The 57,671-nt window shown below is 66.4% G+C and carries 45 protein-coding genes and 1 pseudogene (2 of these 46 running past the window's edge); 19 read left to right on the top strand and 27 right to left on the bottom strand.

Translation table 11 applies throughout. The features are described from left to right. The 3 genes from LC092_RS03775 to LC092_RS03765 all read right to left on the bottom strand — a co-directional run. Positions 1 to 506: the 5' end (the start) of a M24 family metallopeptidase gene (locus LC092_RS03775; RefSeq protein WP_224805105.1), read on the bottom strand. It extends 667 nt beyond the left edge of the window; the window shows 506 of its 1,173 coding nt (coding positions 1-506); it begins with the start codon at positions 504 to 506; the stop codon falls past the left edge of the window. Further along, on the bottom strand, positions 503 to 1,573 hold the full coding sequence (locus tag LC092_RS03770) for a pyridoxal-phosphate dependent enzyme (RefSeq protein ID WP_224805104.1): 1,071 nt from the start codon (positions 1,571 to 1,573) through the stop codon (positions 503 to 505). The genes LC092_RS03775 and LC092_RS03770 overlap by 4 nt, the downstream gene beginning before the upstream one ends. Before the next feature lie 94 nt (positions 1,574 to 1,667). Then, entirely contained in the window at positions 1,668 to 2,450 is a 783-nt protein-coding gene (locus LC092_RS03765; protein ID WP_224805103.1) for an Fpg/Nei family DNA glycosylase, read from the bottom strand. Between the two features lie 223 nt (positions 2,451 to 2,673). Here LC092_RS03765 and LC092_RS03760 point away from each other — a divergent pair, with 223 nt between their 5' ends. Genes LC092_RS03760 through LC092_RS03740 form a run of 5 tightly spaced genes read left to right on the top strand, consistent with a single transcriptional unit; the run spans position 2,674 to position 7,417 of the window. Further along, positions 2,674 to 3,396 carry a 2OG-Fe dioxygenase family protein gene (locus LC092_RS03760; RefSeq protein WP_224805102.1) on the top strand — a complete coding sequence of 241 codons (723 nt, stop codon included), beginning with the start codon at positions 2,674 to 2,676 and terminating at the stop codon, positions 3,394 to 3,396. 19 nt (positions 3,397 to 3,415) lie between these two features. Continuing rightward, positions 3,416 to 4,765 carry a diaminopimelate decarboxylase family protein gene (locus LC092_RS03755; RefSeq protein WP_224805101.1) on the top strand — a complete coding sequence of 450 codons (1,350 nt, stop codon included), beginning with the start codon at positions 3,416 to 3,418 and terminating at the stop codon, positions 4,763 to 4,765. Then, positions 4,740 to 5,546 carry a hypothetical protein gene (locus tag LC092_RS03750; protein ID WP_224805100.1) on the top strand — a complete coding sequence of 269 codons (807 nt, stop codon included), beginning with the start codon at positions 4,740 to 4,742 and terminating at the stop codon, positions 5,544 to 5,546. Before LC092_RS03755 ends, LC092_RS03750 begins: the two co-directional genes overlap by 26 nt. Next, on the top strand, positions 5,543 to 6,763 hold the full coding sequence (locus LC092_RS03745; RefSeq protein ID WP_224805099.1) for a hypothetical protein: 1,221 nt from the start codon (positions 5,543 to 5,545) through the stop codon (positions 6,761 to 6,763). Before LC092_RS03750 ends, LC092_RS03745 begins: the two co-directional genes overlap by 4 nt. Continuing rightward, the gene (locus LC092_RS03740) at positions 6,764 to 7,417 is read left to right on the top strand and encodes a LysE family translocator (protein WP_224805098.1); all 654 of its coding nucleotides are present in this window, start codon (positions 6,764 to 6,766) and stop codon (positions 7,415 to 7,417) included. It abuts the gene before it with no gap. Positions 7,418 to 7,433: 16 nt separating this feature from the next. Here the strand turns inward: LC092_RS03740 and LC092_RS03735 are convergent, their stop codons facing one another. The 7 genes from LC092_RS03735 to LC092_RS03705 all read right to left on the bottom strand — a co-directional run bounded on the left by LC092_RS03735 (position 7,434) and on the right by LC092_RS03705 (position 14,740). Then, positions 7,434 to 8,756, bottom strand: coding sequence for a TRAP transporter large permease (locus LC092_RS03735; protein WP_224805097.1), 1,323 nt, complete (start codon positions 8,754 to 8,756; stop codon positions 7,434 to 7,436). A gap of 1 nt (position 8,757) precedes the next feature. After that, positions 8,758 to 9,285, bottom strand: a complete 528-nt coding sequence (locus LC092_RS03730) for a TRAP transporter small permease subunit (protein ID WP_224805096.1) — start codon at positions 9,283 to 9,285, stop codon at positions 8,758 to 8,760. 63 nt (positions 9,286 to 9,348) lie between these two features. Then, positions 9,349 to 10,422, bottom strand: a complete 1,074-nt coding sequence (locus tag LC092_RS03725) for a C4-dicarboxylate TRAP transporter substrate-binding protein (RefSeq protein ID WP_224805095.1) — start codon at positions 10,420 to 10,422, stop codon at positions 9,349 to 9,351. A gap of 94 nt (positions 10,423 to 10,516) precedes the next feature. Next, positions 10,517 to 10,993, bottom strand: coding sequence for a CoxG family protein (locus LC092_RS03720; protein ID WP_224805094.1), 477 nt, complete (start codon positions 10,991 to 10,993; stop codon positions 10,517 to 10,519). A gap of 26 nt (positions 10,994 to 11,019) precedes the next feature. Beyond that, positions 11,020 to 13,398 carry a xanthine dehydrogenase family protein molybdopterin-binding subunit gene (locus tag LC092_RS03715; RefSeq protein WP_224805093.1) on the bottom strand — a complete coding sequence of 793 codons (2,379 nt, stop codon included), beginning with the start codon at positions 13,396 to 13,398 and terminating at the stop codon, positions 11,020 to 11,022. Continuing rightward, positions 13,395 to 13,883 carry a (2Fe-2S)-binding protein gene (locus LC092_RS03710; RefSeq protein ID WP_224805092.1) on the bottom strand — a complete coding sequence of 163 codons (489 nt, stop codon included), beginning with the start codon at positions 13,881 to 13,883 and terminating at the stop codon, positions 13,395 to 13,397. The genes LC092_RS03715 and LC092_RS03710 overlap by 4 nt, the downstream gene beginning before the upstream one ends. After that, a complete protein-coding gene (locus LC092_RS03705) occupies positions 13,880 to 14,740 on the bottom strand; it encodes an FAD binding domain-containing protein (protein WP_224805091.1) in 861 nt (286 codons plus the stop codon). Before LC092_RS03705 ends, LC092_RS03710 begins: the two co-directional genes overlap by 4 nt. A 150-nt stretch (positions 14,741 to 14,890) precedes the next feature. Here LC092_RS03705 and LC092_RS03700 point away from each other — a divergent pair, with 150 nt between their 5' ends. Next, positions 14,891 to 15,568, top strand: a complete 678-nt coding sequence (locus LC092_RS03700) for a TetR/AcrR family transcriptional regulator (protein WP_224805090.1) — start codon at positions 14,891 to 14,893, stop codon at positions 15,566 to 15,568. A 24-nt stretch (positions 15,569 to 15,592) separates the two neighbouring features. Here LC092_RS03700 and LC092_RS03695 read toward each other — a convergent pair whose 3' ends face one another. After that, the gene (locus LC092_RS03695; protein ID WP_224805089.1) at positions 15,593 to 16,825 is read right to left on the bottom strand and encodes an MFS transporter permease; all 1,233 of its coding nucleotides are present in this window, start codon (positions 16,823 to 16,825) and stop codon (positions 15,593 to 15,595) included. A gap of 36 nt (positions 16,826 to 16,861) precedes the next feature. Here LC092_RS03695 and LC092_RS03690 point away from each other — a divergent pair, with 36 nt between their 5' ends. From LC092_RS03690 to LC092_RS03680, 3 genes are all read left to right on the top strand, one after another. Next, positions 16,862 to 17,710 (top strand): TetR/AcrR family transcriptional regulator, encoded by an 849-nt coding sequence (locus LC092_RS03690; RefSeq protein ID WP_224805088.1) that lies wholly within the window; start codon positions 16,862 to 16,864, stop codon positions 17,708 to 17,710. Further along, positions 17,695 to 18,861, top strand: a complete 1,167-nt coding sequence (locus LC092_RS03685; protein WP_224805087.1) for an efflux RND transporter periplasmic adaptor subunit — start codon at positions 17,695 to 17,697, stop codon at positions 18,859 to 18,861. Before LC092_RS03690 ends, LC092_RS03685 begins: the two co-directional genes overlap by 16 nt. Positions 18,862 to 18,975: 114 nt before the next feature. Further along, positions 18,976 to 22,140: an efflux RND transporter permease subunit gene (locus tag LC092_RS03680; RefSeq protein ID WP_224805086.1), complete on the top strand. Its 3,165-nt coding sequence runs from the start codon at positions 18,976 to 18,978 to the stop codon at positions 22,138 to 22,140. A 66-nt stretch (positions 22,141 to 22,206) separates the two neighbouring features. Here the strand turns inward: LC092_RS03680 and LC092_RS03675 are convergent, their stop codons facing one another. The 5 genes from LC092_RS03675 to LC092_RS03655 all read right to left on the bottom strand — a co-directional run bounded on the left by LC092_RS03675 (position 22,207) and on the right by LC092_RS03655 (position 28,276). Beyond that, positions 22,207 to 22,674 (bottom strand): c-type cytochrome, encoded by a 468-nt coding sequence (locus tag LC092_RS03675; RefSeq protein ID WP_224805085.1) that lies wholly within the window; start codon positions 22,672 to 22,674, stop codon positions 22,207 to 22,209. 64 nt (positions 22,675 to 22,738) lie between these two features. Continuing rightward, a complete protein-coding gene (locus LC092_RS03670) occupies positions 22,739 to 25,117 on the bottom strand; it encodes a heavy metal translocating P-type ATPase (RefSeq protein ID WP_224805084.1) in 2,379 nt (792 codons plus the stop codon). Positions 25,118 to 25,217: 100 nt separating this feature from the next. After that, positions 25,218 to 26,522, bottom strand: coding sequence for an APC family permease (locus LC092_RS03665; protein ID WP_224805083.1), 1,305 nt, complete (start codon positions 26,520 to 26,522; stop codon positions 25,218 to 25,220). A 122-nt stretch (positions 26,523 to 26,644) separates the two neighbouring features. After that, on the bottom strand, positions 26,645 to 27,406 hold the full coding sequence (locus LC092_RS03660) for a MauE/DoxX family redox-associated membrane protein (protein ID WP_224805082.1): 762 nt from the start codon (positions 27,404 to 27,406) through the stop codon (positions 26,645 to 26,647). A gap of 9 nt (positions 27,407 to 27,415) precedes the next feature. Then, positions 27,416 to 28,276 carry a DUF305 domain-containing protein gene (locus tag LC092_RS03655; RefSeq protein WP_224805081.1) on the bottom strand — a complete coding sequence of 287 codons (861 nt, stop codon included), beginning with the start codon at positions 28,274 to 28,276 and terminating at the stop codon, positions 27,416 to 27,418. 492 nt (positions 28,277 to 28,768) lie between these two features. Here LC092_RS03655 and dctP point away from each other — a divergent pair, with 492 nt between their 5' ends. The 3 genes from dctP to LC092_RS03640 are packed head-to-tail and all read left to right on the top strand — an operon-like array spanning position 28,769 to position 31,495. Further along, entirely contained in the window at positions 28,769 to 29,767 is a 999-nt protein-coding gene (gene dctP, locus LC092_RS03650) for a TRAP transporter substrate-binding protein DctP (protein WP_224805080.1), read from the top strand. A gap of 9 nt (positions 29,768 to 29,776) precedes the next feature. After that, positions 29,777 to 30,214, top strand: a complete 438-nt coding sequence (locus tag LC092_RS03645) for a hypothetical protein (protein WP_224805079.1) — start codon at positions 29,777 to 29,779, stop codon at positions 30,212 to 30,214. Between the two features lie 6 nt (positions 30,215 to 30,220). After that, positions 30,221 to 31,495 (top strand): TRAP transporter large permease subunit, encoded by a 1,275-nt coding sequence (locus tag LC092_RS03640; protein WP_224805078.1) that lies wholly within the window; start codon positions 30,221 to 30,223, stop codon positions 31,493 to 31,495. On the opposite strand, the gene LC092_RS03635 is transcribed toward LC092_RS03640, so the two are convergent. The 4 genes from LC092_RS03635 to LC092_RS03620 are packed head-to-tail and all read right to left on the bottom strand — an operon-like array spanning position 31,463 to position 40,827. Beyond that, positions 31,463 to 32,686, bottom strand: coding sequence for an MFS transporter (locus LC092_RS03635; protein WP_224805077.1), 1,224 nt, complete (start codon positions 32,684 to 32,686; stop codon positions 31,463 to 31,465). The genes LC092_RS03640 and LC092_RS03635 overlap by 33 nt on opposite strands. Before the next feature lies 1 nt (position 32,687). Further along, positions 32,688 to 33,752: a hypothetical protein gene (locus LC092_RS03630; protein WP_224805076.1), complete on the bottom strand. Its 1,065-nt coding sequence runs from the start codon at positions 33,750 to 33,752 to the stop codon at positions 32,688 to 32,690. Positions 33,753 to 33,785: 33 nt separating this feature from the next. Further along, a complete protein-coding gene (locus LC092_RS03625) occupies positions 33,786 to 39,995 on the bottom strand; it encodes a non-ribosomal peptide synthetase (RefSeq protein WP_224805075.1) in 6,210 nt (2,069 codons plus the stop codon). Further along, positions 39,982 to 40,827, bottom strand: a complete 846-nt coding sequence (locus tag LC092_RS03620; RefSeq protein ID WP_224805074.1) for a class I SAM-dependent methyltransferase — start codon at positions 40,825 to 40,827, stop codon at positions 39,982 to 39,984. The genes LC092_RS03625 and LC092_RS03620 overlap by 14 nt, the downstream gene beginning before the upstream one ends. Positions 40,828 to 41,062: 235 nt before the next feature. On the opposite strand from LC092_RS03620, the gene LC092_RS21115 reads away from it, so the two are divergent. The 6 genes from LC092_RS21115 to LC092_RS03595 all read left to right on the top strand — a co-directional run bounded on the left by LC092_RS21115 (position 41,063) and on the right by LC092_RS03595 (position 46,801). Continuing rightward, positions 41,063 to 41,185: a hypothetical protein gene (locus tag LC092_RS21115; RefSeq protein WP_263626991.1), complete on the top strand. Its 123-nt coding sequence runs from the start codon at positions 41,063 to 41,065 to the stop codon at positions 41,183 to 41,185. A gap of 172 nt (positions 41,186 to 41,357) precedes the next feature. Next, positions 41,358 to 42,746 (top strand): MBL fold metallo-hydrolase, encoded by a 1,389-nt coding sequence (locus tag LC092_RS03615; protein WP_224805073.1) that lies wholly within the window; start codon positions 41,358 to 41,360, stop codon positions 42,744 to 42,746. Beyond that, positions 42,743 to 44,119 carry a formylglycine-generating enzyme family protein gene (locus LC092_RS03610; RefSeq protein WP_224805072.1) on the top strand — a complete coding sequence of 459 codons (1,377 nt, stop codon included), beginning with the start codon at positions 42,743 to 42,745 and terminating at the stop codon, positions 44,117 to 44,119. The genes LC092_RS03615 and LC092_RS03610 overlap by 4 nt, the downstream gene beginning before the upstream one ends. After that, the gene (locus LC092_RS03605; RefSeq protein ID WP_224805071.1) at positions 44,116 to 45,147 is read left to right on the top strand and encodes a CobW family GTP-binding protein; all 1,032 of its coding nucleotides are present in this window, start codon (positions 44,116 to 44,118) and stop codon (positions 45,145 to 45,147) included. The genes LC092_RS03610 and LC092_RS03605 overlap by 4 nt, the downstream gene beginning before the upstream one ends. Positions 45,148 to 45,173: 26 nt before the next feature. Beyond that, positions 45,174 to 46,274 (top strand): hypothetical protein, encoded by a 1,101-nt coding sequence (locus tag LC092_RS03600; protein ID WP_224805070.1) that lies wholly within the window; start codon positions 45,174 to 45,176, stop codon positions 46,272 to 46,274. 26 nt (positions 46,275 to 46,300) lie between these two features. Further along, positions 46,301 to 46,801 (top strand): pyridoxamine 5'-phosphate oxidase family protein, encoded by a 501-nt coding sequence (locus LC092_RS03595; protein ID WP_224805069.1) that lies wholly within the window; start codon positions 46,301 to 46,303, stop codon positions 46,799 to 46,801. 394 nt (positions 46,802 to 47,195) lie between these two features. Here LC092_RS03595 and LC092_RS03590 read toward each other — a convergent pair whose 3' ends face one another. Together LC092_RS03590 and LC092_RS03585 are read right to left on the bottom strand one after the other, a co-directional pair. After that, positions 47,196 to 49,175 (bottom strand): tripartite tricarboxylate transporter permease, encoded by a 1,980-nt coding sequence (locus LC092_RS03590; protein WP_224805068.1) that lies wholly within the window; start codon positions 49,173 to 49,175, stop codon positions 47,196 to 47,198. 173 nt (positions 49,176 to 49,348) lie between these two features. Further along, the gene (locus tag LC092_RS03585) at positions 49,349 to 50,431 is read right to left on the bottom strand and encodes a Bug family tripartite tricarboxylate transporter substrate binding protein (RefSeq protein WP_224805067.1); all 1,083 of its coding nucleotides are present in this window, start codon (positions 50,429 to 50,431) and stop codon (positions 49,349 to 49,351) included. Between the two features lie 274 nt (positions 50,432 to 50,705). Here LC092_RS03585 and LC092_RS03580 point away from each other — a divergent pair, with 274 nt between their 5' ends. Continuing rightward, entirely contained in the window at positions 50,706 to 52,202 is a 1,497-nt protein-coding gene (locus tag LC092_RS03580) for a UbiD family decarboxylase (protein ID WP_224805066.1), read from the top strand. A gap of 21 nt (positions 52,203 to 52,223) precedes the next feature. Here LC092_RS03580 and LC092_RS03575 read toward each other — a convergent pair whose 3' ends face one another. The 5 genes and pseudogenes from LC092_RS03575 to LC092_RS03555 all read right to left on the bottom strand — a co-directional run. Next, entirely contained in the window at positions 52,224 to 53,093 is an 870-nt protein-coding gene (locus LC092_RS03575; RefSeq protein ID WP_224805065.1) for a GntR family transcriptional regulator, read from the bottom strand. A gap of 66 nt (positions 53,094 to 53,159) precedes the next feature. Continuing rightward, on the bottom strand, positions 53,160 to 53,921 hold the full coding sequence (locus LC092_RS03570) for a hypothetical protein (RefSeq protein ID WP_224805064.1): 762 nt from the start codon (positions 53,919 to 53,921) through the stop codon (positions 53,160 to 53,162). Next, positions 53,918 to 55,138 (bottom strand): FAD-dependent oxidoreductase, encoded by a 1,221-nt coding sequence (locus LC092_RS03565; RefSeq protein ID WP_224805063.1) that lies wholly within the window; start codon positions 55,136 to 55,138, stop codon positions 53,918 to 53,920. Before LC092_RS03565 ends, LC092_RS03570 begins: the two co-directional genes overlap by 4 nt. A 276-nt stretch (positions 55,139 to 55,414) precedes the next feature. Next, a pseudogene (locus tag LC092_RS21335) lies at positions 55,415 to 56,266 on the bottom strand (NAD(P)-dependent oxidoreductase); the annotation flags it as partial. An 85-nt stretch (positions 56,267 to 56,351) separates the two neighbouring features. Then, a protein-coding gene (locus LC092_RS03555; RefSeq protein WP_224805061.1) for an aldehyde dehydrogenase crosses the window boundary here: on the bottom strand, positions 56,352 to 57,671 show its 3' portion. It continues 180 nt past the right edge of the window; 1,320 of the gene's 1,500 nt are visible here — the last part of the coding sequence; the start codon falls outside the window, past its right edge; its stop codon occupies positions 56,352 to 56,354.

The following is a 57,671-nucleotide window of genomic DNA, read 5'->3' as shown; positions in this document are numbered from 1 at the left end:
ATCTTTGCGATCTCCGCCGGCGACTTGACGATGCGAAGCGCGCGCAGGATGCCGGCGTCGCCGACAAGCGCGACCGGCGAGAGCGCCGCTTCCAGCCGCTTGAAGTCGGCCAAAGGCATACGCAGCGAGGTCTCCGCCCCCATCGGCAGTCCGATCCGCGCCCTTTCCCCCGCCACCTCGCGCAGGGTGTCGGCCAGCAGCGAGACGCCGTCGTCCTCCAGGTCGGGCGAACGCCAGCTTCGGATATCCTGGATCCAGGTTTGCGCCATCAGGCTGGCGCCGATGGAGGGGATCACGGCAACCGGATCGCCGCTTGCCGGGACCACCAGGAACCAGGGCCGCGTCGGGCTTTCCCAGAAGCGCGTCAGAAAACCTGAGAAATAGCGCACGTCCGGTTCGCTGGTGAGAAGCAGCGCATCCAGTCCGGCAGCGGCCATCGCCGTCTGCGCCCGCGCGACGCGAGTGCGGTATTCCTGCAAGGGAAAGCCGCGCGTACCCGCGCTCATGCCTCGGCCTCCTCGCTGAGAATGGCAAGGATCCGGCTTTGCGGACCAAGGCCGAGCGCCGATTTCTGCGCCGCGCTTGCCGTAAGCGGAACCGCCAGTCCGGCGGCGCCGGACGGCGTCGTCGCCAGCCCCGCATCGGCGAGGCGCGGTAGGACGGCTTCGACATCGCCGTCGTCGATGGTGACGAAGACATCCGCATCGCGCGACAGCCCCTTCAGCGCGATCAGCGAGGGCATCTTGCAATCGAGCCGCCCCATTGAGGACACGCCACCGCGTGCCTGCACTGCCGCTCCGGCGCGAATGGATCCCTGAAGGGCGGCGGCCTGCGACGGTTCGACGACGACAATCGCCGGCCCGTCGCGCCAGACGCTGCGGGCAAGCGCGGCAGCGGCGGCCGCGAGCCCGCCGACACCGGCCTGCAGGAAGACATGGGTCGGAGGGGCCGGCATCTGCGCGAAGACTTCTTCCATCAACGCCAGATAGCCTTCCATCAAGCGCCACGGACGCACCATGTAGCCGGACCAGGAACTGTCGGACAGCAACCGCCAGCCGTTGGCCTCCGCCGCCGCCTGTGCGGCTGCCATGCTCGCCTCGTAATCCGCGCCCGCGCGCATCACCTCCGCGCCCTTGGCACGCAAGCGGTCGGCAAACCCTTCCGGCACCGTCTCGGCGATATAGACCGCGGCCCGCGCGCCGAAGATCCTGGCGCCGGCGGCGACCGACAGGCCGTGATTGCCGGCGCTTGCGGTGACATAGGTCACGCCCTCAAGCGCCCGTGCCGGCTCGTCGCTGCCGGTCTCCATGGCCTCGCGGGCAACCACATAGGCCGCGCCCAGCGCCTTGAAGCTGCCAAGCCCCATACGCGTCCGCTCGTCCTTGACGTGAAGGCTCTGTACACCCGCGCTACGGGCGAGACCGGTCGCCTCGCGCAGGGGCGTGGGTTCAGCCGCCGGGCACTGGCCGAGAAGCGAAAGCACCGCGTCGACATCGACGCTCGGTGCGGGCACGTCCTCCAGCCCGGCAATCGCATCCTCGCGGCCCCGCCCCGCATTCGTCAGGATCTCCACCAGCGCCTCCCCCTTCGCATGGTTTCGCAATCGAGGAGGGTACGGTCGCGCGTCCGGGCGCGAATGTCGAGCCTTGGAACGGCGGCACCGCGCCTCAGCACGCCGGCTGGCAGACCTCGCAGGCAAAGGCCCGCCGCGTGTCGATCTCCATGCGGACAATCGCCCCGTCGCATTTGGGGCAGCGATCCTTGTTGAAGATATTGACCCGCTCGCGGTAGCGGCTGCGGCCCGGCGGCGCATTGTCGACGGTGACAATCGCATTCTTGCGGACGCCGATCTGGAGCAGATGCACCGCGTCGGTCCAGATCGCGTCGAACTCCGCGCGCGAAATCTCGCGTCCGGGCCGGTCGGGGTGGATCCCCTGCCGCCAGAGGATTTCGGTGCGATAGATGTTGCCGATCCCGGCCATCACCGCCTGGTTCATGATCAGCCGGCCGATGCTGGTCCGGCTGCGCGAAATCCGGTGAAAGGCGCGTTCGGGATCGGCATCGTCGCGCAGCACATCCGGACCAATGCGGCCCGTGAGGGCCTGAAAGCCGTTGCCGTCGAGGGTCTCGCAGATCGCCGGCCCGTTGATGTCGACCAGATGCGTGTCGCCCTCAAGTCTCACGCGCACCGCGCCGACCGGTTCGGGCGCGGGGAGCTTGCGCTTTTTGATCCGCCCGAAGAGCCCGAGGTGGACATGCAGATAGCTCTCCCCGTCGAACCGGTAGACCAGATGCTTGCCATAGGCCTCGACGTCGAGACAGACGCGCCCGTCGAGATGGTCCGCGCCGGCGGCGAACCGTCCCTGCGGCGAGGAAACCCGCAAGGACCGCCCAGCAAGGATGCGCCGGTGGTCGCGCGCCGCGCGGTGGATCGTATGCCCCTCGGGCATGGTATCTCCTTGCAAAATAGAGGAAAGATGCGCGCGTGCCGCGCCCGAACCTCTACGCACACGGAACGGAAACCGGATCAGTGGCGCGATGAGCGGTCCGGGATTGGCCCTCGCCGCCACCGTCGGGCGGTTCAAAAGGCACGATTGCTACAACGGACAATTGCAATCCTGAGTGTAAATTGTAGGATCGCACAACCAGCCCAATGGCAAAGGATGCGCGATCATGGATCACATCGGATTTCATCTCGGGCCGCTCGGCTACCGGATCCTGGAAATGCCGCCGCTTTCCCAGGAGGCCCGCGCCAATTTCGACCGGCTGCCGGAGGATCCCTACTACAAGGAGCGCTGGCGCCAGTTCTCCCAGTACATCCTGTTTCACGAACACGACCGCTGGGCCTGTCGCGTCCTGACCCACCGCCCCTTCATCCAGGCCAAAGCCTACAACCAGAAGGTCGGCGGCGTGCGCCGGGCGTTCGAACCGATCGCGGGCGTCGACCCGACCCCGCAGTTCGCGACGATTGCAGAGGCGCTGCGCTTCGACACGCGTGCGGTGTTCCAGGTCAATCTCCACCAGTGGCGCACCCGCGTTGACGAGGTGTTTCAGGGCAAGACCATCCCGGAAGGCCCGCATCGCGACGGTCACCACATCACCAGCGTGACGGTCTGGGCACGTTCCAACGTCACCGGAGGAGAATCCACCCTCTACCAGATCGGCAAGACCGAACCCTTCTTCGAGCAGGTGCTGGAGCCGGGGCAATGTCTGATCATGCGCGACGAGGACATGGTTCACGGCGCCCGCGACATTCGCGCCGCCTCCTCAGACGGCGGGTATCGCGACATCTGGGTGATCTCCATCAACCCCTGGGCCGACCGGCGCTACGGGCAGGAGTTCGAGGAATTCGCGACGGCCGACGCCTCGCCGGCGAATTCCGTGGCCGCCGAATGACAGCGCGGGACGCCAGACCATGCTCGCGCTGACGTCTCCCGAACCGTTCACCGACCTTGGCGCGGAGGAGATTGAGGCGCTGGCCGAGCGCCACGGAACGCCGCTGTTCGTCTATGACGACGCCTATTTTCGCGCGAGCGTTTCCGCCTTCCTGAAGACATGGCAATCCGCCTTCGCGCACCCGAAGGCCTATCTCTCCTACAAGACCAACTATATGCCCGCGCTCTGCCGCTCCGCCCATGCGCTCGGCATGGGCGCGGATGTGGTCTCCGGCTTCGAGATGGAGCACGCCCTACGTCTGTGCGCCGCCCGCGACATCGTCTTCAACGGTCCGCTGAAACGCGCCGGGGAACTCGAGCGGGCCGCCCGCGACGGCATCACCATCAACATCGACCTGGCGGAAGAGCTCGAAACGCTTGAGGCCCTGCGTTCGAGCGGACGGATCACGACGGCACGCCTCGGACTTCGGGTCAATCCGGGCCTGCCCGTCTTCGCGGCACACGACCGGAGCTTCGTCCAGGCGCATGCCGCGAAACAGCGGTCGGCGAAATTCGGCTGGCCGCTCGACGACGGTCTGGCCGGGCACATGGCCGAGCGGATATCCGCCTCCGGCTTTTCCTTCGAGACCGTGCACGCGCATCTGAACTCCCAGATCACCGACGCGACGCTCTTTCTTGCGGCACTGGACCCGGTGCTCGGCTTCGTGGCCGGCTTGCGCGCATCCGGCACGCAAATCCGCGAACTCAATGTCGGCGGCGGGTTCGGCGTTCCCGGCATGCAGCGCAGCAAGCGCGGCTGGTGGAGCGCGCTCAAGGCCACGATGGGCGAACGTCTCGAAGACGCCCCCGACGAGACCTTCGACATGGCCGCCTTCACCCAGGGGCTTGCCCGGCGTCTTCACGAACACGGCCTGGACGACCTTTGCATCGGCTGCGAGCCCGGCCGCTACCTGATGTCGGCCGGCATGGTGCTCGTTGCCCGCGTTGCCGGCTTGAAGGTCTTGCCGGAGAAACGATGGGTGGTGATCGACGCCGGCCTGAACATCCTCCCCACGGCGGCCTTCGGCGAGCGCCGTCGGCTGCGCTTCTTTCGCGCCGGCGAGGAATTGCCGGTCAGGGACGGCGATCCCGACTGCACCATCGGCGGGCCGCTCTGCTTCGAAGGCGACATCGTGATGGACCACGCAAGGGTGCCGGCCTCGCTTGCGGCCGGGGATCTCGTCGTCCTCTCCGATGCCGGTGCCTACACGGTTTCACGCTCCACCAATTTCAACCAGTTGCGCGCTGCGGTCGCCATGCGCGACGGCCGCGACGGGACCCTCGTCTGGCGAAGGGAAACCTACGATGACGTCTTCTGCTTTTCGGATTGAGACGCGCCCCCTTGCCGGGGACAAGCGCGAGACGGACGCGCGCATCTTCCTGTGGGCCACCCCCCGCTCGATCTCCACGGCACTGGAACGGGTGATGAAGAATGCCGATGGCCTCGACGTCCTGCACGAGCCCTTCACCGACACCTACTATTTCAGCTCCAAGCGCCGCTCGCGGCGCTATGGCGATCCGGCCGTCCCGGCACAGGATCCCGTCGAGGCGGATGCAGTCAACGCCCGGCTGGAAGAGGCCGGCCGGCGTGGACCGGTTTTCATCAAGGATCTGGCGTTTCAGGCCGAGCCCTATGTCACCGACGCATTGCTGGCGACCGCCCGGAACATCTTCCTGACCCGCGACCCGCTCAAGGTCTATGCCTCTCTCATCCGCATCAAGCCGGACTTCACCGAGGACGAGTTCGGCTTCACGGCGCTGGAACGGATATGGAACCGCGTCCACGCCCTGCAAGGCGCTGCAATCGCCCTCGACGGGGAGGAATTTCGCGCCGACCCGCATGCAATCGCATACAAGCTTTGCGTGTGGAGCGATATCCGCTATTCTACCGACATGTTGACGTGGGAAGACGGTCGCATCCGGGATTGGGCGCCTCACGAGGAACTGTCCCAGGCGAAATGGCATGAGACCCTGGAGAAAAGCCGCAGGATTCTGCCGCCTGCGGCAGAAACCCCGGTGCGGGTCGACCCGGCCCACCGCGAGATGGTGACACGGGCGCAAGAGATCTACCGCCGGTTGACGGCCGACAGGATAAGGCCTGACCCGATATGACGGACGCACGGCGAACCCTCGTTCTGTTTCCCGATGCCCACGGCATTGCCCGCGGCAAGCTGCTCAACCGGGGTCTTGACGAGATGCAGAGGGTGGGTTTCTCGTCAGGCGTCTTTTCAAAGGACGTCTACGGCCACCCGGTCCTCTTCCCGGTCCTGGCGAAACCGTTTGGCGCTGCCGATATCAAAGTCGCGGTCACGGAACAGGATGCGCGGCCGCTGGAGGGGGGCACGGCCGGCGTGCTCGGCGCCTCGGAAATCGCCATCGGTGCGGTTACCGACCCGCGCGGTGATCCGCATCCTCTCGACTTTCGCATGCATCTCCGGAGCTTTCTCAACCGCACGAGCGACCTTCGTGGCGTGCGGATTGGAGCTGAGCTTGAATTCTATCTCATCGACGGCGCCAACCGGGCACATCTGGCCCCCGACGGCCAGGCCTATGCCTTCGGCGGGATCGGCATTCGGCAGCACTGCCTGAGGGAGATGCTGAAAGCACTCGATCACGCCGGGCTCGGCTGGCGCGACGTCTCCCAGGAAAACGAGCGCGACCAGTATGAAATCGCCCTCGACCACAGCGACCCTCTGGAGCAGGCCGACCGGATCTTCCTCGCGCGCCTGATCTGCCGCACGGTCGCCGCGTCGCACGGCCTTCGCTGCACCTTTATCGCCGTTGAGGACCAGAACCGCTCGCCGAGCAACCTGCACCTTCATGTGTCCGCACGCTCTGACGGGGCAGACGCGGCGACAGGGTCAAAGCGGATCGCGAGCGGGATGGTGCGCGTGCTCGACGAGGCGCTCCTCGCGATCAGCCCGACCTGCAACAGCCGCTATGCGCGGCACATCGCCTCCTTTCGCTCCGGCATGAACGACATCAGCGACGGCGGCCGTTTCTCCGCCCTGCGCCGTCTGGAGGAAGACGGCACGCCGCGCGTGGAACTGCGCACGCCGACGGCGGACGCCAATCCCTATCTCGCGATCCTGATGATCCTTGCCGGCATGAGCATGGCCTCCGAAGGCGACGAGATCCCCGCGCCCCGGCCGCTCGACTTCGTCTTCGCCAACAGCATCGCGGACTTCGAGGAAAGCCGGCTTGCCCGCGCCGCGCTGCCGCAGGAGACGATCTCGCTTTTCGCGTCGATGAAACGCCACGAAGCGCAAAAGGCCACCGAATTCGCCACCTTCGACGCAGAACGCGGCGCCTTGCTGAAGGTCCTTTGAATGGTTCCCTCAGTCGAACTTGCGACCGCCCTCGCCATTCAGGCCGTCGCAATGCTCGTCCCCGGACCCAACCAGTTCCTGCTGCTCACACTGTCGCAAGGAAGCCCGGCAACCCGGATGTCCGCCGTCGTCGGCATCGCCACGGCGGGGCTGGTGTTTTCCTCCGGCGCCTGCGCGGCGATCTATTTCGCCGGAGAAGCCACGAGCGAGCGCTCCTTCCTGCTGCTGAATGTCCTGGGCAGCCTGTTTTTGATCTATCTGGGTGCAAGGATCTTGTTCGGCATGGCCGCCGGCGCAGGCGAGCCAGGCGATGCCCCCCGGCCGGACGCCGTGCCCGCCGATCGCTGGCAGGCGTTTCCGAGCGGCTTCCTCGTCAACATCGCCAATCCGAAATCGGCCGTCTTTTTCGGCTCGGTGTTTGCGACCACCCTGCCGCTCGCGTCAATGACCCCGCCGGACTATGTGCTCGTGGTCCTGCTGTTCTTCGTGAACTCCGTGATTGTTCACGGCGCGGTCTCCGAAGCTTTCGCGCTGCCCGGCCTCCAGCACATCATGCGGGTGCGGCGCCGGCTGATTGCCGCAAGCTCCGCGCTGGTGTTCCTCGCCTTCGGCATGGCGACGCTCGTCCATGTCGCCGTCACGATCGCCCGGTAAGCGCCGCCCGCGCTCGCTATCCGATCACCAGTTGCGGAAAGAGGGCGATCAGCACCAGCACGCCGAGCATCACCCCGACGAAGGGCAGCGCACCGGCAAAGATCGATTCCAGCGAGGTGCGACGGTCTCCCAGCGTGGAATGCACGGTGAAGATCGAGATCCCGAACGGAGGCGTCAGCAGGCCGACCTCCACCGCGATCACGGTGATGATGCCGAAGTGCACGAGATCGAAGCCGAGCCCCTGGGCGATGGGGGCTGCGATCGGCACGACGATCAGCAGGATGGAACTGCTGTCGAGGATCATGCCGAGCAGCAGCACCAGCAGGACATAGACCACCAGGAAGCCCGTCGCCCCGAACCCGCTGTTCTGGACGAAGGACCCGATCGCATTGGGGATGCCGGCAACGGCCAGCATCTGGCTGTAGAAGCCGGCGGCGACAAGAAGCACCAGGATGCCGACGGAAATCGACCCGGTCTGCGTGAGCACGCTCCAGGTCCGCCGCAGGTTCAGGCTCCGGCGCAGGACCGCGATCACCAGCGCGGCGAAGGCGCCGACACCCCCGGCCTCGGTCGGGGTGAAGAAGCCCGAGTAGAGCCCGCCGAGCACAAAGGCGACGAGGATGACGATCGGCAACGACTTGAGAAGGATCTCCCGGCCGGACAGTTTCGGCGCGTCTTCCGTCCGGCGGCTTTTTTGTTCCAGGTGCTCGCGGGTGAAGACGAAGCCCGGCGCGAATTTCGCCAGCATCAGGATCATCACCACGAAGCCGCCGGCAAGAAGCGCGCCCGGCACCAGCCCGGCGATGAACATGCGCCCGATCGACTGTTCGGCGAGCACGCCGTAGATGATCAAGAGCAGACTTGGCGGCACCAGCATGCCAAGGACCGAACTGCCGGCAACGGTGCCAGCGGAGAACGACGGCCGGTAGCCGTGGCGCGTCATTTCCGGCACTGCCACCTTGGTGAAAACGGCGGCAGACGCGATGGACACGCCCGTGACCGCGGCAAACACGGTGTTGGCCGTGACGGTGGCGATCCCCAGTCCGCCGAGCAGCTTGCGCAACAGCGTTTCGGCCACGTCGAACGTGTCCTTGCCGACATTGGAGATGCTGACGAGATGGCCCATCAGCACGAACAGCGGAATGGTCGCGAACAGATAGTTGGCAACGCCATTGTAGGCGGCGATCGACATGAGTTTCATCGCCAGATCGAAATTGCCGCGAATGATCCACACGCCGGCAAAGCCGACGGCAAGAAGCGCGACGGCGATGCGCATGCCCATAACGACAAGCACGAACAGGACGCCGATCAGCATCAGTCCGATTGAAATATTGCTCATGTCAAAGCGCCCTGTCGGGTGGAAGGGTCGTCAGCCTGCCGAGGGCCTCGACGAGGAATGCAAGCGCCGTTGCGGCGGAGCCGCCGACGACGATCAACCGGAACGGCAGCGTCGGGAGGGTCCACACGCCGCGAACGCCGAAGAACTCGTCGCTGGTCCAGGCCCGTAGGGTGTCGGGCCAGGACGCGAGCGCGACGAGCGCAAACAGGACGGCGCCGGTCAGCCCGAACAGCACCTCAAGCGTCACGACGGACTTCGGTGCGAGCCGGTTGAGACCGCGCTGCAGAAAATCGGCGCGGATCAGCGTGCCGTTGAGCGCGGCCGCCGGGAGCATCAGGAAGACAATCGCGACCACGGAGCGGGCCGCGATTTCCGCGACACCGATGATCGGCATCGCGAAGAAATTGCGGCCGACGACGTCGGCCACGATCAACAGCATGATCGCGACAATCCAGAGCGTCCCCACCGCGGCGACGGCGTTCAGCACGCCCTGCAGGGACCGCCACGCCCAGCCTCGGTCAGATGACATAGACTTGCCCTGCTGCATGTTTCACCCCGTCGTCGCGCTATTGGACACAAATGTACCGGTGGCTCAGGCTTCCGCCGCCCAGTCGCGGGCCGGCGTGATGCCACGCTCCTTGAGCGCCGCGAAATAGGCCTTCAGCACCTTCGCCGCAGCCGGGCCGTTGGCGTCGAGCCAGGGCTTGGCGACATTCGGCAAGGTTGCCGCCCAGCGTTCGCGCTCGGCCTGCGCCATCTCATTGACCTGGAGACCGGCCGCGACCATCTCCTTCATCGCGCTGGTCGCCCGCTCGGTTACATAGTCGCCGTGGCTGCGCGACGTGATGCGGCCGGCCTCGCGAAGCGCCGTCTGCACCTCGGCCGGAAGCGCATCGAAGAAGGTCTTGTTGACCGCGATGCCGCCGAAATACATCGAGCCGAAACCGACCCGCGCGAGCTTCGGCGCGACCTCATAGACCCGCGTCGGCTGGATGCCGCTGGCAAAGGACAGCGTTCCTTCCGAAACGCCGGTCTGGATGTCCGTGTAGTAAGTGGTCAGCGCCCCGTCGACAGGCGTGGCGCCAGTGCCGGCCAGCCAGTTGGCCGAGGTGCCCGGCGCGTTCAGCCGACGGTTCTTGATGTCGTCGACCGAATTGATGTCGAAATTGGCGTAGACATCGTAGTTGTCGGTCACCAGCGACGACAGATGCACCATGTTCTGGTCGGTCCATCCGGCCTTGAGCTCCGGCAGTTCCTCGGTCAACCGGTCGAAGACGTCGATGACGACGTTGTGGTCGGAATTGGCGAAGGGCGTGAAATAGGTCACGTTCTGCAAGGGCATGGACGATCCCTCCCAGACGGTGCCAACCATGCCGATATCGACGATGCCGTCGCGCACGGCCGCGCGCGTGTCCTTGAACTTGTACAGCGTGCCGCCGTAGTTCTCGCCCCAGTTGACGACATAGTTGCCGCCGGCATCCGCCAGGAGCTTGTCGAGCGCCGGCTGCAATGCGGTCTGCATCGCATAGACCCAGATGTTGTTGGTCGGATGGCTCGAGCCGATCTGGATGCTGATGGTCTCCGCCGCGATCGAACGGGTGTTGAGATAGGGCATGGCGAGAAGCGCGGATGTGCCGGCCAGAAAATGTCTGCGTGTCGGGTTCATGTGAGTTCCTCCCAGGTATGTCCCGCGCCTTGCACGGGTTTTTCGTTGCACAGTCACAAAACACCGGCGGTTGCCCCGCCGGGGCGTTATCGCGTCACTCCGCCGGCTCGGGAACCGGCGCCGGTTCCGCCTGCTCCGCCAGGATCGCCTCGAAATTGGCGAAGAATTCCCCGGCGAGCTTTTGCGCCGTCGACTTGATCAGTCGGTTGCCGAGCGAGGCGAGCTTGCCGCCGACCGCGGCATCCGCGCTGTAGGTGAGACGCGTCGTTTCCCCCAGATCCTCGAGCGTGACCCGCGCCGCGCCCTTGGCGAAGCCGGCAATGCCGCCGGACCCCTTGCCGGACAGCGTGCAGGAGACGAGCGGAACGATGTCGCTGAGTTCGACGCCGCCCTTGAACCGGGCCGACACCGGCCCGACCTTGAGCTTCACGGTCGCCGCGAATTCCGTCTCGGCCGTCTGCTCCAGCGTCTCGCAGCCCGGGATCGCGCGTTCCAGCACGTCGCGGTCGAAGAGCGCCGCCCAGACGGTTTGCGGATCGGCCTGCAATTCCTGTGTGCCCTCAAGCTCCATCTCGGGTTCCTTCTTGAAACGGATGATCAGACGTGGCCAAGCGCGGCGAGAATGCGCAAGGGCGTCATCGGGGTCTGGCGGATCTCGGCCTTGAACGGGCTGAGCGCATCATTGACGGCATTGAGTGCGGCCACACCGGCTGCCGCCGTTCCCGCCTCGCCGACGCCTTTCGCGCCGAGAATCGTGTCGTTGGTCGGCGTCTCCACATGGCCGATCACGATGTCGGGCATCTCGCAGGCCATCGGCACGAGATAGTCGGCGAGCGAGGCATTGGTCATCTGGCCGGTCTCGTCGTAGAGACATTCCTCGAAGAGAGCCGGACCCAGCCCCTGCACGACACCGCCGCGGATCTGTTCGTCGACCAACAGCGGATTGATGATCCGGCCGCAATCCTCCACCACCCAGTGCTTGAGCAAACGCACGATGCCGGTCTCGACGTCGACCTCGACAAGGCTCGCCTGGATGCCGTTGGTGAAATCGAACGGATAGCCGGAGGGCGCGAAATGCTCCGCCGCCGTCAGGGAGTTGTCCGCGGCCTCCGGCAGCGTGTCCGGACGGTAGGTCGCAATCCGCCCGATCTCGGCAAGCGGCATGCGGCGGGTTCCGCTTTGCGCATCGACCACATGGCCGTCCGCCAGCGCCAGGTCGGCCGGGTCGCTTTGCAGGATCTGCCCGGCGAGCGCAAGGATCTGGCCCTGAAGCTTGCGTCCGGCACGCAGGGCCGTCTCGCCGCCGATGCCCGCTCCCCGGCATGCCCAGGTCGCGCCGCCGCTCGGTGTGGTGTCGGTATCTCCGGTCGTGACCTTCACCTGCTCGGGCGCCACACCGAGCTGGTCTGCCACGATCTGGGAGATGATCGTCTCCGTCCCCTGCCCCTGCTCGGTGACAGAGATCGCGCATTGCACCTCGCCGGAGGGCGTCAGGCGCACGACCGCGCCGTCCTGCGCGGAAATCCGCGCGCCGCCGACGCCATAAAAGGCGGCACCCGGATTGGTGATCTCGACGAACGGGGCAATGCCGATGCCGCGATAAATGCCCCGCTCGCGAAGCGCGGCCTGCTCGGCGCGCAGCGCGTCATAGTCCATCAGGTCGCGCAGCTTGGCGAGGCAAGCTTCATGCGACAGTTTCTCGAAGCTGTAGCCAGTCGCGGAGACAAACGGATAGGCATCGTCCGGAACCACGTTCCGGGCGCGGATCTCGAAGGGATCGACGCCGAGCCTGGCGGCGGCCTTGTCGACCAGCGCCTCGGTGACCGCGCAGGCAATCGGGTGACCGACGGCGCGGTACTGGCTGGTCTGCACCTTGTTCTGGAAGACGACGGACAGGCGCCCGCGATAGTCGGGCATCCTGTAGGGCGCGCCCATCAGGCGCACGACCTGATTGCCCTCCGCGACACTGGTGCGGGGATAGGTCGAAAAGGCGCCGATCTGCGTCATGTCGTCGACCTCCATCGCCAGGATGGTGCCCTCCGCGTCGAGCGCCATGCGGGCGGAGACCTTGTGGTCGCGGGCATGGATGTCGGAGACGAAGCTTTCCAGCCGGTCCGCCACGAATTTCACCGGCCGGCCAAGCTTCAGGCTCGCCGCAACCGCCGCCATTTCCTCGTTGTAGAGATGCAGCTTCATGCCGAAGGAGCCGCCGACATCGGGCGCGATCACCCGGACGCGGCTTTCGGAAAGCCCGAAGTGGCGGGCATAGATGTCCTGGAACTGATAGGGCGTCTGGGTGCCATGATGAACGGTCAGTTGCTCGCTCGCCGCATCGAAATCGGCGACGACCGAGCGCGGCTCGAGCGTCACGGCGGTATGGCGTCCGAAGGTGAAATCGCCCTCGACCACATGAGCGGCACCCGCGAAGGCGGCGTCCACCGCCATGGTTTCCAGCACCGTTTGAAAACACAGGTTGCTGTCGAGACCCGGAGCCGCGCGCGGAGCATCGCCGGAAAGCGCCGCGTGACCGTCGACGCAGGCCTCGCCCTCCTCGATGTCGAGCATCACCAGCTCGCAGGCGTCTTCCGCCTCCGCACGCGTGCGCGCCAGCACCATCGCGACCGGATGACCAGCCCACAGCACCTCCTCCTCGGCGAGGATGTTCTGCGGTGCACTCACCATCGAGGCGAAGTGATCGAGCGTGCCCGTCCAGGGCTTGCACGACGGATTGAGATCGCGGGCCGTGAACACGCGCACGACACCCGGCGATTGCTCGGCGTCGCGCGTGTCGATCTCGACGATCCGTCCGCGTGCCATCGGCGAGCGCACGAAGGCGGCATGAAGCATCCGCGGCAGCACGATGTCGCTGACGAACCGCCCCCGCCCGGCAAGGTGGCGGCGTGCGGTCTGGCGTCGGTGCGCCTGACCGATATGCGGCGCGCGCGCGGCTGCGGTATTCGTGTCCTGCAGCGTCATGCCGGCGCCTCCACGTCGCTTGCACGTTTGCGCGCCGTCGCGTCGATGGCATCGACAATCGCCTCATAGCCGGTGCAGCGGCAGTAGTTCCCCGAGAGCGCATCGCGGATCTCCGCGCGCTCGGGTGCCGGATTGTCGCCGAGCAACGCGTGGGCGTTGACCATCATGCCGGTGGTGCAGAAGCCGCATTGCAGCGCGTTGCGGTCGTGAAAGGCTGCCTGGAGATCGGCAATCGCGCCGCTTTCGCTCAGGCCCTCGATGGTCTCCACCGTCTCGCCCGCCGCCTGGACCGCCAGAACGAGGCAGGCGTGCACCGGCTTGCCGCCGAGCAGAACGAGACAGGCCCCGCAAGCGCCCATTTCACAGCCCAGATGGGTGCCGGTCAGCTGCAGCCGCTCGCGCAGGAAATCCGCAAGGCTCATGCGCGGCTCGACGCTCTCGCGCACATGCTCGCCGTTGACGGTGAGTTCGATGTCCATGGTCATGCCGTCGTTCCCAGATGTCCCAAAAGCCGCCCGAGCAGCACACGCGCCAGATGTCGCCGCACCGAGGCCGGCATCTGCGGCTCGTCGGACGGATCGAGGTCCGCGTCCAGCGCGGACTGCGCCGCCGCGATGGTGGCATCGTCCAGCCGGGCGCCGCGCAACGCGCTTTCCGCCGCGCCCGCGCGGGTCGGTTTGTTGCCGACGGAGAAGAACGCAATGCTGATGTCCGCGACGCGCCCCGCGTCGACCATGGCCTGCACCGCGGCGCCGACCATCGCGTAATCGCCCCGGCGGCGTGCCAGTTCATCGAAGACCGCGACGTCCCCCGCCCGCACCGGCGGGACAAGAATGGCCTGGAGGATTTCGCCAGGATCCATCGCCGTCTCGTAGATATCGAGAAAGAAGTCATCCGCCTTGACCCGGCGGACACCGTCATGGCCCGCGACCTCCATCTCCGCACGCAGCGCCAGCGCGACGGCGGGAAACTCCGACGCCGGGTCGGCGAGCGAGAGACTGCCGCCGATGGTGCCCCGGTTGCGGATCGCGGGATGCGCGACATGAGGGGCCGCCAGATGGAAGAGATGCGCATGGTCGCGGATCATCGGGTCGGCAGCGACCTCGGCATGGCGGGTCATCGCGCCGATGCGCAACCAGCCGTCGTCGAGAGAGATCCCTGTGAGCGCGTCGATGCCGGACAGATCGATCAGCGCCGCCGGCGCCTGCAGGCGCAGCGTCAGCGAGGGCACGACGCTGTGGCCGCCAGCGAGATAGACCCCCTCGCCGTCCAGCGAGCGATAGGTCTCCAGCGCATGGGCAACGGACCTGGCCCGAATGTAATCGAAAGCCGGTGATTTCATGCAAATCCCCCCGGGTGCGGTCTTGTGGCCGCATTAGTAACCAACTGGTCACTTTTGTAGTCCCACATCGGCTTGCGGATCAAGCAAAAAATGACCACTTGGTCACTTCCTGTGGACTTGCTAAAACACGGCCAACCGCAAGAGAGACCGATGCCGCCTGCCAAAGACGACCGCCCGCCCGCCGCACCGCGCCGCAAGAACATGCGCGCGCAAGATCGCGAAAAACTGATTGTCGAGGAAGCCGTCCGGTTTTTCGCCGAATGCGGGTTCGAGGGCCAGACCCGCGAACTGGCGAAGCGGATGGGGATCTCTCATGCGGTGATCTACAAGCATTTCGACAGCAAGGACGCCCTGATCGAGCGGGTCTACGAGCACATCTACCTGCGCCGCTGGAACCCGGCCTGGGAAACGCTGATCGTCAATCGCGAGCGCCCCCTGAAGGACCGGCTGACCCAGTTCTATCGCGAGTATGCGGAGCGGGTGTTCGATTACGACTGGGTCCGCATTTTCGTGTCGTCCGGCCTGAAATCCTACGACCTCACCCAGCGCTACCTGTCCCTGATCCGCGACAAGGTGATCCTGCCGGCCGCGCTGGAGCTGCGTCACGATCTTGGCCAGGACATCGCGAAAAGCCCGCCGAGCGATCAGGAACTGGAGCTGCTCTGGGGCCTTCACGGCGGCATCTTCTACATCGCGATCCGCCGCTTCGTGTACAACGTGACGACGGACATCGATCTTGGCGCGGCCGCGGAAAACGCCGTGGAGGTCTTTTTCAACGGCGTCGAGGCCGCCCACCGAAAGGCGGGCTTCCAGGACCCGAAGACGTAGGACGCCAAGCGCCGGCGCGCCCCGTCAGTCCGTGTCGCGCTGGACCTCCGACAATCCGAAGGCGGTGGCGCACGACAGCAGGCTCATGGCGGCGAGCACGGCGAGGACGGTCTCCGGTCCGGCCCAGTCGGCGAGCAGGCCAAACGCCCCGCCCGCGAGCAAGAGCAGCCCGATCACCGAATTCGACAAGGCGGTATAGATCGACTTGCGGTCGCGGGTATCCATGTCCGTGAGATGCGTCTTTCGACCGCCACGCGCGCCCTGATAGGCGATCTGGGCCAGGAAGACGAAGCCGGCGACCGCCAGGCCTGCGACCGTGGACGAGGAAGCAAAGGCGGTCAGCGACGCGGCCGCCAGGGTCAGGCCCGACAGCAAGCCCGCCAGCATCAGCGTCTGCCGGCTCGACCGGTCGGAAAGCGCGCCCCACACATAGGACGACACGATTGCGGCGATGGAGGACGCCAGAATCAACAGCCCGAGGTTGCCGAATGCGGCCTCGCCGGCGTTCCCCAGCATGACCAGGAACGGCGGGGCGAGCGCGGTCGAGATCAAAAGCCCGCGCGTGGCGATATAGGTCCGCAGTTCCCCGTCCTCGCGCAACGGCCGCAGCATGGCAGCCAGCGCGTCGCCGGACGCTTTGTCCTCGCCATTCGGCGTTTCCTCCAGCAGGCAGAACACGGCGGCAGCAAACACCCAAAGCCCCCCGGCAAGCGCGATGGCTCCCGCGATCACCCGAGGCTCGCGCGGAAGCAGTCCGGTCGACAACAGGATCGCGAATGCGAAAACGGCAATTGCCGAGGCCGTGCCGGCGAGGCCGGAGACACGGCCGCGCTGCCCCTTCTCGACGGTGCGCGCCAGAACGTCCTTGTAGCTGACGGAGCAGGCGGAGCGCGCCACCGCGAGGAGCGCGAGCGAGGCGACAATGGCCCAGCCCGCGGCGCTGCCGGTCAGCAGCAACGCGCTCGCCGCGATCGCGAAGGCGGCCAGGCCCTGCACGGCCGATCCCGCCGCCCACCAGTATTTTTTCCGTGCCGTGCGCTGAACGCTCTTCGCAATGAGGAGCTGCGGGAGCAACGAGCCTGCCTCGCGGATGGGAACGAGCAGGCCGATCAGAAAGCCCGGCGCGCCGAGCGAACTCATCAACCAGGCAAGCACAAGCTTCGGGTCGATCAGGCCGTCCGCCGTCTTGGTCGCCGTCAGCGCGCTGACATGCACGCCGATCTGCCTGTTCAGGGTCGAAAGCGGCCCGGCCTTCATGATGGCGTCTCTCCCGTTGCCGCGATGCGCTCGCACATGTCTCGTCTTCCTTCGATCTGTCGCACTCTCAATATCCCGGCTTGCGTCCGCGAAAGGCGTTACCACACCTTTGAAACTCCGATCCGTGGAAAAACAACCCTTTGTGAAACTGGAACGGTTGCCGCCGACAGCAAGGGCGCGCACACCGGACGCCCGCTAGCTGCAATCCTGCTGCACTGCAAAAAAGAATTGCCGGAGGTTTGGAACCGCATATATAACCATCCGGTCGGAAATAATTCCTGGAAACCAATGGGACGCAAACGCACCATCGAACCCGATGCGGTTCTCGATGCAGCCGAGCAGGTTGTGATGCGCGACGGCGCCGCCCGGCTGACGCTGGATGCGGTCGCCTGCGCTGCCGGAATCAGCAAGGCGAGCGTCCTCTACGACTACAAGACCAAACAGGCCCTGATCAAAGCGGTTCTCGAACGGCGCCTGGCGGCCCATCGCACTTGTGAGAGCGAGGCGGCGAAAGAGTTTGGTGAAGAGGCGGATGCGGCGATCCGCGCGCGCATTTCCGTCGCCTCCCACTCGCTCACCGACGAGGATCGCGCCATTGCGCTCGGCCTTCTCGCGTCGCTTGCCCAGGACGCGGACCTGCGCAAACCCGTTGCCCTGGCCTATCGCGAACGCATTGCCGAGGTGGAGGAGACGTCGCGCAAGCCGCGCGGCGCGCTGCTCGCCTTTCTCGCCCTTGAGGGACTGATGTCCCTGGAGTGGCTCGGTCTGCACACCTGGGCGCCCGAGGAGCGCGCCCGTTTCATTGCGGAGATTGGCTGGCTGGTGGATCAGGATCCGGCCCCTGCCTCTCCCCCCGAAAGGTCGACGACATGTACCGGAAACTGACAGCCATTTTCCTCAGCGCAGCCTTTCTCGCCGGTTGCAATGATGCCTCCGACAAGAGCGCCTCGAGCGCTCCCAGGGCGATGCCGCCCACCGCCGTGAGCTTCGTGGAAGTCGCGGCCGAGACCATCCCGATCACCAACGAGCTGCCGGGTCGCATTGCACCGACGCGGATCGCCGAGGTGCGCCCGCGCGTCTCCGGCATCCTGGTCGAACGCGTCTTCGAGCAAGGATCGGTGGTGAAGGAGGGAGACGTTCTCTATCGCATCGACCCCCGCACCTTCCGCGTGCAGGTGGCAAGTGCCAAGGCGACGCTGCAACGCGCCGAGGCCACACAGCTTCAGGCCCGCCAGCAGGCGGAGCGGCAGGAAGAGCTGCGCAATCGCAAGGTGACCAGCGCACAGGCCTTCGAAAGCGCCACCGCGCAGCTTGCCCAGGCCGATGCCGACGTGGCGCTGGCGCGGGCCGGTCTCGACGCGGCCGAGCTGAACCTGCAGTTTTCCGAAGTGCGCGCCCCGATTTCAGGCCGCATCGGCCGGGCGCTGCTCACCGAGGGCGCCCTGGTCGACCCCTCCGGCGAGGTGCTGGCGACGATCCAGCAGCTCGATCCGGTCTATGCGGACTTCACCCAGTCGGCCAACCAGACGCTGCGCCTGCGCCGCGCGCTTGATGTCGGCGCCCTGAACGGACCGCGGTCCGGTCAGGCGACGGTGCGCCTGCTTCTCGACGACGGTCAGAAATATTCGCATCCCGGCCTGCTGCTGTTTTCCGAAGCGACGGTCGATACGACCACCGGGCAGATCACCCTGCGCGGCCAGTTCCCCAACCCCGACGGCGATCTTCTGCCGGGGATGTATGTGCGCGTCCTGATCGAACAGGGCGAGGAGAAGAACGCGATCGCCGTTCCTCAGCAGGCGGTGCAGCGCAATGCCGGCGGACAGGCGCAGATCTATCTGGTCGGCGCCGACGACAAGGCGGAACTGCGTTCCGTGGAAACCGGGCGGGTTGTCGGAACACGCTGGATCATCTCGAAAGGCCTCGCGCCCGGCGACAAGGTAATCGTCGAGGGCTTCCAGAAGCTGAGGCCCGGCGCGCCGCTGGCCCCGACCCCCTGGAAGGCCGAGGCGGAAACGGCGGATCTCGCCGCAAAGTGAACCCCGGACGGGACCGCGCCAGTTTCCCCGGCAGCTCCCTTCCACCATGACACACGGACCGGATGACGGCGCATCGGCGCCATGTCTGCCCCCGGTCCAGCAGGATGTGATCGCATGCCGTCCTTTTTCATCGACCGGCCGGTCTTCGCCTGGGTTATCGCGATTTTCATCACGCTCGCCGGCGTGATCGCGATCCCCTTCATGCCGGTGGCCCAATATCCGACCGTCGCCCCGCCGCAGATCTCGATCCAGACCAACTATCCGGGCGTGTCGCCCGAAGACGCCTATCTGAGCGTCACCCGGCCGATCGAGGAGGAGCTCAACGGCGTCGAGGGGCTGATCTATTTCGAATCCACCTCCGAGAGCTCGGGGCGGATCTCGATCACCGCCACCTTCGCGCCCGGCACGGAGATTTCGCAGGCGGCCGTCGACGTGCAGAACAGCATCCGCCGCGTCGAGCCGCGCCTGCCGCGGACGGTGACGCAGCAGGGCATCCGCATCGAACAGGCCGGCGCCGGCTTCCTGATGGTGGTCTCCGTCACCTCGACGGACGGCAGCCTCGACGTGGTCGACCTCGGCGACTACCTCAGCCGGAACGTGGTCGGCGAGATCCGCCGCGTCGACGGCGTCGGCAGCGCCCAGCTCTTCGCCACCCAGCGCTCGATGCGGGTCTGGATGGATCCGGACAAGATGCTCGGCCTCAATCTGACGGCGAGCGACGTGATCGCGGCGATCCAGTCCCAGAATGCGCAGGTCGCCGCCGGACGTATCGGCGCCCAGCCCAATCCGGTGACCCAGCAGATCTCCGCCACGGTTCTGGTCAAGGGGCAGCTGACCTCGGCCGAGGAGTTCGGCGCCGTGGTGCTGCGCGCCAATCCGGACGGCTCCACCGTGCGGCTCTCGGATGTCGCAAGGGTCGAGATCGGCGGCGAGAGCTACAATTTCTCCACCCGGCTGAACGGCCGGCCGAGCGCCGCCATCGGCGTCCAGCTGTCGTCGACCGGCAACGCGCTGGCGACCTCGGAAGCGGTCCGCGCCAAGATGGAGGAACTCGCGCAGTTCTTCCCGCCCGGCATCGCCTACGAGATCCCCTATGACACCTCGCCCTTTGTCGAGGCGTCGATCGAGAAGGTGATCTACACGCTGCTCGAGGCGGTCGCCCTTGTCTTCGTGGTGATGTTCCTCTTCCTGCAGAGTTTCCGCTACACGGTGATTCCGACCCTGGTGGTTCCGGTCGCCCTGCTCGGCACCTGCGCGGTGATGCTCGCCGCCGGGTTCTCGATCAACGTGCTGACGATGTTTGCCATGGTGCTCGCCATCGGCATTCTGGTGGACGACGCCATCGTCGTGGTCGAAAACGTCGAGCGCATCATGGCCGAGGAAGGCCTCTCCCCGCGCGCGGCCACCCGCAAGGCGATGACGCAAATTTCCGGCGCGATCATCGGCATCACCCTGGTGCTGACCGCCGTCTTCGTGCCGATGGCCTTTTTCCCCGGCGCCGTCGGCATCATCTACCAGCAGTTCAGCCTGACCATGGTCGTGTCGATCCTGTTCTCCGGCTTCCTGGCGCTCTCCTTCACGCCGGCGCTTTGCGCCAGCATGCTGAAACCGATTCCCGAGGGACACCACGAGAAGAAGGGCTTCTTCGGCTGGTTCAACCGGGGCTTTGCCCGCACCACAAGCGGCTACAGCGCATCCGTGGGCTGGCTGTCACGCCGCGCCGGGCGGATGATGGTCATCTATCTGGCCCTGCTGGTCGGTCTCGGCTGGGCCTACACCCGCCTTCCGTCGTCCTTCCTGCCGAACGAGGACCAGGGCTACCTGCTGGTCAATATCCAGGCGCCGCCCGAGGCGAGCGCCAACCGGACGCTGGAGGTGATCCAGCAGGTCGAGGAGATTTTCGGCAAGGAAAGCGCGGTGTCGCGCATCGTCGGCATTCTCGGCTTCAGCTTCTCGGGAACCGGCCAGAACGCCGGCCTCGCCTTCGTGACCCTGAAGGACTGGGCGGAACGCGGTCCCGAGGATTCCGCAAGCGCGATCGCAGGGCGGGCGAACGGCCAGCTCTTCGGATTGAAGGACGCGATCTCCTTTGCCCTGTCGCCGCCAGCGATCCAGGGGCTCGGCACGTCCAACGGCTTTTCGTTCCGTCTCCAGGACCGGGGCGGACGCGGCACCGACGCGCTTGCCGCTGCCCGCGACCAGTTGATGGCGGCGGCGCGCGAGAATCCGGTCCTGACCGGCCTTCGCATCGACGGCCTGCCGGATGCCGCGCAGGTGGACCTTGAGGTCGACCGCGAGAAGGCCAATGCCTTCGGCGTCGCCTTCGCCGACATCAACGCCACCGTCTCGGCCCATCTCGGCTCGAGCTATGTCAACGACTTCCCCAACTCGGGCCGCATGCAGCGGGTCACCGTACAGGCCGATCAGGACGCCCGGATGCAGACGGACGACCTGCTGGACCTGACCGTGCGCAACACCAATGGCGGCATGGTTCCGCTGTCGGCCTTTGCCACGGTGAACTGGGTGAAGGGCCCGTCGCAGATCGTCGGCTACAACGGCTATCCCTCGATCCGCATCTCCGGTCAGGCAGCGCCCGGCTATTCCTCGGGCGACGCGATCGCCGAGATGGAGCGGATCGCGGCCTCGCTGCCCGCCGGTTTCGGTTACGAATGGACCGGCCAGTCGCTGCAGGAGATCCAGTCGGGCTCTCAGGCGCCCTTCCTGATCGGCCTCAGCATCCTGTTCGTGTTCCTTTTGCTCGCGGCGCTTTACGAGAGCTGGTCGATCCCCTTTGCGGTCATGCTGGTCGTACCGCTCGGCGTCATCGGCTCGGTGGCTGCGGTGACGCTCAGGGGCATGCCGAACGACGTCTATTTCACCGTCGGCCTGATCGCCATTGTCGGCCTTTCGGCCAAGAACGCGATCCTGATCATCGAGTTCGCCAAGGACCTGATGGCGGAAGGCAAGACCATGTACGAGGCGACCGTGGAGGCCGCGCATCTGCGCTTCCGGCCGATCCTGATGACCTCGCTCGCCTTCACTCTCGGCGTCACCCCGCTGGCAATCGCCAACGGCGCCAGTGCCGGCAGCCAGAACGCCATCGGCACCGGCGTGATGGGCGGCATGATCTCCGGCACGGTGCTCGCGATCTTCTTCGTTCCGGTGTTCTACGTCTTCGTGATGCGCGCCTTCGCCCGCGTCCCGCTTGACGGCAAGCGACCGGCCAAGGATGCGGACGTAAGCGTCGACGAGGCTCCGGCCAAGACGCCGGCGGAATAGTCACCTGCTCGAAAACGCCAAGACGGAGAAACGGCCGCCGGGATCGCTCCCGGCGGCCGCTGCCTATCAACTGGCGGAATCGCGCGCCGACGCCTCCGCCTGAAAGGCGCGCTCCCGCTCCGGCCAATGCGTCTTGATCCAGGCGAGCACGTCCCGCAATTCCTCATCCGAGTAAACGTCGCCGAACCCCGGCATGTCGCTTGCGTATCCACCGCCGACAACGGCCGCGGTGCCCCGTCGCATGATGTCGAGAAGCAGACGATCGGAATGATGCCAGGTGTGCCCGGTCTCGTCGTGCGGCGGCGCGGGAAGCCGACCGTCCGGACCCGGCGTCTGCCAGTCCCCCTGCCCTTGGAGGCTCGCCCCATGGCAGGACGTGCAAGCCTCGGCATAGATCGCCGCCCCGCGCGACAGATCGCGCCCCTCGCCCGACGCCGCATCGCCGTACCATCCCGCTCCCAACCCCGCGACGACAAGGGCTGTCCCGCCAAGAACAGCCGCACCGGCAACAAGGCCGCCCTTGCCGGAGATCATCTGTGTGCCCCCTCCTCTCTGAAACGGCTTCGGCGGAGACCGCTCTCGGGCGGATGCGACTCACTCACAGCTTCAGGCGCCGCAGCCGCAGCGCATTGGTGATCACCGACACGGAGGAGAGCGACATGGCGGCGGCCGCGATCATCGGCGACAGCACCAGACCGAAGACGGGATAGAGCACGCCGGCCGCGATCGGAACGCCGGCGGCATTGTAGATGAAGGCGAAGAACAGGTTCTGCTTGATGTTCCTGAGCGTTGCCTTCGCCAGAACGCGGGCGCGCACGATGCCCGACAGATCGCCGCCGAGCAGCGTCAGCCCGGCACTTTCGACGGCGACATCCGCGCCGGTTCCCATAGCGATCCCGACATCCGCCGCCGCCAGGGCGGGCGCGTCGTTCACACCGTCACCGGCCATGGCAATGCGCGCGCCCTTCGCGCGCAATTCGTCCACCAGCGTCTTCTTGTCCTCCGGCAAGACGCCAGCGCGCACCTCGTCGATGCCGAGCCGGGAGGCCACAGCCTCGGCGGTGCGCTGGTTGTCGCCGGTCGCCATGATGACACGCAGGCCCTGACGGTGCAGCTCGCGGATCGCCGCCTCCGTCGTCTCCTTGATCGGATCGGCAACCGCGACCAGTCCGGCCAGTTGACCGTCCAGCGCGATATACATCGCGGTCTTTCCCTCCGTGCGCAACGCATCGGCCTGGTCGTCGGCTGCGGCCGTGTCGATCCCCAGCGCCTGCATCAGCGCGGCGTTGCCGAGGGCCACCTCGCGCTCCTCCACCTGGCCGGTGACGCCCTTGCCGGTCACCGCCTCGAAGTCGGATGTCTTGGCCATCGGCACGCCGCGGTGACGCGCGCCCTCGATGATCGCATCGGCCAGAGGGTGCTCCGAGCCACGCTCGAGCGCCGCCGCATTGGCGAGAACCTCCTCTTGCGAAAAGCCAGCAAGCGCCACCACGTCGGTCAGCTTCGGCTTGCCCTCCGTCAGCGTCCCGGTCTTGTCGACGACGAGCGTGTCGACGCGGGCCATGCGTTCGAGCGCCTCCGCATCCTTGATCAGGACGCCGGCCTGGGCGCCGCGACCGGCCGCGGTGGTGATCGAGATCGGCGTGGCCAGTCCGAGCGCGCAGGGACAGGCGATGATCAGCACCGAAACGGCGGCGGCAATCGCGAAGACGAAGGCCGGATCCGGACCGACGACAAGCCAGGTCACGAAGGAGACGATGGCGATGACAACGACGGTGGGAACGAAGACTTCGGAAACGCGGTCGGCGAGACCCTGGATCGGCGCCTTGGAGCGCCGCGCGCCGGCAACCATCTCGACGATCTGCGCCAACACGGTGTCGGCGCCGACGTCGGTCGCGCGGATCGCAAGCGTCCCGTTCTTGTTGATCGTGCCACCGGTGACCCGGTCGCCCTCGGTTTTCTCGATCGGGACGGATTCGCCGGTGATCATGCTCTCGTCGATTGCGGAGCGTCCCTCCACGACCTCCCCGTCCACCGGCACGCTGTCGCCAGGACGCACCCGCAAGAGATCGCCGGCGACGATGTTCTCCAGCGGGGCATCATATTCCGACCCGTCGGGCAGGATGCGTCGGGCGGTCTTGGGCGCCAGATCCATCAGCGCCTTGATCGCGTCCCCGGTGCGCTCGCGGGCGCGCAGCTCCAGGACCTGGCCGACAAAGACCAGCGCGATGATCACCACCGCGGCCTCGAAATAGGTGCCGACCATCCCTCCGGTCATCCGGTACTGGTCCGGAAACACGCCGGGCAGGAAGGTGGCGACCAGCGAATAGAGATAGGCCGCGCCGACGCCGAGCGAAATCAGCGTCCACATGTTGGGCGAGCGGTTGACGATGGAGCTCACCCCGCGCTGGAAGAACGGCAGGGCCGCCCACAGCACGATGGGCGTGGCAAGCACGAATTCCAGATAGACGGAGAACTGATGGCCGATCCAGTCGCGCACGGGCAGTCCGAAAGTCTCGCCCATCGTCAGGATCACCAGCGGCACGGCGGCAACGGAGCTGATCCACATCCGCCTCGTGAAATCCGTCAGTTCCTCGCTCGGCTCGTCGGTGGGAACCATCGGCTCCAGCGCCATGCCGCAGATCGGGCAGGACCCGGGTTCGTCGCGGATAATCTCCGGATGCATCGGGCAGGTCCATTGCGATCCCGGAGCGGCCGCCTTCTCTACCTTTCCAGCATTGCCGGAGGCATAGAAATACGGATCCGCGTCGAACTTGGTCTGGCAGCCGTGGGAACAGAAGTAAAAGGTCTGGCTATCATAGTCGCGCGAGCGGGCCTGCGGCCCGGGGGTGACCGACATGCCGCAGACCGGGTCCGTCACGCTGCCCTCGCCCGATTCCGCGTGCGTCTGCGTGTGCCCGCAATTCCCATCGGCGTGGTCGCCGTGGTGATGGTGGGTATGGGCATCTTGCGTCATTTCAGGCTCCTAGCTGATTTGACGGCCACGCTGCACCCTCCAGTCACAGGAAGGTCAAGGCTCGCCCCGCTCTCCATCGCGAGACGCAAGCGCCCGACGTCTACCGGTGGCCGTGATGCTCCCCGGACGGCGGATGGAGCCGCAGGAACACTCCCACGAACAGGAAAACCGCCGCCATGCCGCCGACCGCAATCGCGACGATCACCGGATCCGTCTGCCATTTCAGCGCGGCGAAGGCCGACAGCACGAGCACATCGAGCGCGATCGCCGTCAGCAGGATTTCCGCCCGCGCACCGATCTCTTCGCGCAGGCTGCGGAAAACGCCCCAGTGAACCAGCATGTCCATCACCAGATAGAAGAACACGCCGAGCGACGCGATCCGGCTGAGGTCGAAGAAGACCGTCAGCAGCCCGGCAATCACGACCGTATAGACCAGCGTGTGGTCCTGGACGCCGCCGGGCATCTTGAAGTGGCGGTGCGGGATCAGCTCCATGTCGGTGAGCATCGCCAGCATGCGCGATACGGCGAAGACGCTGGCGATGAGCCCGGAAGCCGTGGCGACGACGGCCAGCGCGACCGTGAGATAAAAGCCGGTCCGGCCGAGCGCCGGTTCCGCCGCTTCGGCCAGCGCATAATCCTTGGCGGCAATGATGCGCTCCAGCGGCAGGCTTGCACCGACCGCAAGGGCGACAAGCAGGTAGACCACCACGCAGATCGCGATGGAAAGGATGATCGCGCGCCCGACGTTGCGGTGCGGCCGGGTGATCTCCGCGCCGCTGTTGGTGATCGTGGTGAACCCCTTGAACGCCAGAACCGCAAGCGCGACCGAGGCGAGAAATCCGCCGGCCCCCGCGTCCCCTCCCGCTGGCTCGAAGCTCAAACCGCCGGCCCAGAGCGCCGCCACGCCGAACAGGGCGATGCCGCCGACCTTCAGGACCGCCATCAGCACGGAGAAGATGCTGACCGAGCGGTTGCCCGAAACATTGACCAGCCAGGCGAAAACGATCACCGCGACGCCGAGCGCGGCCGCCGGCCAGCCGCCGGGCTCCACACCGAACCCCCGCAGCGTGTAGGACGCGAAGGTCCGCGCCACCAGGCTTTCGTTGATGACCATCGACAGCGCCATCAGCAGCGCGGCCCCGGCCGCGACCGTCGTCGGCCCATAGGCCTTGACGAGGATCATCGCGATGCCGCCGGCGGACGGAAAGGCGTTCGACACCTTGATGTAGCTATAAGCGCTGAAGGCCGTAACGAACGCGCCGGCGAGGAAGGACAGCGGAAACAGCGGCCCCGCCAGTTCCGCCATCTGCCCGGTGAGGGCGAGAATGCCGGCGCCGATCATCACGCCCGTTCCCATCGCCACGGCACCCGGCAGGGTGATGCTGTCTTTCCGGTACTCCGTCATGCCTGCTCCAAACGACGACGGCTGCGGATTTCCTCATGAAACCTGTTGCTGGAAGGAGGCGCCGCCCTTCCATGCACCCTGGCGACGTCCAGCAGGGGGAAGGTCAAGCCCGGAGGCCGGGTTCAAAGCAGAAATGCCCGCACCGGCATCCACAGCCCCATCGCCATCATCATCAGGCTTTCCGTCAGCGAGACGAACCCAAGTGGCACCGATGTATTGCCGCCGGCGCAGGCGCACTTGAGCTCGCGCCTGTCGATATAGACCGCCTTGAAGATACTCACCGCCCCCACCGTGCCAATGACCAGGGCAACCGGCGCGGAAATCCAGACAAACACACCCGCGGTCATCAGGATGCCGGCAAGCGCCTCGCCGAAGGGATAGACCTTTGCGTAAGGAACGAAGCGGCGCGCCAGCAGGTCGTAGTTCAGGAACATGGTGGAGAAACTCTCCACATCCTGCAGCTTCTGCACCGCCAGGATCGTCATCGACAGCGAGATGAACCATTCGACCGCCCGCAAGCTGAGCACGGTTCCATACTGGTGAAACGACAGGCCCAGCGCGAGCAGGGCCGCGACGGAAAAGATCGCGACGACCGGCTGGTAGCTCGTATCGCTCTGCTCTTCCGGCGGCGGGTCGAGCCCCAGGTGCACCCGCAACTCCTCATAGCCGCCGATCCGCGCGTCGCCGATGAAGACCTGGGGCGTCGTCTCGACGCCCTCCGCCTCCAGAAAGGCATCGGTCTCATCGCGGGTGGTGAGCGGGTGATCCTCCACCTTGAACCCCTGCCGTTGCAGCAGGTCCTTCGTTTTCAGGCCGAACGGGCAGAGGTGATCCGGCATCACCATCCGGTAAAGCCGTGCGGTTTGGGGTGTGTCCTTCGTCATGGTGCTCTCCTATTGGCCCGCGCAGACATACTGGCCCCGGAACCCGGCCCGGTACTCCGACCCCGCACTTACGACCAAGTCGAACAGGCCTCCGTCTCCGGTCGGGCGGAGCGTGGCGGCAAGCGGCCCGGCCTCGAAACCGGCACCGCTCGTCCCGGCAGCGTCGCCACCGGACAGACGGACGAGATCCCCGCTGATCTTGACGAGTGCGGCCGGTCCCTCGGTGTTCTCCGCGACGACCAGCACGGGAGGGCTGTCCTCGGTGTAGGTGAAGCGGCAGGCGATGTTGCCGTCGGGAAAGGCTGCGGCGATTTCCGCATCGCTCAGGAATTCCGGATCCACCGTCGATACGCTCTCGCTGGCAAGCGCCTCCTCGGCAGTGACGAGCGAGGCCGGTTCGCGCTCGCCTGCGAAGGTCTTTCGGCCATTGGCGTCGATATCCGCGATGAGATACCGCATCTCGGCAATCTCCTTGTCCTGGGCGTAAATGATGTCATCGGCCAGGGTGCGAACACGCGCATCGCGGATATCGGCGCGGCTTGAGGTCATGATCGCGATGGAGTGATGCGGGATCATCGCGCTCATGTAGCTGCGGTCCCCGACGGTTATCTGGCTGCGGACGAGCCACAGCGCGACAGCGAAGACCACCACAGACCCCGTGAAGATCGCGATGTTCAAACGCCGGTCCGTATACATCGACAGCATGTAGGCGAGCATGATGATCGCCATCGTCGCCCCCATGACCAGTGCCATATAGGCGCGGGTCTCAGACCAGAACGCGTGGCCGACGAGATAGGTGTTCAGATACATCAGCCCGAACATCACCACCGTCGATGTGGCGATCATTGCAAAAAAGCGACCGTAATTCATGGTTCCCTCCTGGTGGCACCTTGTGGATTGCAAACGGGACTTCGGTGTCTGAGTTCCGCGTTTGGCGAGGCAGACCCGCTGGACGGGACGGCGGCGGCGAACCGCCGAGGTCGCGGCACGCAAACACTTCCAGCAACTGGAGGGTCAACATCTGGAGGGCCAAAATCGGGGAGGAACGCAACCGTTCACCCGGTCACCGTGACCGTCGAGATCGCGAGGGGCATTCGGGACAACGCGGACGCAGGCCGGCGCCAGACCTGACTCAGGCAGCGCCCCGCAAGCTGGCTGCGGCGTGGCAGGCGGCACGGCCCTTCGCGACGGTCGTCCCGCGGGGCGTCGGCGCCGCCCGGCAACGGCCTGACGCCGACCGGTTGCAAGTTCTTGACGCTGCGTCAGGAATTGTATTATCTGGATCCTACAATTTCTGCGAGATCCCACCTGTGAGGTTGCCCGATGTCCCTGCGTTCGCTCGTCCGAGGCTGGGTCCGGGTCATGACGACCGGCAGCCTCGCCCTTGCCGCCCCATTTGTTCTGTCGGTCGCCCTCTCAGGTGCCGTGACGGTCGCACTGTCGATCACATTGCCGGGCGCGGTCCGGGCCGAGACGGCCTCCCCGCTCAAGGCCGTGACCTTCCTGCCGCCGGGATCCGCCTTCATCGCCCCGTTCCAGGATCTGGTGGCCGGGATCAATGCATCGGCCGGGGAGACCGGTCCCCGGATCACGGTGATCGGCGGGCCCGAGGCCGTGCCGCCATTCGAGCTCGGCCGGGCGGTCGCCCTTGGCGCGGTCGAGATCGGCGTTCTCCCGGTCAACTACTATCGCGACCTGGCGGTGGAAGCAGAAGCCCTGCAGCTTCTGCCCGGTCGCTATCACGAGATGCGCGCCACTCCCGCATGGGAGATCCTCGAGGAGGTGCACGAAAAGGCCGGACTGAAGCTCCTGGGGGTTTATGGCGACACCGTTCCGTTTTTTACCTATCTGGTCGATCCCGTCGAAACGCTCGATTTCTCCGGCCTTCGCCTGCGGGTGACCCCGGTCTATGACGCTTTCTACGAAAGCCTCGGGGCGACCACCCTCACCCTGCCGCCGGGCGAGCTCCACGCGGCCCTGAGCGCCGGCGCCGTCGACGGGTTCGGCTGGCCGGCGTGGGACGTCACCACCTTCGGCTGGGATGCCTTCGTGCGCCACCGGGTGGAGCCCGGCTTCTACAAGACGGCCATCGCCATCGTGATGAACGCGCGCATCTGGAACGACCTTGCGCAGGCGGATCGCCAGGCGCTCGAACGCGCGGTGCAGCAGTTCGAGCCCCGGGCGAGCGAACGGATGGCGGAGACGACCCGCCAGGAACTCGACAAACAGGACGAGGCCGGCATCGCCACGATCGATCTCGGCGCCGATCTCGTGGCGCGGGCGGAATCCGCCTATTGGGCCGATCTTGCCGCCCGAAGCCCCGAGATCGTCGCGCGGCTGCGGGCACTTGCCGGCGAGTGAGGCAGAGGCATGCGTCTGCTCACATCGCTCGTCCGCATCTCCACCGTTCTCTCCGCCGGCCTTCTGCTCGCGATCATTGCCGCGATCCTGGCCGATTTCGCGCTTCGCCATCTGGGACTGTCGGTGGTCATCGGACTGGAGCGGATCGAATATCTGCTGCTCGCCTCGGTGCTCGCCGCCCTGCCCGGCCTGTCGCGGGCGGGCGGACATATCGCGCTGCAATGGGGCGGCAGCGCATCTCCGCTGCGGACCCGCGCGATCGCGGCGCTCACCGCCGGGCTCTGCCTCGCGCTCAGCCTCCGCTATGCCGGCCTCGCGCGCGACGCCTGGCACGAGGACGCCCATTTTCGCCAGGGTCTCGACGTGCCGGAAGCTCCGGTCTGGGCGGCAGCCGCACTCGCGTTCGGGGTTGCCGGCCTCGCCGCCCTTGCCCGAAACCGGGCCTGACCGGCCTTGGATTGGCTCGTTCCCCTCGCCCTGATCCTTGCCTGCCAGATCGGACTGATCCTTGCCGGCGTGCCGGTGTTCTTCGCCTTTCTGGCGGTGGTGTTCGGTGCCGCGCTTTTTGTCTTTCCGGGCACGGTCGGCGTGACATTGCTGTCGCGCTCGCTGGTGGAAGGCCTATCGCGCTTCGTGCTGCTGCCGATCCCGCTCTTTCTCATGATCGGCCATCTGCTGGTCGAAAGCGGCGCCGGCGCCCGGGCCATCGACGCCGTCCGCGGCCGGCTCGGAGCGGCCGGAAACCGCCAGGGCTTCGTCGCACTTGGCAGCGGCGTGCTGCTCTCCGCCGTCTCCGGCTCCTCTCTCGCCGCCGCCGCCCTCATCCTCAACACTCTGAAGCCGGCAACGGACGCGGGCCGCACCGATCCCGGCCCGCTCACCGGCGCCGCACTCGCCAGCGGCGGCATCGCCATCTTCGTTCCGCCGTCGGCACTCGCCGTGCTCGTTGCCTCCATCGCCCAGGTCGACGTCGGCGCGATGCTGATCGCCATCCTGCCGCTGGGCGCCTGCCTCGCCCTTGCCCATGCGACGGTGATCCGCTTCACCGAACCCGCGATCCCCGGTAAAAGCGATGCACCACCGGACACCCCGGCCCCGCTCCTCCCCCACGTGCTGCGCGCCGGGGCGATCTTTGCCGTCATGGTCGCCGGCATCGGTTTTGGAATTGCCACCCCGACGGAAGCCGCCGCCCTCGGGCTCCTGACCACGGTTCTGCTTCTCGGCGCATCGGGCGAACTCGACCGCCAGGCCATCTTGCGCGCGGCGACACGCGCCGCAACCGAGGGAGCCGGCCTGCTTCTCGTCATCGCCGCGGCCGGCATCTTTTCCCAGGTTCTTGTCTTTCTCGGCATCGCGCAAGGCGTGCGCGACATGCTGCAGGTGCTCGCCGGGGCGCCGCTCGCCCTTCTTCTCGCCTGCGCCCTTGCCGCAATCCTTCTCGGTTGCTTCGTCGACGGCGTGAGCATGGCGCTGATCCTCGTGCCGCTCGTCCTGCCGGTCCTGACGACGGCGGGCGTTTCCCCGCTCCAGGCCTGTCTGGTGATCCTGCTGTGCATGGAAATCGGCCTGATCACCCCGCCCTTCGGCCTGTTGCTGATCGTGGCAAGCGGGGTCATGAAGGATCGCATGACGCTTCCCGCGATCATTCGCGCGGTGCTGCCGTTTCTCGCCGCCAAACTCGTGGTTCTGGGCGGTCTATGCGTCCTTGCCGCCACGCTCGCCCGCTAGGCGCCCGGCTTTCTGCTCCATACGGATGCCGGCAAGGCCGATGATCAGGAAAACCCCGCCGGCGCAGGCGATGGCGAGCGGCACGCCGGCGCGCTCGGAGATCTGGCCGATCGCGTAAAACAGCAGGATGGAGATGATGTTGGAGGCAAACCCCAGGATCGATGCGGCGGTTGCCCGAACGGACCCTTCGACCCGGTCGTGCAAGAGACCGGAATTCGCGGTCACCGCGCATTGATAGAGCATGGCGAAAACGACAACCGCCGGCAGGGCCACATAGAGGGTTCCGAATGCGACGCCGAAGAGAAGCAGGGCCCCCGCGCCGGCGACCGCCGCGCCGACGAAGAGAGGCCTCTGCGCGGCAAGGCGGTGGGCCAGCAGATCGCCAAGCGCCTGCGCGCCCATGATGGCGCCGAGAAACAGGCCGAGCGCCGTTTCCGGAACGCCGAGATCGGTCCCGAGCAGCGGCCAATATTCATCGACCGCCCCGGTGCCGAGCAGCGCTCCGCCGAAAAGGACCACCCGCAAGACGGAGGGCTCGCGCAGCACATGGCTGTTCAGGGCCCGGAAAAACCCGCCGAAGCCTGCCGTGTCGTCATCGGCAACAGGCGATGCCTTGCGCTCCACGAGAAGAAGCGCGGCGAGCGCGATGACGGCTGCGGTGGCCGTCAGGGCGAGAACCAGGGTAAAGCCGAAGGTCATCAGCGCCGGGCCGACCGAATAGGCCACCAGCATGGCCGTCCATTTCAGCGCATTGATCTGCCCGAGCACCTGGACGAATGCGTTGCGGGTGCCGCGCGCCTCCATCTCCTCATAAAGGAAGGAGCGGAAGGCCCCGGAGGAAAGCGCCCCGCGCATGCCCCAAAGGGCAAGTCCGATCCCGAAGCCGGTGAAGGTGGGCAGGACATGCCAGACGGCGAAACAGCCGAGATAGGCGACATGCCCGACCACGAGAATGGTCTTCTTGGAGAAGCGGTCGGCGAGATAGCCCGATGGCAATTCGAACAGCAGCGAGGAAATCGGCCACAGCATCAACAGCGTGGCGATTTCCGTCTCGCTCAGGCCCTGATCGCGGAAATACAGCAGATAGACCGGATAGATCAGGATCAGCCCGTCGAAAAAACCGTAGCCATAGAGGAGGATGCGGGTCCGCCAGTCCAGCCGGGCCGGGCGCGCGATCTGATCCTCCGTCACATCAGCTCCAATCTGTCTTGGCGAGAAGATCCATGAACCATGCCCTGTCATGGCCATGCGCGGACGACGTCATGACGAGGGCGCGGGTGCCGGCGCGCTCAAAGACCGCGGCCCAGGGGCCGACCGCCTCGTCGATAAAGCGGATATGCGCCTCCGCCCCGTTCAGGGTTGTCGTCTCGCCATTGGCAGGGTGGGAGGAAGCAACGGGCGGCCAGGCGATGCGCCCCCTGTCGCCGGCCTGCAGGATGAAGCGGACCTCGCGGCCCCGTCCAGGCGGTGCGGTGAAAATCAGTTCCACCTCGCGGGTTTCCGCGTCGCCGAACAGGCCGGTGCTGTCGAGCGCGAAACCCGATGCCGGATCGAGCCGGGGCTGGCGAATGCCAGGCGTCTCGAGCGCACCGCTCGCCCAGGCGCTTCGCTCGGCGTCGTCGCTGCGGCCGAAGCGGAACAGACCGTAGGGCACGTTGACGACCGGCAGGTCGTGGCGCGACCAATAGGTCAGCTTCGCGAAGGACTGGGACTCCAGCACGCGGGCGGCCTGCCCGTCGACCGGCTCGAGACCGCTGAAGATCGCGGCGATCTCCTCGTCCGTATAGGCGCCCTCGGCGATCGACATCTCCACCGAGGTCCGGTTGATGCGCGACGTGGCCCCGGCCCGCTCCATGAAGTCCGTGCCGATCCAGGTCACATAGGGCGGAACCGAGGGCACGGGCCGGACGGCGCCGGCCCACAATGGCGGATGGTCGCAGGCCGGCGGCGCCCAGTCATAGAAAAACTGCTTCAGGCGGAAGCGCCGCCTCGCCCCTGCAAACCGCATCAGGTAGGAACAGGTGTTGGCGCTCGTCCAGTCGGGCGGGCGGGCACCGCGCTCGACGGCGTCATCCTCCGTCGGCGGCGCCTCGACACGCAAAAGCGCCTCGGTCATCCTTGTGTCCGGCGGCAGGTAACGGGGCCGCAGGACCGGGAAATTCAGCATGGGCTGTGCGGCCTCGGCCGCGACCGGCCGGATGCGGGTGCCGGCGTCCTCAAGCGAAACCACAAAAGGCTCGTATGTCGCAGTCCACATGGCTTGCTCCCCCTCTTTCGTGTTCGACGATCCTCAGGCGCTGCGACGGGTGGCCTGCACCGAGGTCAGCGCGCCCACCACGTCATCGAGAATGGCCTCGGCCCGCGATGCGCCCAGGAGTTGTGTGGAACAGGTTACCTCAACGATCCAGCCTTGCGGATCGATTTCGACATTGAGCGCGAGCGGGAAGACGGTCTTCGTGTCCTCCCGCCGCAGCGCGCCGTTGACCTCGCGAAGCCAGCGGCCGCGTCGCCCGCCGATGACCGGCACGGCCATGGGCTGTTCGACCGAAAGCGTCACGAAGGCGGCCCGCTCCCGTTCGGTGAGCCGGCCGCTCTCCCGCAGCCCCTCTTCCAGCATGCTGAGCGTGAAAGGATAACCGTCGATTGCCGTGTCGAGACCGTGCTGAATGGCGGCAAGGTCTCCCCTGCGCCCGGCGTCGACCACCAGCGGCAGGGTTGCCGCCATCGGCGCGAAGACGCCGCCGAAGCCGGCCGCCTCGCGCCCGTCGACAAGAACGCCGAGCAGCCCGGCTCGCGCCTCCGGCAAGTCCTGCAGGATGCGGGCAAGCCCGGCCGCCACCGTCACGCCCGCCGCCCGCATGGCCTCGACAAACCCGGCCTCGGCGCCTTCGGGCAGGATCGCGACGCGATGATCGACCGGATTGACCTCAGCCGCCTCATAGACCGGCCAGTCGCGGACCGCCGCGCAGCGATCGATCCAGGTCCGCCGTGCGGCCGCCCTGCGATCCCGCTCCCAACCGGCGCGCCAGGCAACGAGATGCGGAAAATCGGTCTCGCGCGGACGAACCATATCCGCGTCGCCCGATGCCGTCTCCATCACCGCGGTGAAATAGTCGTTCGCCTGCCCCGATACCATGATGTTGTGCGAGACGAAGGCAAGCCAGGACGCGCCATCTGGGAGATCCACCTGAACAACACGAAACAACGGCTCGCGGGTCACGTCGAAGGGCCGCCAGGATTCCTCGGCAATCGCCACCTGCGCCTCCGCCTGGTCGCGAACGGCGCGGCGGACATGCGCCGGCCACCCCTTTCCCCGCCGCCACAGCCCGGCGTCGCCGTCCCATACGGCGGAGAGCGGGAAATGCTCGATGGCGAGACGCTCGAGTGCCGCCTGCAGGCGGTCGGCGTCGATCCCGTCATCGAAGGCGGCAACATAGGGCTGGTTCCAGGCGCCGCCGTCGCCCTGCTCCACCATGACCTTGAGCTTCGCCGCCTGGATCGGCAGCGGCGGCGCGCTGTCGGTCGCGACAGGCACGGCCGCCGGATCGCGCACCGGCCGGGTCGGACCGCGCGCCTCCACCAGGGCGGCAAGCCGCTTCGGCGTCGGATGGGCCCGAAACTCGGAATAGAGAAGACCGGCCCCGAAGCGGCGCCCGATCTCGCCCAGCAACCGCATCGCAAGCAGCGAATTGCCGCCGCCGAGGAAAAAGTCGGCATCCGCCGGCAAACCCGCATCCCCCAGCGCGGCGCGGAAGCGCGCGAGGATCCAGCCTTGCGTCGACCCGCCCTCCGGATCCGCGTCGGAGCTCGCCAGTGTGGCGGCGTCCGCGGCATCGCGCGCCTGCTTTGCGGCAAGGGCGCGCAAGGACCGCCGGTCGATCTTGTTGGCGGTCGTCAACGGAATGCGGTCGAGAACCAGCAGGCGCTGCGGCACGGCCACGGCCGGCAGATACCGGGCGATGTGGGCGCGAAACGCTTTCGGATCGAACACCTCGGGATCGCGCGGGACAATCGCCATCAGCAGATGGTCGGCGAAGGGCTCGGTCCCGGGGAGGAAGGCGGCGGCATCGGCAAGGCCGGAATGACGGCGGGCAACGACCTCCACATCGCCGAGTTCAAGCCGCTGCGAGCGGATCTTCACCATCTCGTCCTGACGGCCGCTGACATGGATGGTTCCGTCGGCCAAAAGCATCGCCCGGTCGCCGGTGACATAGAGCCGGCTTCCGGCCTCCCCGTAGGGATCCGGCACGAAGCGCTCCGCCGTCCGCTCCGGCGCGCCGACATAGCCTTCCGCCAGACACAATCCGCCGAAACAAAGTTCGCCATAGGTCCCGAAGGGAAGCGGCCGGCGGCGCCGATCAAGGATTCGGCAATAGGTGTTGGGCGCCGCAACACCGACGCTGACGGGACGGTCGGGATCGCGCAAATCGCCATAGGTGCAGGAGATCGTGCACTCCGTCGGGCCATAGACATTGACGAGCCGGCAGGAAGGCGCGACCGCCGCGCGCCAGGCGTCGACCGCATCGGGGCGCGCGGCCTCGCCGCTGAAAATAACCGTATGGACAGGGCGCAAGGCGGCCCGCGCCTCGTTCGTGTCGAGGCCGGCGGCAATGAAATGGAACCAGGCCGTCGGCAGGTCGAGGATGGTCACGCCCTGCTCGCGGATGCGGTCGAAGAAGCGGGCCGGAGATCCCATCATGGCGTCGTCGCGAATGACCAACGCCGCGCCATGGGTCCAGGCATAGACGACCTCCTCGATGTAGGCGTCGAAGCTTGGCGAGGCGAACTGCAGAACCCGGTCCTCCGGCCGGATATCGCTGACGAATTCGGCGAGCAGCGAATGGTTGCGCGCCGCCCGATGGGCCACGGCGACCCCCTTCGGCACGCCCGTCGAGCCGGAGGTGAAGTAGATCCAGGCAATCCCGTCCGGATCGGCAAGGCTCGGGCCTGACAGCGGCCGCGCGTGGCGGTCGAGTGTCTCGGTGTCGAGGGCAAGCACAGAACCGTCGGCCGGCCAGGATGCGCCATCGGCCGCGACGATCAGCCGTGGCTCCGCCACCCCGGCGATCTGGCGGATCAGCGCCTCGGGCGCGGCCGGGTCGATCGGCACGAAGGCCGCGCCGCGACGCCAGATTGCAAGCATTGCGACAACGCAAACGATCGACGGCCCGGACAGAACCGCGACACGGTCGCCGGGTCCGACATCATGCGCGCGCATCAAGGCCTCCGCCCCCCCGACAAGGGTCAGAACCTCGCCCGCCGACAACGTCCGCTCGTCCCGGACAAGACCCGGCGCATCCGCCCGGGCGGAAAGATCCGCCTCGATGCCGTGCGACACGGTCAGAAACGGCGGCTGCGGCCGGACAGCCCCGGCGCCGGCGGCAAAGACACGCTCCGCCTCGCCATCAAGCAGGACAGGGCAATCCGCCAGCGCAAGCTCCGGCGAGCAGCACATCCAGTCGAGAACACGGCGCAACCGCTTGAGAAACAGGCGCAGCTCCGCGGCCGGAACCGCGGCCTCGCCAACGAGCCGGAGCGCGCCTTGCGCATCCTCCATCAGCGTCACGGAAAGCGGAAACTTGGCGAAGGGCGACGGACGGTGGCTGGCGGCAACCAGCCCTGCGCCGGACAGGTCCGGATCCTGCTCGTGGCTGAAGGTCGCAACGGCGGCCACATCCATGCCACGCTCGGCAAAGGCCGTAGCGAGCCGGGCAATGCCCGCGCGCGAGGCATCGATCCCGGCAGCCAGGGCCGGACCGGTCCCTGCAAGGTTTGCCGCGACCGTTGCCTCCTCGTCGATGCGCAGCGGCAGCACCGCCGTCTGCGTCATCAGGCCGACCGTCTCGAAGTCGGCTGCCTCGCGGCGCGCGCTGACAAAAGCACCGACCAGGCTGCGGTCGCGGTCGCCGAGCCGGCAGAGAAGCGTCGCGAAAGCCAGAAGCCCGATGCGAAAAAGCGTCGTGGTCTGCGCCCGCGCAAAGGCGACAATCCGCGCCCGGTCGTCCGCCGCAAGTGGCAGCGTCTCGACGACCAGCCGCCCGTCGGGGTTGTCGCAAAAGGGAGCCGGCGCCTGCTCCATGCCGCTTTCAAAGCCCGCATAGCAGCCATCTGCGCCAAAGGCGGCCCCGTGCCCGGCCTCGTCGGCCTCCGCGTCGCGAGAGGCAGCCTGCCTGCGCGCAATCCAGGCCCGGAAGGCCGGTGGCGCGGACGCATCTGCCGCATCGCCCGCCGCAAGCCGGTGGGCGAATTCACGGGCGAGGACGGCGAGCGACCAGCCGTCGCAAATCGCATGATGAAGCACGAGAACGAGCACGCTGCGGCCGTCGGGTGCCGCGACAAGCCGGGCGCGGAACAAGGGGCCGGTGTCCAAATCGAACGGATCGGCCATCAGGGTTGCAGCGACGGCATCCGGGTCGAAGGTCCCGTCGTCAACCGCAAGCGCGGCAAGCGCCTCCTCGACCCGGAGCGGATCGGCCGGCACGATCCGGAGTGCGCCGGCGCTCTCGCGCATCGTCAGCGCCAGCGCATCGCAGGACGCCAGAACGGCACGCACGGCACCGGCCACCTGTTCGCGCCCAAGCGCGGCGTCGAAGCTGAACAGAAAGGCTTCATTGTAGCGCGGATGGCCCTGCGATCCCTGCTCGGCGAACCAGATGCCGACCTGTTCCGGCAGGGCGGGTAACTGGCTTCCCTCCTCCGCGCCCTCGAATACGGTCGTCTCCAACCGGCCTGCCGCACCGATCCGCTCAGCGATAAAACACAGACGGTCATCGGCAAACAGGTCACCGAGTTCGAGCCAAACGCCGACCATCCGCGCGATGCCGCCCAGCAGGCGCATGGCATCGAGCGAGGTTGCGCCAGTGGCAAAAAACCGGTCCTCCGGCCCGCGCGGAGCAAGACCGGTGATCTCCTGCCAGAGCCGCCCGACGCGGGCTTCAGCGTCGGTCAGGGCGCGCGTTCCCGACCAGTCGGGAAGCGGCCAGGCGGCAATCGCGGTTCGGTCGATCTTGCCATGGGCATTGAGCGGAAGACCCGGCGCGGTGGCATAGACATCGGGGCAGGCCGCGACCGGAAGCTTCTCCCGCAAGGCACGCCGCAGCGCGGCTTCGGGCAAGGTCCAGGCGGTCTCCGCAAGCCAGGCGACAAGCCGGGGCCGGGCCTCAACGCCACGGTCGACGACGCAGAGATCCGGCCGTCGGAGAAGTCCCGCAACCGCCTGCTCGATCTCTTCCACCGAAATGCGTTCGCCGCCGAACTTGGCATCGTTTTCCGCCCGACCGGAGAGAAAGATCCGCCCCGTCTCGGGATCGATCCGGCCGAGATCGCCGGTGCGATAGACCCGCGCGCCGCCGGAAAAAGCGGGCCGGACGAACCGCTCCGCCGTCGCCTCCGGCCGGTCGAGATAGCCAATGGCAAGCCCGGTCCCGCCGACATGGATCTCACCGGTCTCGCCCGGCCCGGCCAAACGGCCATCGGCCCGCACCACGTAAAATGCGGTATTGGCGATGGGAAAGCCGATGGCGCCATCCGGGGCCGCCCCCTGCGTCAGCGGCTCGACGCTGCGCACGCTGGACGCCTCGGTGATGCCGAAGGCGTTTATGAGGGCGCAGGTCTCGGGCACCTCTGGCACCGCGCGCAGCACATCGCCCCCGACGATCAGGAGCCGCAACCGGCACCGGTGGGTGAAATCCGCCCGCCGCAGCATGCCGGCCCGCGCCGTCGCCAGAAAGGTGACCGCGACGCCCGTTCTCTCAAGCCAGCGGGCAAAGGCCGGCCCGTCGGCAAGATCGGCGTCGGCGGCGACATGGATTTCCGCACCGGCGAGAAGCGCCGACCAGACCTCCCAGCGGCTGACGGCAAAGGCAGAGGACGCGGTCCATCCCGTTCGCGTTCCAGGCTCCAGCGCGAAGGCCCGCGCCGTCCAGGTCGCTTCGTTGAGGATCCCGTCCTGGGCCGTGAGAACGCCCTTGGGGCGGCCGGTCGAGCCGGAGGTGAAATAGACCACCGCCGGGATGTCGGGATCATCTGAAAGCCATTGCTCGCCGTCCACCGCCGGCAGGGCGAAGGGCTCAAGCGCTTGGATCGTCCCCTCCACCGGATCGACGCCCGGATCGGTTGCAAGGGTAAGGCGGGGCCTTGCCTCCTCATGCAGCATCCGCAGCCGGTCGCGCGGATGCGCCGGATCGAGCGGCACGGGGACGGCACCGGCAAACAGGCAGCCGATCTGCGCGGCGACAAGCGCCGCCGACCGGCCGCCGACAAGCGCGATCCGGTCCCCCGGAGCGATCCCCTTGTCGTGCAGATAGGCGGCCACGGCATGGCCGGCCCGGCGCAGATCGGCGTAGGAGCGCGCGCCGCCGGCATCGACCAGCGCGATGCCGGCGCCATGCAGGGCCAGGGTGGTGTCGAGCGCGGCGGCCAGCGATCGGCGCTCCACGGCCTGAACCGGACCGCACGCGGGATTGCGCGGCGAAACCTGCAAGCCGTCACGCATCCGCATGGACCGGGCGCCTGCCGATACAGGCAATGCGGGAGGACTCTGGACGCAGCGGCCCGAAGCTCGGCGCCGCGTCGGGATCGGTTCGCAGCCCCTCCATGCAGGCGATATCGACGAAGCCGGCGGCGTCCAGAAGTTCCGTCAGGCGTTGTCGCGAATAGATCCGCAGCCGCGTTGCAAAGACGCGCGGCGCCGCATCCGGCCCTTCCACCGTCACGACTTGATCAAGCGTGCCGGTTTCCCAGTCCAGTTCCCAGTCCAGCCGGTTCCGCTCGCGCACCGTGATCGACGGCCCGAGGGGATAGGCCTTGTCGGCCGGCCAGGAGCGCGCGGCCGCCCCTGCGTGGATCGTCTCCAGGATGAGCCATCCGCCGGGCCGCAGCGAGCGCCGGAAGGCCGTGAGTGCCGTGAGGTCCTGGGCCGGATCATCGAAAAACCCGAAGGCGGTATAGAGGCTCGCCACCACATCGAAGCTTTCATCGGGAAAGGGGGGACGCCGGATGTCGCCCTGCACGAGGGACGTTTCGGGGAGACCGCTCCGACGGGCGGCTCTCAGCATGTCGCCGGAGAAGTCGAGGCCGATCGCCTCCAGACCGCGGGCGAGAAACTGGCGCAGATGCCGCCCCTGTCCGCAGCCGGCATCGAGCAGTCTTGCGCCGGCGCCAATATCAAGCAGCTCAAGGATGTCTCCGACCTGGGTCCTGTCGAGACTTTCGGAAAATTCGGTCGCATAGAGATCGAGATAGGCGTCGCCGAAGGCCGTTTTCCAGGCCTCGCCCTGCGCTTCGGCACCGCTCGGCCCCTCACTGGATCGCGCGTCGTCCGAACCCGCCATCGGCGCCTCCTTCATTCGGCATACTCCTGCAACACATACGTGCATTTCGACGAAAGCCAACGCGCGCCTGCGCTGCCGTCCGGCTCATGCAAGCCTCAGAAACTCTTCAAGAAATAACAATTAGTACTTGTTACGATACAAATATTCCCGCTTGACGTGCATATTTAGAGTACGTAATCTTACGTTGTTGTTGGCATGAGTCAACAACTTATAGACACAATGAAGGAGTCCAACGATGAGCCACGAATATGAGGTCGAAATCGACGAAGTGACCCTCAGCGAGGCAGAAACCCTCGTGCGGATGCAGGACGGCGATGCCGGCAACGACGAAGACAGCCAGATCGCCGAAAAGTGGTGATCGCCCCTGTTGACGCGCGCGCCTGAAGGTCGCGCGTCGACACCCCGGCCGGAAGCGCGCCCGGTCGGGATTTACCGCCACTGCACCGCTGGGCAGCAAGCTTCATGGTCTCCAGCCGACCGGCCATGCGACCGCAAGCCGGCAACACAGTTTTGACGACGGGAGCTCCTGCGTGATCATCACCTCCCTCGGCCATTCCTCTTTTCTTGTCGAAACCGACGGCGCGACGCTTGCCTTCGATCCCTGGCTGACGCCCCGCCTCGACCGCTTCTGGCGCCGCAACCTTGTCAGCGAACGGCCTGCCTCTCTTCCGCGCATCGACGTGCTCGTCATCAGCCACCACCATTGCGATCACCTCCACGTGGACTCGCTCGCGGCCATCAACCGCGATGCGATCGTCATTCATCCCGACGCGGAGAAACTGCCGGTCCACAGCGGCGCGGGCATGGGCTACAAGGCGATCCCCTGGATCCTGCGCGAGTTGGGCTTTCAGCGGCTCGTTGCCGTCAAGCCGCTCCAGGAGGTGGGTTTCCGCGATCTGACGATCACCGCCCTGCCCTCCAAGGTGATGTTTCCGGAGTTCCTGTATCTGCTGGAAGCGCAAGGGACGCGTGCGATTTTCGGCGGCGATGCCATCTTGCATCCAAAGACCGAGGCCTACTTTCGCGACCGGGAGCCGTCGATCGACGTTGCCTTCATCCCGAGCCATTCCACGTCCCCCGCCGCGCCGCTGCTGGAACGCAAGCAGGCCGCCGACTACGGACTGTTCGAAAGACGCTGCCGCGACGCCTTCGACACCTACACCGATCTCTTCGGCGCGGAGCTCACCGTGCCCTCGTCCTTCGGCTGGCGGGTCGACGGCATCGATGCCGCGGACCGCTTCGCCTGGGTCAACCGCAAGATCTTCCCCTTCACGCCCCTTCAGGCGCATGAGGCGCTGCAGGAGCGCGGCAACCGCAGCCACCTGCCCGGCCCGGGCGATCGCTTCGTGCTTTCCGCCGGGCGCCCCGTCGAGATCCAGCCGGCCGGACACCACCGGGCGGACGAGGTGGCCGAAAGCTATGCGGACCTGGAACTCGATCCCGATGCCGCCATTCCGCAATTCCGGCCGGGGTCCTATGGTGAAGCCGCCTTCGAAGGCGACCCGGACGATCTCGTTCGCGCGGTTCTGGCCCGCCTCGTCGGCACCTATTACTGGAGCCGGCATTGCGCAAGCCCGCGCCCCGTCACCCTGCGGCTCAGCGACGGCAACGGGCTGGATGTCGACTACGCCCTCGACATCGCCGGCGGCTCATTCAGCACGCGTCCTGCAAAAGGACCTCCGGCCGGCGGCTACAGCTGGCTCCATCCCTCGACACTGAAAGGCCTTTTCGACGCGGAAATCCTGTTTCCGAACGCCTTCGGACTGTGGGTCTCGAACGACAATCTGCTGACCGAGATCTTTCACCATCCGTCCTTCTTCGTCACCCATCTGAGGCGCCGGCACACCGCCGTGCCCCCGAGCATGTCACGCGATGAACCGGACAGTGCGCTGCCGGCAAAAAGGGAGATGTCCGCATGACGACCGCCACCATGACGCGAACGCCGCAAAAGACGTCCGACACCGAGACGGCCGAGGCCTTTCACGCGCTCGATGACACGGCCTTCTGGAAACAGGTCGAGGCGGTGCGCGCGGAGCTTGAAGCCGCGCCCAGCCCGGAAGAGGGCATGGCGCGCCTGGAGGCGGCGATCAACCACCCGATCTGGCAGGTGCGCGTCGTCGGTTGCGACATTGCCCATGCCTGGTCGCACTATCTGCCGGCGCGCGAGCTCCTCTGCGAGGCCACCCATGACGCGGTCGACGCGGTCGCCTTCCGCGCCATTCGCCACTGCGGCGCGCTGCGCGAACCGCGCGCCGTCTCGCATCTGGTGCGCATTTCCGGCTGGCCGAGCTATTTCACCCGCGAGGACTACAAGCGCAAGCCGGTCGGCATCGGCGCCTCGCTCACCAAACATGCCTTGACCACGATTTTCGACAGCACCGACCCGACGGAACTCAAGGCGCGCGAAAACGACTTTCTCGCCCCCTATCGCGCGCTTCTCGACCGCAAGCGGGCGCGCGAGCCCGATCTTTCCACCATGGTTCACATCCCGGAAGGCCCGGCGGTGACCGGCGTCGATTCCGTCGAGGATTTCCCGTTCTTCTACAAGGACTTCCTGCCCCGGCGCGAGGTCCATGTCGACGCCTTCTACATCGACCGCGATCCCGTCTCAAATGCCGACTATGCCGTCTTTCTCGACTACGCCCGCGCCCATCCCGACAAGGTCGGTCACCCGGACGCGCCCCCCAACAAGGACTATACGCCGTCCCACTGGCGCGACCCGCGCTTCGCCGATCCCGCCCTGCCGGTGACCGGCGTCGACTGGTACGACGCCTGGGCCTATGCCGACTGGGCCGGCAAGGCCCTGCCCGACGAAACCCAATGGGAAAAGGCGGCGCGCGGCCCCGACGGCCACGTCTACCCCTGGGGCGATACATTCGAGCCCGAAATGGCGAATTACGTCGAAACCTGTTTCGGCCGTCCGGTCGCGTCCATGGCCGACTGGGAAGACCTGCTGCGGACCTACAGCGACGAAACGCCCGCACGCACCGTCCAGCCGGCGACTGCCCGCAAAGGCTCCGAAAGCGTCTACGGCGTGCGCGGCCTGGCCGGCAACACCTGGGAATGGACCAGGACAAACTTCTACGACCACAAGGACATGGATCCCTTCTTCAAGGGACGCCATCCGCGCGAGTTCATGAACCGGCCGGCAGCCTTCGCCGTCATTCGCGGCGGCTGCTTCACCTCCCGCCCGGAAATGCTGCGCGGCTACTACCGCGGCAAGGACCTGCTCACCGACCGGCACTGCGAGATCGGCTTTCGCTGCGTCTGGCAGCCGCCGAAGACCTCATGAGCCGCCTGGAGGAGCGCAGCGGCGGCGCCGGGGGCAATCAACGGCGACCGCTGGTGATCGTCACCGGCCCGCTCGGCAGCGGCAAGACCTCGCTGCTGCGCGATGCCCTCGACCGCGCGGCCCCGGTCGATGTCGACATGGTGGTTGGCGACATCGGCGAGGAGAGCATCGATTCCGACCTCTTCGCCCGCGCCGGCTATATCAATGTGGGCATTTCCGGCGATTGCATGTGCTGCACCGGGCTTGAGGGCATGGTGGCAGCACTTGCCGACCTGTCGCGACCGGACCGTCCCTTTCGCGGCATCGTGGTCGAGGCGTCGGGTCTTGCCGAGACATCCGCACTGATCGGGGCGATCGCCGCAGACCCGCTGCTGTCGGCGCGTCTCGCCATTCGCAGGGTCCTGGCCTGCGCCGACCTCACCGCCTGGCGCGGCACCGGCATGCCGGAAGACATCCTGCACGACCAGATCCGCACGGCCGACACGCTTGCGCTCACCAAGACCGACCTTGCGGTCGGCACGGAGCGCGCCCGTTTCGAACGGCGGCTTGGCGATCTTAACCCCGCGGCCCGGATCATCGAACGCGACGATGCCGTCTGCGAGCTCTTCGCACCGGGCTGGCAAGACCGCGAGGCCTCGCTTCCCGATCCGGGCACGGCGCCCCACGGACATCGCCACACCGATATCGCCGCCTTTTCACTGCGCCATGACGGAAACATCACATCGGCGGTCATCGGTGAATGGCTCTTCGCCCTCTCCACCATCCTGGGGCAGGATCTCATCCGCCTGAAGGGGATCGCCGCCTGCCGCGATGCATCCGCCCCGGTCGCCTTTCACGTCGTCAACGGCGTGCTCTTTCCGCTCGAGCCGGTCACCGAAACGGACCGCCCGGCCGCGCCGCTGAGCGCCACCGTGATCGGACGCAATCTCGACCCGGACGCGCTGCGCGGTGCGCTCGATCTGGCGCTGTCGCGCCACTCGGACCCCGGCTCCGGCCTGCCGAGCATCGATGCCCTGTCACTCGCGTGACCCCTTGCAAACCCGGACAAGAGCGCATGGCCGACACCAAAGACACCCGCCCCGCAACCGCCCCGGCCGACGGTCTTTTGCACGACCTGCCGCTTGCGGACATCCAGGAGGATGTGAATTTTCCGATCTTCGCGCCCGACGGCCTTGCGGGCTGGGACATCACCTGGACATTGCGCAGGGAGCAACCGCCGGGCGGACGCGGCGACGGCAGCGGACATCGCGCCAATTGGGGCACGGCCAATCCCTGTTCCCTGCGTTTTGAGGCAAGACGCGGCGCCACGACCTTCCGGCTCAAGCAGTTTCTCTACGACTGGGGTCCGGCGGCCGGCGACCTGCCGTGCCTGTGGGGCTCTGCGGCTACGTCCTTCGACCTCCCCGGCGGCTACGTCGGCTGGCACGGCCGCGATTTCCAGGGGCGAGAGGGCGGCTATGCGCGGCTTTCCCGCACCTCCTGCGAACTGGCCGTGACATCGGGCGAGCTGGGCGCCGACGGCGCGGCCGACGTCTTCCGCTCCCTCGCCCGGCTCGACACCGTACGCGCCCGTGCCCTGCTGGCGACACCCTACGCAAGGCTCAGCTATTGGGCCCGCCATGCTCCCGACCCGGTCAACGCGCCGATCGGCTTCCTGCGCTGGCGGCGCGACCGGCGCCCCCGGCGCACGACCTGGTTGACTGCTGGCGAGGCCGACGGCCTCGACATCGGCGTGGAGCTGCCGGCCGACACGGGCCTTGCGCTCGACAGCGTGATCGTCTTCGACTACCCGGCCCACCGGGAGTTCGAGTTCGTCTTCGACACAGGTCCCGACAAGGGTCACGAGCTGCGGGCGATCCTCTTCGACCACCCCGACGCCTACGACCGCCTGCGGCCATGGACGGAGGAAAAACACCCCTGCCGCACAGAGAGGCTCTCTGACGGCAGCCTGTTGTCCTTCGTGTCGGACACGCATGGCGCCTATACGGCGATCCGCGACCCGCAAGGCGCCGTTCCGCTCATGGTGCTCACCAGCGCCCGGACCGGCTGGAACCGGGCATGGATTGAAGATCTCCTGCCCCGGATCGCGGTCCGCGGTCTCGACGCAAGCGCCACAGCGCCGGACAGCATGCCCACGGGAGGGCGCGCACCGTGAACGACAGCCCGCCAAACACGACAGACATGTCAGACGTGACAGCCGCGACAGATACGACGGCGCTTGATCTCGCGGGACTGACCCACGACGGGCGCAAGCCGGCCTTCGACGTGGTGGAATTCCTCAAGCGGCCGCTGGTTGCCCATCTCGCCACGTGGAAACCGGAGACGGCCTGCGATTCCCCGCTGTGGTTCCATCATGACGGGCGCGATCTCTGGTTCATCAGCGCCAACCGGGGCGACACGTTTCCCGACAAGGTGAGACAGGCCCCCAATGCCGCCGTCGGCATCGTCGACTTCGACAAGCCCACCGGGCGCTTCCTGCATCTTGGCTTTCGCGGCATTGCCCGGCCTCACCCCTGGGACGCCGACACCGCGATCGCGCTCCTGTCCAAATATCTCGGGTCCAACCGCGCCGGCTGGGATCCCCGTTTCGCCGACGCACCGGAGTCCCGGACCAACGTCTTCGTGCGCTTCACCCCGCGCAGCTTCGTCGCGCGCGATCAGTCCTTCCTGGTCGGCGGCTGATGGACAGCGGGACCGCCGCGCCTCCGCCTCCGACCGGGGCACCAGGCCCCTGCCCCGACTATGAAGGCGAAGAAACGAGCGGGCAGCGGAGCGGTCTGATGAATTTTGAAACGATCCTGGCGAAACAGCTGGGCCTATCCAGATAGACGCGAAGCTGAGTCCACCGCACATCTGCATCAAGCGCGCACGGGCAAACTGCTTCAGGCGTTCGGATCGACTTTTTGACATTTCGGGGAATGAAAGGACATTGAAACACAAGCGCGAACAGGCGTCGCATCCGGTCGACGGCCACACCCTGCCGGGCCCGCCCGGCAGGGTCGATCTGGCGCCAGGACAGAGCCTGGATGGCACGCAGACACCCGCTTGGGCTCACCACTGCCCTGACCTGACAGCGCTATCGCAGAACCAATGCCGGATACCAACTGACGGCCACGACTTGATCGAAGATCAGCATAAGGACCGAAAGGCAGCCGAGCGCATAGGGCACGGCAACCCGCCAGCCGTAACCACCCCAGACCACAAGATAGAGTCCGGCAAAGAGCGGCAGGGCGATGCGCTGACCGAGCAGGATCGTGACGCCGACGATGGCCAACAACCAGAAGGCGAAATGCAGGACACGACCGAGCGGCTGCGGCGGCGCGCCGAGCCCCCTGCCCGCAGCGCGATCGGCCTGCAGATGGCGAAACGCGACACCCAGAGCCACAACGGCAAGGACCGCTCCGGGAATGCCGGTCATAAGCGGGAAGCGGGCGCTGTTTGCGGGCCAGTCCACGGCAAGAACCGCCGCAGCGACAAAGGCGCCAGTGAGGATGACAAGCGGCAGGAGCTGGTCGACCGGCCGAGCCGCAACCACGCCCGGTCGCGGCATGTGCGCGTCAAGGCCATCCACGGGGGAAGTGGCGCTCCCTCGCCAGGCGTGGTTCCAGATTGCATAGCCGAGCGATACGACGACCATCACGGCGAGGACCACGACTATCGGTCGGCCTATCCAGCCATATCCGTTATAGGCAGACAGCGAGATGGCGAGCGCGTTCTCCATGATCGGGCCAAGAATGATACCGAGAACCAGCGGGGCACGCGGGATGCCACCGCACTTCATCAGATAGCCAAGCATGCCGAACAGGAGCAGCGCGACCCAGTCGCCCATATTGCTGGTGGCAAGCCAGGCTCCCATGAACAGAAACAGGCAAACGCCCGGCACGATGAGATGGCCGGGGACGAAGGTGAGCCGGACGAGATAGCGGCCGAACAGGAACAGTAGCCCGGCCCCGAGCACGTTGGCGATCACCATCGTCCACATCATGGATAAGGTGATGTCGAGCTTGGTGGTCAGCATTTGCGGGCCCGGCTGCAGGCCCTGAATGAGCAGGGCGCCGAGCAGGATCGCCATCGGCGCGCTGCCGGGAATACCGAAGGTGACCGTCGGGATGAGGGCGGCGCCCTTCTGGGCGTTGTTGGCCGCTTCCGGCGCGATCACGCCGCGGATGTCGCCCTCGCCGAACCTGCTCTTGTCCCGGGAGCTTTGCACGACATGGCCGTAGGCGATCCAGTCGACGATGGAGCCGCCGAGCCCGGGCAACAGCCCGACATAACAGCCGATCGCGCTGGAGCGCAGGACGAGCCACCAGTTGCGGATGGCATCGTACACTCCGTCGAGCATGCGCGAGCGCGTTTCGGTCTGGTCGACGCGGGAGATCGAGGTATTGCCGACGGCCAGCGCCAGCAATTCCGGCAGGGCGAACAGGCCGAGGATCACCGGAATGAGCGGCAGGCCCTCGAACAGATAGATGACATCGAAGGTGTAGCGCGGGATCGCGTCGGTCGGCGAATAGCCGACATAGGAGATCAAGAGCCCAAGCAGGGCGGAGACGAGGCCGAGCAGGATCGAGCCCCCCGACAGCGACGCCACCATGGTGAGTGCCAGAACACCGAGCATGAAGAATTCCGGCTGGGCGAAGGCGAGAATGACTGGCTGCAGGACCGGAATCGACAGGCCGAGGAACAGCGCGCCGAGCAGCCCCCCGACAGCGGAGACAAAGAAGGCGGCGCCGAGAGCCCGCGCCGCCTCGCCCTTTTTTGCCATTGGATACCCGTCGAGGATGGTGGCCTGGGATGCGGAGGTGCCCGGGATGCCGAGCAGCACCGAGGCCAGCGTGTCGCTCGTCGTGGTGACAGCGTACATGCCGAGCAGGAAGGCGAAGGCCGCGACCGGCTCCATGGTGAAGGTGAAGGGCAACAGGATCGCCATGCCGACGAGGCCGGACAGGCCCGGCACCGCGCCAAAAAAGAGACCCAGGATCGTGCCTAGCACAAGATATCCAATGGCCGGCCAGGCAACGACAGCCGCAAGGCTGCTCAGGATCATGTCATACATCGTGGTCTCCGTGACACTCGCCGGACACCGTGCCGCCGCCATCGCGAACGGGCCGGCGCCGCTTAACTCCCGCCCGCTCCACGCAACCGGGGATGATGCAAGCCGGGCAGTCAGGCTCTAAACAGTCCCGGACCGGCCGGCCGACCGCCATGCGATCGCCCGGCCGGAGCTGGTCAGTTGTCGGAGCCGGCGGCGATGTAGTCGCTAAGGAAGCTCACGAGGTCGGCGTCGATGTCATCAAGGGATTCGATCAGCGCCATCGTCTCCTCACCGTGCGCAATGACCGGCTTCGCCTGGAACGCCTCCTCGTACGCGCCAAGGAATTCCTCATCGGTCTCGAGCGCCTTCCAGGCCTGACGCAGGGCGTCGACCGCCTCCTCGGGCGTGCCGAGCGGAACGAAGGAGCCGCGCTGCAGGCTGGTCTTCAGATTGTTGACCGCCTCGAAGACCTCATAGACCTCACCGGACGGGTCTTCGCCGTGGACGGACCGGTAATAGTCCCGGAATGTCGGGATGTCAGGCAGGCTCGGATCGAGGACGTCGTTCCCCTCCGCATCGACGACCGCATAATAGAAGAGCGGCAGGGCAATGCCGGTCTCCACCATCGACGGCACCACGGAGGACCGGTAGCTGGCGATCGAGCCACAGGAATACTGCGCCTCGTTCTGGAGGACTGCGGCAGAGGCACCTGCCAGACCCTTATAGCCGGTCACGTAATTGTAGTCGACGCCCAGCACATCGAGTGACAGGCGCATGCGGATGTCGTGCGTGCTGGTGGGACGGATGCCGGACGCGTTGAAAGTCTCGGCCTGCAGGAGATCGGCTGGATCCTCGATGCCCGGCGGCGTGTCGCGGCGCACGTAGCAGATCTGCGGCACGGCGAGCGAGGACAACCAGACGAAGTCCTTGAAGCGGGTATCAAGTCCCGCATCGCCGAGCACTTCGGTGAAGACCGGCGGCGAGAAGATTGCCACGGTCAACCCGTCTGGCTTGGCCACATCCGCCATGTAGTTCATGCCGATCATGCCGCCAGCACCAGCGCGGTTGCGGGCGATAATCGTCGGATTGCCGGGAATATGTTTTCCCAGATACCGGGCGATCAGCCGTGCCTCGACATCGGTCGGGCCGCCGGCGGAATAGTTGATCAAAACCTCGATGGTCTTGCCCTCGTAGAACGGCGTCTCGGCAAGGGCCGGCACAGATGCCAGCCCCATGGCAAGTACCGCCGTCGCGGCAATCCTGTTCGGTGCACTCATGGCTCTTTCCTCCTCACATTTGCTCAGGGACGTCTGGTGCGGGTTTACGCGCCGGGACGGCAGCTCGCATCCTCCAAACTGCTGACAGTTTTTCAAAGTCTTGCAATAAACCAAGCAATGTCAATTCATATACATTTGGTTTTTCGCGGGCTTTTCTACAGCATGAAATGGTGTTCAATGATTTTCTGCAGCTAACTTCCCTTTTCTGTTGACACTTTGAACATCACTGCGCTCACATGCGGAACGGTCAGACAGTGAGGGAGGAGAGCGCGACATGGCTCAGGCAGGCGACAACGGTCACGCTGTGGAAGGTCCAACCGACAGGCAACGCTTCGACGTCGCTTATTCGGATCTGCGCGACTGGATCGCCGAGGCGGAGGCACTCGGGGAGTTGGAAGTGCTGACCGGCGTCGACTGGCAGGAAGGCATCGGCGCGGCCACCGAACTCGTCAGTCATTCCGATTCAACGCCGGCCCTCATGTTCGACGAGATCCCCGGCCACGCCAAAGGCTTCCGGGTGCTCACCAACATCTTCGGCGGCAAACGCAAGGCGATGACCCTCGGCTTTCCCGCACACTATGACAAGCAGGCGCTGAGCAACGGCTTTTCCGAGATCTACCGGCCGAACGACGCATTGATCCCGCCGACGATCGTGGATACCGGACCGATCCTCGACACGGTGCTGGAGGGCGACGCGATCGACCTCAACATCTTCCCGACACCACTCTGGCATCCGGGAGACGGCGGCCGCTATATCGGCACCGGCAGCTTCAACCTGACCCGCGATCCCGACAGCGGCTGGCTCAATCTCGGCTGCTACAGGGTGATGCTGAATGATCGCCAGAGCCTGTCCTACAATGCCGGGCCGGGCAAGCACGGCCGCCTGCACCATCAGAAATATGCCGCGCGCGGCGAACATATGCCGGTCGCTATCGTCGTCGGCGGCGATCCCCTCACCTTCCTCCTCTCCGGCATCGAGGCACCGGCCGAGATCAGCGAATACGACATTGCCGGCGGCATGCGAGGCCGGCCGCTCGAACTCGTCCGCGGCCGCCATACCGGCCTGCCCTTCCCCGCCAATGCCGAAATCGTCATCGAAGGCTTCGTCGACCCCGAAGCCGTGGTGCCCGAGGGACCGTTCGGAGACTGGACTGGCACCTATACAGAAGCCGGGCGCAAGCGGCCGCTTGTCCGGGTTTCTGCGATTTATCACCGAAGCGATCCGATCCTGCTCGGCTTCATTCCCCAAAGCCTGCCGGACGAATATTCGCGTTTCCGGGCGATCACGCGGACGGCAATCGTGCGGCGCAACATCGAGGCTAGCGGCATTCCCGGCATTGCGGGCGTATGGTGCCATGAAGTGGGCGGCGCCCGTATGCTCACCGTCGTCGCCATTGAGCAGCGCCATCCAGGCCATGCGCGCCAGGCCGGCCACATTGCCTGTCAGTGTCATGCCGGCGCCTATGGCGGCAAATGGGTGATCGTCGTCGACGACGATATCGATCCGTCCAATCTGGACGAAGTGATCTGGGCGGCGCTGACCCGCTCGGACCCGGCAACCTCCACCGACTTCATCCGCGGGGCATGGACGTCACCGGCCGATCCGCGCATTCCGCCGGAGCAGCGCGCGGCCGGTGATATCACCAATTCCCGGATGATCATCGACGCCTGCATCCCATTTCACTGGCGCGACCAGTTTCCGGCCAGTTCCCGGCCGACGCCGGAACAGCGCGCCGCGGCCAAAGTGCGTTTCGGGCATCTCTTGCGATGAACGCCACTTTTGTCTGACGCCTCAGTCGAGAGGCACCCAGCGTGGCGGCGTCGCCCCGGTGTGGCGCGACAGGGCCACACGGTATTCGTAGCGGTCCGGACGGTAGAGCGAGCGGATGAACTGAACGGGCCGACCGACCGTGTCACGCACGACCCGCCACATGGAGACAAGTGCCGTGCCGACCGGCACGTCAAGGCGCGCGGCGACCTCTCCCTCGGCATTGACGGCGGACAGACCCTGCTCCACCCGGTCGACGCGAATGCCGGCGGCTTCCAGCGCGGCGAGCACCGGGCGGTTGCCGAGCAGATCCGGGTCGAGACTGCCTGCCTCCGGAAAGCGCACATAACAGGTGATGTGCGAGATCGGACCATCTGGGCGGTGCCGGACCCGCACGACCTGGAGAACGTCCGAGCCGCCCGCCACTTCCAGGCGCCGTGCCACCTCGGCATCGGCGGCAAGGGTGGCAAAACGGATCGGCTGGACGGTCGTGGCGAGCTGGAAGTCGTTGATGTTCTCTAGTAAGCCGCCAAAGTTCGAGCGGTCGTCGCCACCCAGAACGGCATCGTTGACGAATGTGCCGCGGCCGCGCTGGCGCCAGATGAGGCTCTGCTCCTCCAGAAGCACCATGGCCCTGCGCACGGTCACGCGCGACACGCCGTAGAAGGCGGCCAGTTCCGCTTCCGTCGGCAAAGGCCGCGGTGGCGGCCAGACACCGGCGATGATCTTTTGACGCAAGGCGGCATAGAGCCGGTAGTAGCGTGGGACCTCGCCGCCTGCTGGTTCGCCGCCGGCCTGGGCCACCGTTCCCCCCGACGGGGCGGCGGGGCTCCAGTCGGTGCTCGTCCGAGCCACGCCGGAGAAGAGGGAGGTCCGAGATTTCGCGATCGGCATGAACGGTTCTCCGAAATCGACGGCCGGTCGTCGTGGGATCGGGCGACCGAGGTCTCCGACAGGTGGTTACAGCGCCCCGGCCAGTTCGGGACATGATCGACGGAGGGCTTCGGATGCCGCAAGGCCCGCCTGACCCGTCAACCACCAGGCTCCGCAGAGATTCGACGACAGGATCGGCCGCGCCACGTCCTGCCGTGCCCCCTGAATGGCGGGAATAGTGATCATTCCGGTGCCGCTCATCACCGTGGCATCCGCATCCTCGAACGGCACCCGCTCCAGTAGCGCAACAACATCCTCTGTCGTCAGATCATAAGCTCGGAAATCCTCTTGATCCTTGACGACGTTGCGGACGGTGAACCCCGCCGCCTCCCAATAGGCAACGGCCTTGTCCGTCAGCCAGCCGGGATAGGGCGAGACCAGATTGAGGCGCTCGGCGCCGAGCGCGACTAGCGCCTTGCGGATCGCCAGGCTCACGGTGAGCACCGGAGCGCCCGCCGCCGCGGTCAGGCGCGCCGCGAGTTCCTCGTCGCCGTCGGGACCGAGCCGGTAGCTCGGGCCGGTCAGACCGATCAGCAGCGAGGACGGCTTGAGCGCGCCGAAGCTCTCGTAAAGAGCGTCATAGTTATGGACATAGCCTTCGTTGCGGGTCTCGAGACGAGTCGAGGCGGACACTGGAAGGCGCGTCGTATAGAGGGTCACCCCGGCGGGCAGAAGATAGTGGAGCTCCGGTTCGACCGTCGGATTGGCCGGCGGCGTCGCTACGGCGAGCCGGCGCGAAAGGTCGAGTTCGGGCGGTATGGTTGCCTTCAGCTTCAGCGTTGTCGTCATTGCACAACCTCCCCTGACCTTGCGCCGGCGCCGAAAGGGCGCGGCGCGATATCGAGCATGGCGCCCTCGACAAGAAAGGCGCGAGTCGCCTCCGGATCGGCGGCGCGGTTCCTGACGGTGTCGAGCCAGGTGGCAGCGTCTCCGACGCTGCGGTCGGTGCGCGGGATCAGGAAGTCGGTGGCGATGCGATGGCGTTCCTCGGCATAGCCGTCGAGAGCGGCATGACGACCGGTCTTCATCGCCTCCGCCATGGCGGCGGCGAGATGCCAGGCATCGTGCAGCCCGCAATTCATGTTCATGCCGCCGCGCGTATTGGTGACGTGCACGCTGTCGCCGGCGAGAAAGATCCCACCGTCTCTGTAGCGAGACGCAACACGCTTGGACGCCGAATAGATGTCGGTATTGAGCAGCGGCGGCAACCTGTCGGCCATCGGCAAAACCTCGCGCAACCGAGCCAGCATCCAGTCGGGCTGCAGCGCCTCTTCGTCGGGCACGGAGACCGGCAGGCGGATGATGATGCGCCAGCAATCCGGCATGCGAAGCAGGCTGATCGACCTCTCGCCGTTGAACACATAGGTGACGGGCGCCAGGCCCGGCAACCAAGCCTCAAGATCCATATCGGTCATGAGGCGCAGTACCTTGGTGGAATAGGCGCTGCCGTCAAAGGCAATCCCGAGCCGGTCGCGAATGGCCGAGCGGGCACCGTCGGCGGCAATCAGATAGCGGCCTCGCACGGTCTCCGAGCCTGCCGCACCGACGACCGTGGCCGCCACGCCGCCATCCTCGTTTACGGCATCGATGACCTCGGCATCGAAGCGGACTTCGGCGTGTTCGTGTCCGGAAAGGCGCGCGAGAAGAAGCGGCGTGACACGCGACTGCTCGAGATGCAGCCGGAACGGATAGCGCGTCTCTCCGGCCAGAAGCCCGAGATCGTATTCGGCGATGATCCCCGCATCGATCGTGCGATACTGGATCCGGTCGATACGCTGGCCTTTCGTCAGGATCGGCTCGATGACGCCGAGCGCATCGAGGATTTCGAGCGTCGAGGGATGGAAGGTGGACGCCTTGGAGGCGGCCGTCAGGCTGTCGCGCTTTTCAAGGACGAGGACCGGCACACCACGATCGGCCAGCGCGACGGCTGCGGCCAGACCGACCGGCCCCGCCCCCGCAACGATCACCCGGTTCGCGATGGCGGCATGTCGCGCACCTGACATCATCCCGTTCCCTCCTGCGAAGCTTATCGGCGCCGGAGACACGGTCCGTGCGCTTCAAACGCGTCGGACACACTCCGATTGCACGACCTTTGAAAGACTTTACTGTCAACAGTTTTGCTGATCAGGGGAAGGGATGCAAGATCTCGATAAGGAAAAACTGCTCTCTTTCGCTATTTTATTCGATCGTTATGCAATTTTTCACAGGACTCCCAAGATAAAACCAAATGTATTGTCGACACTGACACGAGTCGGACGCAGGACATTTAGCGACCGGACGGCTCAGTCCGGCATCGGCAGATCGCGCGAGATCTTCAGCGCCTTGACCGCTTCCTTCAGCGCTCCGGCGAGCGGCAGGGCGCGCCGGGCGGCATCTGCCTCGGACAGCAGGATCATCAGATCCTTCTCCGCCCACAGCATAGCGCGTTCGTCGGCGCGTGTGCGCAGGGCCCAGTTGTCGGCACTGCCAAGCGCCAGCGCCGCGCGCAGACGCTCCCGGTCGACGCCCATGGCCTCGGCGAGGTCGAGCCCCTCGACCGTTGCCGTGAGGCAGGCCCAGAGGATCATGTTGCTGACCATCTTGGCGACCTGCCCCGCACCGAGCGGGCCGACATGAACGATATCGGAACAAAAGCTTTCGAAAGCCGGGCGACAGGCGGCGACCGCCGCATCCGGGCCACCGACAAACATCAGAAGCGTGCCGTCGGCGGCGGCCGCCTCACCGCGGAAAACCGGCGCGTCAACCAGCGCGACCCCGGTGCCGGCAAGGCGCTCGCCCAGTCGCTTGATTGCAGTGGGCGGAACGGTCGACGCGATGGCGATGATGAGGCCGTTCGAGGCCGCAGGTATCAGGTCACCGTCACCGAACAGGACCGCCTCCACATCCGCTTCGAAGCCGACCATGATCACGATCAGGTCGCAGCTTCGGGCGAGTTCGGCGGGTCTGGCACAGATTGTCACGCCGGCACGGCGCCCGGCTTCGGTCCTTGCCGGGTTTGCGTCCACGCCATGCACGTCGAAGCCCGCACGGCACAAGGAGCGAGCGATCCCCATCCCCATCCGGCCCAGTCCAACCATCCCGACAGCCGGCATTCCCGATGCTCCCTTGGCGCGCCTGTCTTTACGGGTGGTCTCACCTGCCCGAAGAGAACCCGCGCAAGCTCAACTACGTGGAGAATGGTGTTGCCGGACAAGTCGGGCAACTTGTCCGCAACATGCTCTAAGCCGCGCCGAGCTGGCGCAACGGCCCCGGCGCGAGCCGGGTGGAGACGAATTTCTCATGCGTGTAGAAGCGCTCGCAGGCCTCGCCGCCTTCGCGGCCGACACCCGATTCCTTGAAGCCGCCGAAGGGCGCGCGCAGGTCGCGCATCATGGTGGCATTGACCATGATACCACCGGAACGCAGGCGCGGAACGACGGCGTTGACGGTCGGCAGATGGTCCGACCAGACATAGGACATGAGGCCGAAATCGGTGCCGTTGGCGATCGCCACCGCCTCCTCGACCCCGTCGAAGGGCAGGAAGGTGGCGAACGGGCCGAAGATCTCCTCCTGCGCCACGCGCGTATCGTTGGACGGGGCGACGACGGCTGTCGGCCTAACGAAATAGCCATTGCCCAGGCTCTCGTCGCGGACGCCGCCCGCCACGAGCCGGCCACCCTCCTCCCGCGCCAGTCCGGCATAGGACAGAACGTGCTTCATATGAGCCTCGGAGGCCACCGGCCCCATCTCGGTCGCATCGTCGGTCGGATCGCCGAGCCGGATGCGCTCGGCACGCTCGGCGAAGCGCGCCACGAAGGCGTCGAAGACCGGCCGCTCCACAAGGATGCGGGAGCCGGCAAGACATTGCTGACCGGCATTGGTGTAGATGCCGAGCAGCGCGCCATCGAGCGCCTGGTCGAGATCGGCGGACGCAAAGACGAGATTGGCGGACTTGCCGCCGAGTTCCGTCATGCAGGGTATGAGATTGCGGGCGGCGGCGGCCATGATGGCGCGGCCGGTCTCCGTGCCCCCGGTGAAAGAGATGAGGTCGACGTCCGGATGGGCAACCAGCGCCGCGCCCGTAACCGGCCCGCGACCGTTGACAACGTTGACAGCGCCCTCCGGCAATCCCGCCTCATGGAGGAGCTCCACCAAACGGACAAGCGCCATGGGCGTCTGCTCGGACGGCTTAAGCACACAGGTATTGCCGAAGGCAAGCGCGGCGGCGACTTTCATGGAGCCGAGCGAGATCGGCGAGTTCCACGGCGCAAGTAGAGCGGCGACACCGATGGGCTCACGCGCCACAACAGTGCGGTAGCCCTTAACCTGGTCATAGACCACTCCGGAGGACTGGCCGATATAGTCGGCGAAGAATCGGAAGCAATGGGCCGTGCGCTTCAGATAGCGCGTCAGGAGATCGCGCATCGGCTTGCCGGTATCGAGGCATTCGAGGCCGGCGAGAAGCGGGATGTTGTCCTCGATGACCTCGGAAAAACGGCAGAGACGGTCCTGCCGTTCCTCCACGCCGAGATGCGGCCAAGGTCCGTGATCGAAGGCGCG

It is taken from the genome of Stappia stellulata, from assembly GCF_020176715.1.
GTDB lineage: Bacteria > Pseudomonadota > Alphaproteobacteria > Rhizobiales > Stappiaceae > Stappia.
The sequence above is the reverse complement of the archived record's forward strand: the minus strand, read 5'-3'. Positions and strand labels throughout refer to the sequence as shown.

Coding starts and splice junctions, on each gene's coding strand:
- LC092_RS03765 (WP_224805103.1), bottom strand. CDS start 2,450: ATGCCCGAGGGGCATACGATCCACCGCGCGGCGCGCGACCACCGGCGC.
- LC092_RS03760 (WP_224805102.1), top strand. CDS start 2,674: ATGGATCACATCGGATTTCATCTCGGGCCGCTCGGCTACCGGATCCTG.
- LC092_RS03755 (WP_224805101.1), top strand. CDS start 3,416: ATGCTCGCGCTGACGTCTCCCGAACCGTTCACCGACCTTGGCGCGGAG.
- LC092_RS03750 (WP_224805100.1), top strand. CDS start 4,740: ATGACGTCTTCTGCTTTTCGGATTGAGACGCGCCCCCTTGCCGGGGAC.
- LC092_RS03745 (WP_224805099.1), top strand. CDS start 5,543: ATGACGGACGCACGGCGAACCCTCGTTCTGTTTCCCGATGCCCACGGC.
- LC092_RS03740 (WP_224805098.1), top strand. CDS start 6,764: ATGGTTCCCTCAGTCGAACTTGCGACCGCCCTCGCCATTCAGGCCGTC.
- LC092_RS03735 (WP_224805097.1), bottom strand. CDS start 8,756: ATGAGCAATATTTCAATCGGACTGATGCTGATCGGCGTCCTGTTCGTG.
- LC092_RS03730 (WP_224805096.1), bottom strand. CDS start 9,285: ATGTCATCTGACCGAGGCTGGGCGTGGCGGTCCCTGCAGGGCGTGCTG.
- LC092_RS03725 (WP_224805095.1), bottom strand. CDS start 10,422: ATGAACCCGACACGCAGACATTTTCTGGCCGGCACATCCGCGCTTCTC.
- LC092_RS03720 (WP_224805094.1), bottom strand. CDS start 10,993: ATGGAGCTTGAGGGCACACAGGAATTGCAGGCCGATCCGCAAACCGTC.
- LC092_RS03715 (WP_224805093.1), bottom strand. CDS start 13,398: ATGACGCTGCAGGACACGAATACCGCAGCCGCGCGCGCGCCGCATATC.
- LC092_RS03710 (WP_224805092.1), bottom strand. CDS start 13,883: ATGACCATGGACATCGAACTCACCGTCAACGGCGAGCATGTGCGCGAG.
- LC092_RS03705 (WP_224805091.1), bottom strand. CDS start 14,740: ATGAAATCACCGGCTTTCGATTACATTCGGGCCAGGTCCGTTGCCCAT.
- LC092_RS03700 (WP_224805090.1), top strand. CDS start 14,891: ATGCCGCCTGCCAAAGACGACCGCCCGCCCGCCGCACCGCGCCGCAAG.
- LC092_RS03695 (WP_224805089.1), bottom strand. CDS start 16,825: ATGAAGGCCGGGCCGCTTTCGACCCTGAACAGGCAGATCGGCGTGCAT.
- LC092_RS03690 (WP_224805088.1), top strand. CDS start 16,862: ATGTCTCGTCTTCCTTCGATCTGTCGCACTCTCAATATCCCGGCTTGC.
- LC092_RS03685 (WP_224805087.1), top strand. CDS start 17,695: ATGTACCGGAAACTGACAGCCATTTTCCTCAGCGCAGCCTTTCTCGCC.
- LC092_RS03680 (WP_224805086.1), top strand. CDS start 18,976: ATGCCGTCCTTTTTCATCGACCGGCCGGTCTTCGCCTGGGTTATCGCG.
- LC092_RS03675 (WP_224805085.1), bottom strand. CDS start 22,674: ATGATCTCCGGCAAGGGCGGCCTTGTTGCCGGTGCGGCTGTTCTTGGC.
- LC092_RS03670 (WP_224805084.1), bottom strand. CDS start 25,117: ATGACGCAAGATGCCCATACCCACCATCACCACGGCGACCACGCCGAT.
- LC092_RS03665 (WP_224805083.1), bottom strand. CDS start 26,522: ATGACGGAGTACCGGAAAGACAGCATCACCCTGCCGGGTGCCGTGGCG.
- LC092_RS03660 (WP_224805082.1), bottom strand. CDS start 27,406: ATGACGAAGGACACACCCCAAACCGCACGGCTTTACCGGATGGTGATG.
- LC092_RS03655 (WP_224805081.1), bottom strand. CDS start 28,276: ATGAATTACGGTCGCTTTTTTGCAATGATCGCCACATCGACGGTGGTG.
- dctP (WP_224805080.1), top strand. CDS start 28,769: ATGACGACCGGCAGCCTCGCCCTTGCCGCCCCATTTGTTCTGTCGGTC.
- LC092_RS03645 (WP_224805079.1), top strand. CDS start 29,777: ATGCGTCTGCTCACATCGCTCGTCCGCATCTCCACCGTTCTCTCCGCC.
- LC092_RS03630 (WP_224805076.1), bottom strand. CDS start 33,752: ATGTGGACTGCGACATACGAGCCTTTTGTGGTTTCGCTTGAGGACGCC.
- LC092_RS03625 (WP_224805075.1), bottom strand. CDS start 39,995: ATGCGGATGCGTGACGGCTTGCAGGTTTCGCCGCGCAATCCCGCGTGC.
- LC092_RS03620 (WP_224805074.1), bottom strand. CDS start 40,827: ATGGCGGGTTCGGACGACGCGCGATCCAGTGAGGGGCCGAGCGGTGCC.
- LC092_RS21115 (WP_263626991.1), top strand. CDS start 41,063: ATGAGCCACGAATATGAGGTCGAAATCGACGAAGTGACCCTCAGCGAG.
- LC092_RS03610 (WP_224805072.1), top strand. CDS start 42,743: ATGACGACCGCCACCATGACGCGAACGCCGCAAAAGACGTCCGACACC.
- LC092_RS03605 (WP_224805071.1), top strand. CDS start 44,116: ATGAGCCGCCTGGAGGAGCGCAGCGGCGGCGCCGGGGGCAATCAACGG.
- LC092_RS03600 (WP_224805070.1), top strand. CDS start 45,174: ATGGCCGACACCAAAGACACCCGCCCCGCAACCGCCCCGGCCGACGGT.
- LC092_RS03595 (WP_224805069.1), top strand. CDS start 46,301: ATGTCAGACGTGACAGCCGCGACAGATACGACGGCGCTTGATCTCGCG.
- LC092_RS03590 (WP_224805068.1), bottom strand. CDS start 49,175: ATGTATGACATGATCCTGAGCAGCCTTGCGGCTGTCGTTGCCTGGCCG.
- LC092_RS03585 (WP_224805067.1), bottom strand. CDS start 50,431: ATGAGTGCACCGAACAGGATTGCCGCGACGGCGGTACTTGCCATGGGG.
- LC092_RS03580 (WP_224805066.1), top strand. CDS start 50,706: ATGGCTCAGGCAGGCGACAACGGTCACGCTGTGGAAGGTCCAACCGAC.
- LC092_RS03575 (WP_224805065.1), bottom strand. CDS start 53,093: ATGCCGATCGCGAAATCTCGGACCTCCCTCTTCTCCGGCGTGGCTCGG.
- LC092_RS03570 (WP_224805064.1), bottom strand. CDS start 53,921: ATGACGACAACGCTGAAGCTGAAGGCAACCATACCGCCCGAACTCGAC.
- LC092_RS03565 (WP_224805063.1), bottom strand. CDS start 55,138: ATGATGTCAGGTGCGCGACATGCCGCCATCGCGAACCGGGTGATCGTT.